Origin of the sequence: Winogradskyella flava (genome assembly GCF_014243395.1) — a bacterium.
GTDB lineage: Bacteria > Bacteroidota > Bacteroidia > Flavobacteriales > Flavobacteriaceae > Winogradskyella > Winogradskyella flava.
The window spans coordinates 1-57671 of sequence record NZ_JACLCP010000005.1 but is presented as its reverse complement, the minus strand read 5'-3'; the positions used below and the strand labels follow the sequence as shown (position 1 = coordinate 57671).

The 57671-nt window shown below is 34.6% G+C and carries 44 protein-coding genes and 2 tRNA genes (1 of these 46 running past the window's edge); 22 read left to right on the top strand and 24 right to left on the bottom strand.

What is annotated here, in order from left to right; translation table 11 throughout:
- From H7F21_RS14510 to mutS, 11 genes are all read right to left on the bottom strand, one after another.
- A protein-coding gene (locus H7F21_RS14510) for a hypothetical protein (protein ID WP_185790030.1) crosses the window boundary here: on the bottom strand, positions 1–1025 show its 5' portion. It extends 2437 nt beyond the left edge of the window; only the first 1025 of its 3462 coding nucleotides appear in the window; the start codon lies at positions 1023–1025; its stop codon lies beyond the left edge, outside the window.
- 93 nt (positions 1026–1118) lie between these two features.
- Entirely contained in the window at positions 1119–1994 is an 876-nt protein-coding gene (locus H7F21_RS14505) for a glycoside hydrolase family 16 protein (protein ID WP_185790029.1), read from the bottom strand.
- Between the two features lie 13 nt (positions 1995–2007).
- A complete protein-coding gene (locus H7F21_RS14500; protein WP_246431497.1) occupies positions 2008–3399 on the bottom strand; it encodes a carbohydrate-binding protein in 1392 nt (463 codons plus the stop codon).
- Between the two features lie 36 nt (positions 3400–3435).
- Positions 3436–6633, bottom strand: a complete 3198-nt coding sequence (locus H7F21_RS14495) for a glycoside hydrolase family 2 TIM barrel-domain containing protein (protein ID WP_185790027.1) — start codon at positions 6631–6633, stop codon at positions 3436–3438.
- 305 nt (positions 6634–6938) lie between these two features.
- Positions 6939–8837, bottom strand: coding sequence for a hypothetical protein (locus H7F21_RS14490; RefSeq protein WP_185790026.1), 1899 nt, complete (start codon positions 8835–8837; stop codon positions 6939–6941).
- Positions 8838–8867: 30 nt separating this feature from the next.
- Positions 8868–10418: a RagB/SusD family nutrient uptake outer membrane protein gene (locus H7F21_RS14485; protein WP_185790025.1), complete on the bottom strand. Its 1551-nt coding sequence runs from the start codon at positions 10416–10418 to the stop codon at positions 8868–8870.
- A 5-nt stretch (positions 10419–10423) separates the two neighbouring features.
- Positions 10424–13582, bottom strand: a complete 3159-nt coding sequence (locus tag H7F21_RS14480; protein WP_185790024.1) for a SusC/RagA family TonB-linked outer membrane protein — start codon at positions 13580–13582, stop codon at positions 10424–10426.
- A 236-nt stretch (positions 13583–13818) separates the two neighbouring features.
- Complete coding sequence (locus H7F21_RS14475; protein WP_185790023.1) at positions 13819–16599, bottom strand: triple tyrosine motif-containing protein; 2781 nt, start codon at positions 16597–16599, stop codon at positions 13819–13821.
- A 208-nt stretch (positions 16600–16807) separates the two neighbouring features.
- Positions 16808–16891 (bottom strand) — tRNA-Leu (locus H7F21_RS14470).
- 43 nt (positions 16892–16934) lie between these two features.
- A tRNA-Gly gene (locus H7F21_RS14465) sits at positions 16935–17006 on the bottom strand.
- 96 nt (positions 17007–17102) lie between these two features.
- A complete protein-coding gene (mutS, locus tag H7F21_RS14460) occupies positions 17103–19715 on the bottom strand; it encodes a DNA mismatch repair protein MutS (protein WP_185790213.1) in 2613 nt (870 codons plus the stop codon).
- A 110-nt stretch (positions 19716–19825) separates the two neighbouring features.
- Between mutS and H7F21_RS14455 the strand changes: the two genes are divergently transcribed.
- The 3 genes from H7F21_RS14455 to H7F21_RS14445 all read left to right on the top strand — a co-directional run bounded on the left by H7F21_RS14455 (position 19826) and on the right by H7F21_RS14445 (position 21985).
- The gene (locus H7F21_RS14455; RefSeq protein WP_185790022.1) at positions 19826–20362 is read left to right on the top strand and encodes an RNA methyltransferase; all 537 of its coding nucleotides are present in this window, start codon (positions 19826–19828) and stop codon (positions 20360–20362) included.
- Between the two features lie 132 nt (positions 20363–20494).
- Positions 20495–21325, top strand: a complete 831-nt coding sequence (locus tag H7F21_RS14450) for a hypothetical protein (RefSeq protein WP_185790021.1) — start codon at positions 20495–20497, stop codon at positions 21323–21325.
- 45 nt (positions 21326–21370) lie between these two features.
- Positions 21371–21985, top strand: a complete 615-nt coding sequence (locus H7F21_RS14445; protein ID WP_185790212.1) for a class I SAM-dependent methyltransferase — start codon at positions 21371–21373, stop codon at positions 21983–21985.
- Between the two features lie 67 nt (positions 21986–22052).
- Here the strand turns inward: H7F21_RS14445 and folK are convergent, their stop codons facing one another.
- Positions 22053–23183: a 2-amino-4-hydroxy-6-hydroxymethyldihydropteridine diphosphokinase gene (gene folK / locus H7F21_RS14440; RefSeq protein WP_185790020.1), complete on the bottom strand. Its 1131-nt coding sequence runs from the start codon at positions 23181–23183 to the stop codon at positions 22053–22055.
- Between the two features lie 255 nt (positions 23184–23438).
- Between folK and H7F21_RS14435 the strand changes: the two genes are divergently transcribed.
- The 4 genes from H7F21_RS14435 (at position 23439) to rpsU (ending at position 28225) form a co-directional block, all read left to right on the top strand.
- Positions 23439–24143 carry a queuosine precursor transporter gene (locus H7F21_RS14435; protein ID WP_185790019.1) on the top strand — a complete coding sequence of 235 codons (705 nt, stop codon included), beginning with the start codon at positions 23439–23441 and terminating at the stop codon, positions 24141–24143.
- Positions 24144–24246: 103 nt separating this feature from the next.
- Positions 24247–26904 (top strand): AsmA-like C-terminal region-containing protein, encoded by a 2658-nt coding sequence (locus H7F21_RS14430; protein WP_185790018.1) that lies wholly within the window; start codon positions 24247–24249, stop codon positions 26902–26904.
- Between the two features lie 112 nt (positions 26905–27016).
- Complete coding sequence (locus tag H7F21_RS14425; RefSeq protein ID WP_185790017.1) at positions 27017–27880, top strand: sigma-70 family RNA polymerase sigma factor; 864 nt, start codon at positions 27017–27019, stop codon at positions 27878–27880.
- Between the two features lie 150 nt (positions 27881–28030).
- Complete coding sequence (rpsU, locus tag H7F21_RS14420; protein ID WP_185790016.1) at positions 28031–28225, top strand: 30S ribosomal protein S21; 195 nt, start codon at positions 28031–28033, stop codon at positions 28223–28225.
- A 70-nt stretch (positions 28226–28295) separates the two neighbouring features.
- Here rpsU and H7F21_RS14415 read toward each other — a convergent pair whose 3' ends face one another.
- Entirely contained in the window at positions 28296–28547 is a 252-nt protein-coding gene (locus H7F21_RS14415) for a hypothetical protein (RefSeq protein ID WP_185790015.1), read from the bottom strand.
- Between the two features lie 109 nt (positions 28548–28656).
- On the opposite strand from H7F21_RS14415, the gene H7F21_RS14410 reads away from it, so the two are divergent.
- Positions 28657–29277 carry a LysE family transporter gene (locus H7F21_RS14410; protein ID WP_185790014.1) on the top strand — a complete coding sequence of 207 codons (621 nt, stop codon included), beginning with the start codon at positions 28657–28659 and terminating at the stop codon, positions 29275–29277.
- Here H7F21_RS14410 and H7F21_RS14405 read toward each other — a convergent pair.
- Entirely contained in the window at positions 29274–30065 is a 792-nt protein-coding gene (locus H7F21_RS14405) for a DUF2797 domain-containing protein (RefSeq protein ID WP_185790013.1), read from the bottom strand. The genes H7F21_RS14410 and H7F21_RS14405 overlap by 4 nt on opposite strands.
- 43 nt (positions 30066–30108) lie before the next feature.
- Between H7F21_RS14405 and H7F21_RS14400 the strand changes: the two genes are divergently transcribed.
- The 3 genes from H7F21_RS14400 (at position 30109) to H7F21_RS14390 (ending at position 36584) form a co-directional block, all read left to right on the top strand.
- Positions 30109–31626 (top strand): GH3 auxin-responsive promoter family protein, encoded by a 1518-nt coding sequence (locus H7F21_RS14400; protein WP_185790012.1) that lies wholly within the window; start codon positions 30109–30111, stop codon positions 31624–31626.
- 133 nt (positions 31627–31759) lie between these two features.
- Positions 31760–32980 carry a carboxypeptidase-like regulatory domain-containing protein gene (locus H7F21_RS14395; protein ID WP_185790011.1) on the top strand — a complete coding sequence of 407 codons (1221 nt, stop codon included), beginning with the start codon at positions 31760–31762 and terminating at the stop codon, positions 32978–32980.
- Between the two features lie 520 nt (positions 32981–33500).
- Entirely contained in the window at positions 33501–36584 is a 3084-nt protein-coding gene (locus H7F21_RS14390) for a T9SS type A sorting domain-containing protein (protein ID WP_185790010.1), read from the top strand.
- A gap of 73 nt (positions 36585–36657) precedes the next feature.
- Here the strand turns inward: H7F21_RS14390 and clpX are convergent, their stop codons facing one another.
- From clpX to H7F21_RS14360, 6 genes are all read right to left on the bottom strand, one after another.
- A complete protein-coding gene (gene clpX, locus H7F21_RS14385; protein WP_185790009.1) occupies positions 36658–37887 on the bottom strand; it encodes an ATP-dependent Clp protease ATP-binding subunit ClpX in 1230 nt (409 codons plus the stop codon).
- A 49-nt stretch (positions 37888–37936) separates the two neighbouring features.
- Positions 37937–38611, bottom strand: coding sequence for an ATP-dependent Clp endopeptidase proteolytic subunit ClpP (gene clpP / locus H7F21_RS14380; protein WP_185790008.1), 675 nt, complete (start codon positions 38609–38611; stop codon positions 37937–37939).
- Positions 38612–38766: 155 nt separating this feature from the next.
- Positions 38767–40089: a trigger factor gene (tig, locus tag H7F21_RS14375; RefSeq protein WP_185790007.1), complete on the bottom strand. Its 1323-nt coding sequence runs from the start codon at positions 40087–40089 to the stop codon at positions 38767–38769.
- Between the two features lie 80 nt (positions 40090–40169).
- Complete coding sequence (locus H7F21_RS14370) at positions 40170–40517, bottom strand: phage holin family protein (RefSeq protein WP_185790006.1); 348 nt, start codon at positions 40515–40517, stop codon at positions 40170–40172.
- 10 nt (positions 40518–40527) lie between these two features.
- Positions 40528–41292 carry an alpha/beta fold hydrolase gene (locus H7F21_RS14365; protein ID WP_185790005.1) on the bottom strand — a complete coding sequence of 255 codons (765 nt, stop codon included), beginning with the start codon at positions 41290–41292 and terminating at the stop codon, positions 40528–40530.
- A complete protein-coding gene (locus H7F21_RS14360) occupies positions 41289–42002 on the bottom strand; it encodes a pyridoxine 5'-phosphate synthase (protein WP_185790004.1) in 714 nt (237 codons plus the stop codon). The genes H7F21_RS14365 and H7F21_RS14360 overlap by 4 nt, the downstream gene beginning before the upstream one ends.
- A gap of 89 nt (positions 42003–42091) precedes the next feature.
- On the opposite strand from H7F21_RS14360, the gene H7F21_RS14355 reads away from it, so the two are divergent.
- The 9 genes from H7F21_RS14355 (at position 42092) to H7F21_RS14315 (ending at position 50698) form a co-directional block, all read left to right on the top strand.
- Entirely contained in the window at positions 42092–42748 is a 657-nt protein-coding gene (locus tag H7F21_RS14355; RefSeq protein ID WP_185790003.1) for a CBS domain-containing protein, read from the top strand.
- Positions 42749–42751: 3 nt separating this feature from the next.
- A complete protein-coding gene (locus tag H7F21_RS14350; RefSeq protein ID WP_185790002.1) occupies positions 42752–43630 on the top strand; it encodes an NAD kinase in 879 nt (292 codons plus the stop codon).
- Positions 43631–43741: 111 nt separating this feature from the next.
- On the top strand, positions 43742–44431 hold the full coding sequence (gene porG / locus H7F21_RS14345) for a type IX secretion system protein PorG (protein ID WP_185790001.1): 690 nt from the start codon (positions 43742–43744) through the stop codon (positions 44429–44431).
- Between the two features lie 2 nt (positions 44432–44433).
- On the top strand, positions 44434–45174 hold the full coding sequence (uppS, locus tag H7F21_RS14340; protein WP_185790000.1) for an undecaprenyl pyrophosphate synthase: 741 nt from the start codon (positions 44434–44436) through the stop codon (positions 45172–45174).
- Positions 45146–47725, top strand: coding sequence for a BamA/OMP85 family outer membrane protein (locus H7F21_RS14335; protein WP_185789999.1), 2580 nt, complete (start codon positions 45146–45148; stop codon positions 47723–47725). Before uppS ends, H7F21_RS14335 begins: the two co-directional genes overlap by 29 nt.
- A 150-nt stretch (positions 47726–47875) precedes the next feature.
- A complete protein-coding gene (locus tag H7F21_RS14330) occupies positions 47876–48970 on the top strand; it encodes an OmpH/Skp family outer membrane protein (protein ID WP_246431496.1) in 1095 nt (364 codons plus the stop codon).
- A gap of 32 nt (positions 48971–49002) precedes the next feature.
- The gene (locus tag H7F21_RS14325; RefSeq protein WP_185789998.1) at positions 49003–49503 is read left to right on the top strand and encodes an OmpH/Skp family outer membrane protein; all 501 of its coding nucleotides are present in this window, start codon (positions 49003–49005) and stop codon (positions 49501–49503) included.
- A 66-nt stretch (positions 49504–49569) separates the two neighbouring features.
- Positions 49570–50349 carry a glutamate racemase gene (murI, locus tag H7F21_RS14320; protein ID WP_185789997.1) on the top strand — a complete coding sequence of 260 codons (780 nt, stop codon included), beginning with the start codon at positions 49570–49572 and terminating at the stop codon, positions 50347–50349.
- A gap of 1 nt (position 50350) precedes the next feature.
- Positions 50351–50698: a GTPase gene (locus tag H7F21_RS14315; protein WP_185789996.1), complete on the top strand. Its 348-nt coding sequence runs from the start codon at positions 50351–50353 to the stop codon at positions 50696–50698.
- Here H7F21_RS14315 and H7F21_RS14310 read toward each other — a convergent pair.
- The 3 genes from H7F21_RS14310 to H7F21_RS14300 all read right to left on the bottom strand — a co-directional run bounded on the left by H7F21_RS14310 (position 50688) and on the right by H7F21_RS14300 (position 54161).
- On the bottom strand, positions 50688–51203 hold the full coding sequence (locus H7F21_RS14310; RefSeq protein WP_185789995.1) for a gamma carbonic anhydrase family protein: 516 nt from the start codon (positions 51201–51203) through the stop codon (positions 50688–50690). The genes H7F21_RS14315 and H7F21_RS14310 overlap by 11 nt on opposite strands.
- Positions 51204–51209: 6 nt before the next feature.
- Positions 51210–51944 (bottom strand): LytR/AlgR family response regulator transcription factor, encoded by a 735-nt coding sequence (locus H7F21_RS14305; RefSeq protein ID WP_185789994.1) that lies wholly within the window; start codon positions 51942–51944, stop codon positions 51210–51212.
- An 87-nt stretch (positions 51945–52031) separates the two neighbouring features.
- The gene (locus H7F21_RS14300) at positions 52032–54161 is read right to left on the bottom strand and encodes a histidine kinase (RefSeq protein ID WP_246431495.1); all 2130 of its coding nucleotides are present in this window, start codon (positions 54159–54161) and stop codon (positions 52032–52034) included.
- Between the two features lie 256 nt (positions 54162–54417).
- On the opposite strand from H7F21_RS14300, the gene H7F21_RS14295 reads away from it, so the two are divergent.
- Both H7F21_RS14295 and H7F21_RS14290 read left to right on the top strand, forming a co-directional pair.
- Positions 54418–55446, top strand: a complete 1029-nt coding sequence (locus tag H7F21_RS14295; protein WP_185789992.1) for an SIMPL domain-containing protein — start codon at positions 54418–54420, stop codon at positions 55444–55446.
- A 5-nt stretch (positions 55447–55451) separates the two neighbouring features.
- Positions 55452–56618, top strand: a complete 1167-nt coding sequence (locus H7F21_RS14290) for a vWA domain-containing protein (RefSeq protein ID WP_185789991.1) — start codon at positions 55452–55454, stop codon at positions 56616–56618.
- A 42-nt stretch (positions 56619–56660) separates the two neighbouring features.
- Here the strand turns inward: H7F21_RS14290 and H7F21_RS14285 are convergent.
- A partial coding sequence (locus H7F21_RS14285; RefSeq protein ID WP_185789990.1) for a PorP/SprF family type IX secretion system membrane protein occupies positions 56661–57671 on the bottom strand: 1011 nt, incomplete at its 5' end.

The window sequence follows — 57671 nt, the reverse complement described above, 5'->3', positions numbered from 1 at the left end:
TGCAACGCATCAGAAGATGCATTTAATTTAATGAGCTTTTTGGTTCCTAAATCAATGTTTTGATTTAAGCTATCTAGCAACCCTGAATCCTCTTTTATCTGAGTAGATATTTGAACAATATCGGAATGATCTTGATTAACATTGGCAACAATAAACCACTCTTTATTTGTATTTGAAGTCAATTGTATATCTGCATTAATAAAATAGGCGCCTTTCTCGGCCTTTATATCCGTTTCTTGGTGGACATCTTCAAAATTTCGAAATGCATCAAGTTGTAAAGAGGATAAAAGATACTTCGGGTTTTCTAGTCCCAAAGACCAAGCAATGTTTGCTTTTAAAGCTTCACTTGGCTCTGCTTTATCAACAATAATGGCACTTAGAGCAAAAACTCCAAGTCCCGAATCTTCAACTAACTCTGTTCTCTTATAAGCATCTACCAAATTACTGCTTGCATTCTGCAGAGCACTACTAACGCCATAAGGTAATACGTTTTGAATACCATCAAGTACCTTTACTTCAATAGGTAATGACGATCTATTAGAAAGTTTTGATTTCTTTACAAAACCAAATTTATTACTAGAACACCATTCGTATCTAAAGGTCAATTCTAAATCGAGATTCTCTTCTTCAAAAATTATAGCATTACCATAAACGCTTTTGTAAAGATTAACTTGGGTATTGTAATTATCTTGAAATCTAATAGAAAATGGTTCCCAAATAAATTTCTTGCCATCTTTAGTGACTTGAAATATAGATTTGGCGCCAGTAATATCTGAAGACTCCGTAATTTTGTCATCCGAATAATAGGGAAATAAAGCATACTCCGCGTTTTTGCGGCCAGCTGTTAAACCTCCATTACTTGATATGAACATCCAGTGATTGGAATCACTCACAATACTCATAAAAAACGGACGCATTTGATCACTATTAGAAATCTTAAAATAAGATTTACCGTCTATGGTTACAGGATCCAATTTTACCTCATTAGAATTTGTATCTTTCAAAGTATCTATTTGGTTAGTCATTAGTATTAATTAAACTGTAATATATTTAAGGCATAGGGTTAAAAAAGGTCAAAAATCTTGTTCTTTTTTGACCTTTTAGACGACTAAAATTATTTAATTAGCAGAATAAACTCTAACGTAATCTACAAGCATCTCCTGCGGAAATACAGTATTTGCATTTGGGTTTCCGTCAAATGCTCCTCCAACAGCTAAGTTTATTATTATAAAAAATGGTCCATTATTAAAAACCCAATCACCGGTAACATCATCAGGTTTGATTTGATTATATAAAACATCATCAACATAATAATTAATATAATTTGGACCCCATTCAATACCATATATATGGAATTCATCTACTCTTGAGTTTTCAAATGCATATTCTTTTGAGATGGCATTTCCACCAGAATATCCAGGTCCATGTACCGCTCCACTTATAATAGTAGGCTTGGAGCCACCATTTTCCATGATATCAATCTCACCACAAAGTGGCCAAACTACAGTTGCTGGATTATCTGGATCCTCAGGACCCTCTTGAATATTGGCACCTAACAACCAAAATGCAGGCCACATGCCTTTTCCAAATGGCAGTTTCATTCTCGCCTCAAAGCGACCATATTGTTGTTCAAACAACCCTTTAGTTAAAATTCTTGCAGACGTATAACCGGAGCCTTCAAAATCTTCTTGTATGGCCGTGATTTTAAGCATTCCATCTTCAACTACTACGTTCTCAGGTCTATCCGTGTAGTATTGAAGCTCACCATTTCCCCAACCATTATCACCTGTGCCGATGTTATAAGTCCACATTGCGTTATTAGGCGCTCCATCCACATTAAACTCATCTTGCATTGTTAAGTTGTTAAAATTGGTAACATCTTGTGTTTCGTCTGGATTACAGCTTAAAGCAATAGCTCCTATTGTAATAACTACCAATAGAGAACATACCAATTGAAAAGATTTTGATTTGATTTTATTTTTAAAATTCATCATGTTTTCTTATTTATTAATTTTCAGCGTAGAAATAGATATTATCCAAAGACAAATTAGAAATTGTCCCATCGGATACAAATAACATCATACCTAAAGCATCTCTCGCGCTTAGACCAGCAAAATCAGATAAAGGAATATCAAATTCGACCCATTCATTGCTTGCTAAATCGGTCCCAGAAATTTGATATGAGCCTAATATTCCATTAGGTAATGTAAAGTTATTATGCAATTCCATATTAATATAATCTGATGCATCAACTGTTTCGTTAACTCTGAATTCTATATGAAGATGAGTCATTTCAGTTGCATCAATTGGCGGAACACCACTTCCCTCTCTACCATAATATTCAATTGCTACAAAATTAAGCATGGTGTAATCAATAATATTATTACCATTCTCGTCAATAGCACCGCCAAGTGTTGTTTGGAATGGTTCATAGAATCCGTTATAATTATCTACTGGCACATTAGCAAACACATCACTAAATATAGATATGACATTTATATTAGTTGCTTGTACAGTTAATGAACCTGAAGCAGAAACACCAGCTACAGAAGCTGTAATTAAAGACGTATTATCACCGTTTTCACCTGGACCGTCTACTGTAACTACACCATTTTCGCTTACAGAAGCTACAAATGGATTGGATGAACTAAAATCAAAGTAGTACGGTGTTGCCGAAACTGTTACATCTTGGCCACTTCCTGTATTAGCCGTATAAGTTAATCCAATTATTGGCAAAGACGTATCTACATTAGCTTGAGCCGTTTGGTCTTGGCCACCTAATATAGCAGGTCTTGGCTGACCTAAAGTACCTAAACTTTCAAAACGTAATTCATCTATCCAAAATGTAAAACCTACCCCATTTGTACTCTGAGTTCCAGCAGAAAATAAAAACATTCCTCTTTCTTGTACTAATTTAGATGGGTCAGGTATTGGAATAATATATTTTCTCCAATCTGTAGAAAGTTCTAAATCATTTATAGAAACAGCATACTTGTCTTCCACAAAATCACTTCCAAATCCTACTGTACCAATAGCTGCCGTTGTTGATCCTTTGGCCCAAAAGGTTAGCGCATCGTAACCAGTTAAATCTCTTCCTGCACCACGATCTCTAAAAATACCTCCAATAAATCCTCCATCTGGATCCGTCGGAGTAGGTACATCTATTCTTATAGAAGTTGTCCCTTCAAAAGCTTCATTATCATCGGTGCCAAAACCATTGGTATTTGCTCCAAAAGCTGGATCAAAAGATTCAAAAAACTCATCTGTTAATCCAACAGGCGCATCTGTAAATATATCGGCTACATTAGGAAATGTGGCTAAGGTGACATCATCTGATGCATCTCTTTCACAGCCTGTAATCAAAACCATCACAAGAACCGATAAAAAAATCAATTTCAATTTAATATTTATTTTATTCTTCATCATTTGCGTTTTTTATTTACCAATATTGATATGTACATATGTTCTTATTTCCCACTCTGAGCCATCAGGAAAACCTATTGGACTAATTGGTGGCGGTGCATTAGGGTTGGTTGCATTAGGATCTGCCGCGAGCGGAGAATACCTTGGAGAATTAACGTCTAAAGAACGCCAGGTACCTCTAATGCCTACTGTAGTACTCGGTAGAATAAACCAATCTGGTTTACCTAGCGTTGTTGATACATCTAACATTAGTTGAAGCGGATAGGTTAAGTTAAAATCTCTATGATAATCAAAAGGTCCCCAATCATTCACCTTAACGTGTCCTTGAAATTTCATATTATTAACTAACGCTCTAATATCTCCTCCAAAACGTTTAATCGTTCTATCTGAATCACCATTAGCCTGACCATTACCATAATAGAAATTTCCTATAATCCCGATATCTGGACCAATTTTAGATACCATTCTCGAATGCACTTCCCAAAGATCTTCTGCTGGTGCGGAGTTTGGGAATGCAAAGAATGTACGATTAGCTAAAAATCCAATATGCGCATCTTGGGTCGTTGGTAAATGACGATAAACAAAGCCTAAATTTGCAGCAAATTTTGCACCCTCTGCTCGATCGTTATTCCACTCATAGAACCAAGTTCCTGGATCAGGGTCAAAAGTAATTAAAATCTCACCTGCGGTAGTTTCCCTATTGCCTCCTCTTACCGCAAAAGGATCATCTATAACGTTTCGTAATCTTCCAGGTGCACCTACATCATTTGGCATAGGATCTACAATTGGTTGTTGCCACATAAAATTCGGTGCTATTTGAAAATTGCCAACGGAATATGTAAAACCTGTAAGGAAATTAGACATGTTACCACTGCCAGTATCCTTGAGTTTCCATCCGGTAAAAGTCAATGTTTGGTCAACTCCACCATTAGCAACCAATCCCATAACGCCTCCTTGAGCATACCAGTTGAACTTTCCTCCTTCATAAACAACCTTAGCCTTTCCTCCCCAGTTATCCTCAGAGCGTACCTCATCTTCTATTACAACACCATTTCTTATATCCTGAAATGAACTACCATTTAATGGACTACCGGCCCATATACCTCCAAGTGTTAAACCAAATTTACCAAATTCACGCTCTACAACGAGGGTTGCTCTTTCTGAGGGCCAAGCAGGAATTACACCACTTCGTACTTGGTTTGCATCTAAAACACGCCTACCCGTATCGTCAAAAGTGATATCAGTATTTAAGTCTCTATGATAAATACCTGTGACATCCCAATGTTTAATGGTTCTATGATATTTTAATAGTGCTGTTGGATTGGCGCCCCACCATAATTGTGGACCAAATGCAGCTTTCAAACCATCTAGATCGCCTTTTCCATCTATTTCCAATCCTAAAATCTCACCATTATATATATCTAGATTAGGACCATAATTAGATTCAGGATACAGACCAAAAAAGTCACCCTCATATCCCCAATGATAATGTCCTGTTCTGTAGAAACCTCTTAAATCAAAATCTTTGGCATTCCATTCAAACTCTGCTTGGTAAACGCGTAACCTGTTAAAATCTGGAATTTCCACGTCAAGGTCATTACCTCCTTCTACGCCAACTACTGTAATTGGTCTACCAACATTTTCGTAAAATATTTCATTGATAGGATTCTCAGCTACATTGCCTAAAATATTGAAATTTACCTCAGCCCTCATATTTGGTGCTGGGTTACCTTCAATTCCAACAAAGTAGGATTGCATGTGGTCAAAGCCTAACTGATTAGGGAATGCATTTGCATTAGGATCTTCATTGTCTGGAGTCGTAATCAACGAGCCTCCAGTATTAAAAGTTGTAAACCTTGCTTGTAAATTGCTTATCCTGATCTTTTGATCGCCTCCACCATCGAGTGCAGCTTTGTCGCCACGAGCTCTCAAAACAGCATCCATTAATTGTATGTTGTTAAAATAATTATCCACAAATTCTAGAGTCATGCCTTCAGAATATGGATTTAGTTGATGTGCGTCCTTTAAAGCGTAATAAGCCGCTCTAGGATATAATTCGTAAAGCCCTCTTGGATCAGTTGCGCCTTTGGCGCAGATACCGAACCATTCTTCATTCATATTATTGACACCCTCTGCCGTCAGATCTCTTGAATAGCCACCATTAGACCAAGATGCATTGTTATCATGGACATCTGCATTCTTTCTATCATCAAATCCAAATTTCCACCAGCCATCACTAAATTGAAACGTGAAGCCTCCAATGGAATTACCTGCCTTTCCTAGTCCAGATGCATTTTCATAAATCTCTTTCCAATTTTCAACCATATAGTAGGCTTGAGAATATTGGTCTTCTTTATTATCTCTAGCATTGAATGCATCTGCTCCAAATTCTGTAAACATTAAAGGTATATTGAGTTTTTCCTTTACTACTTGAAACATATCTCCAAAAGAAGCACCTCTATAGGTATTTGTGCCATAGATATCAATATCGGGGCATTCTTCTGCAACAATATCTATAAATAACACATCTCCGTTACATATAGCAACAGGATGATTTGAGTCTAAAGCCTTCATAGCTTTGGCAGCTTCATTCATTAACCTATACATTGGTCTTCCACGGTTTTCTCCAACAGCTTGTTTCTGCTCCTCACCTTCTGGAAAATCCTCTGTTTCTGCGCCAGCCCAGAACAATCCATAGTTATTCTCATTACCTAACAGATATAATAACAGTCCTGGAGTATCCTTATATTCCTCAACTAAACTTGTCATTTCGCTCATTAAGAACTCCTTAGTTACTTCGTCATCATAAATCGTAACAGGTGTCCAAACACCATTTAACGTTAATCCATAACGTCCAAAAGAATGGTTGAGCATCGTGTAAATACCATAATTTTCGTAGATATATTGAATCCATTTCGCTGGTACCCCTGTATATTGTCGTATTACATTTACACCCATATTTTTTAAGAGTGCCATCTCCCTATCCAGGGCTGATTTGATTATATCATCGGATTTTTTAAATAAACCCGCATCAACAACATCTGTACCAATAGGGATATAATCCCAATTCATACCATTGATCATAAAGTCCTTTCCGTTAACCACTAATTTGGATCCGGAAGCATCATTTACTACTGAAACTTTAGCTGATTGAGCAAATACTGAAGTTGAAAGCAGTAAAAGAAATAGTCTTAAAAAAATATTTTTCATACATCGTTATTTTTAAAGTTGGTAGTTCTGTAGTCTTAATAAAATTGTACCTAAATACTATTATGTAAAGACTGCATAAACAAGCATAATCATAACAGGAACTAAGAATAGGTATATAATATTTGGGGATTATAGTCTTAACCCACAAGTAGATTAAATAATTTTATCCACCTGTACTAGGTAATTGAGACAATAAATCTGTTAAAGAATTAATTTTTAACGTTTATAACAGATTTATTGTCTTTTGATTTAATTATTATTATGAACTTAATTTAGGTGATTAACTCTATAATAAAACTCTCCTCTTACTGTCTTACCAGTTTAAACGACCACCAGCCATCACCTGCGACTGCAATATCGAGCTCCATAGTATTACCTCCATCGGTTAATTCTACTATATAGGTAATTGAATCAGCAGCATCTATTGGAGATGCAATCTCAGCACCGTTTATAACTTTTGCCAAACCTAAGAAGGCACCTTCACCATCAATGGTTAACGTTCCTGCTCCTTCATCATAGGTGTATGTTGCCGAAGCCGTTCCATCATGAGGGAAAACTGGAGTACCACATTGCTCTGGATCAAAGCCTTGCCATGGCTCCAACCATGTCTCAGAGCCCAGTACATTTTGGAAAGATCCATCTGCATTAAACACATACTGATCATCAAACAAACAGTCTCTTGTAGTTACATCAGTATCTGCATTTGACCACCATGATACATCATTTTGTCCCGGACCAACACCTAGAGCTCCTGCTTCTGGCGCTAAGACCCATGTACCTTGTACACCTGTAGGCACAACGTCTTTTACCAATTTAAATGACCACCAGCCATCACCAGCTACTTGAATATCTAATTCTAAAGTATTTCCGTCATCAGCTAGTTCTGCGATATAAGTAATTGAATCTGCAGCATCTGTTGGAGATGCAATCTCGGCACCATTAATAACTTTTGCCAACCCTAAGAAAGCACCTTCACCTTCTATGGTAAGTGTTCCTGCAGTTGCATTGTAATCGTATGTTGCAGAAGCCGTTCCATCATGAGGAAAAATTGGAGCTCCACATGCTTCCGGATCCACACCTTGCCATGGCTCTAACCATGTTTCAGATCCTAATACGTTTTGGAATGATCCATCTGCATTGAACACATACGTGTCATCGAAGAAGCAATCTCTTGTAGTTACATCAGTATCTGCATTTGACCACCAAGACACATCATTTTGTCCTGGTCCAACTCCCAAAGCACCTGCCTCTGGAGCTATTCTCCATACTCCCTCTAGTTGTGATGGTGCAGGTGGAGCATCTTTAACAAAATTAAATTGCCACCAACCATCTCCAGCTACTGGAATATCTAAAGTTAAAGATAAACCATCATCGGATAAGGTCGCTTGATATGTTCTTGAATCAGGTGCAGTTTCACCCGCTGCAAGTTCAGCACCATTAATTACTTTGGCTAAGCCCATAAATGCACCTTGACCATTAACAGTTAATGTACCTGCAGCATCATTATAAGTATAGCTGGCACTGGCGTTGGCAGAACCATCATGAGGAAACACTGGTGTACCACATTGCTCGGGATCGAATCCTTGCCAAGGCTCTAACCAAGTTTCATCTCCCAATATGTTTTGGAATGACCCATCTTCGCCTAAGACGTATTCATCATCAAATAAGCAATCTCTAGTAATAACATCTTCATCTGAATTAGAAAACCAAGATACATTACCTTGACCAGGTCCAACACCTAAGGCACCTGCTTGTGGAGCTAAACGCCAAGTACCTGCTATAGGAGAACCAGGAGTAGGATCTGGCTCTACGACATATATAACAGTATGCTCTTTAGTTATTGAGACATCTTCCTTACCAGATAAAGAAGCTGTAACAGTAATGGTATAAGTTGCAGATTCTAATGGATACTCATAAGAAACCATGGGTCCACTAGTCGTTTGAATAACGTCATCAGTATCGCCATTACCATTTGGTATATCAACTCCATTTGGATCACCAAAATCTACAGTATATACAATACGACCATCTGGTGGAATTGTTGTTGCAATAACACCTGTTTCATTACCTTCTGCATTTAACGTTGCTATATTAAAATCTAATCCAGCAATTATGTTTAAGTCATCTTCTTGTTCACAAGAAAATGGTGCACTTAGCATTAATAATGCTAGAATACAATAAACTCCTTTTTTTAATAATTTCATTTTATTCAATTTTTATTTAATAATTTCTTTTTAGTATCCTGGATTTCCCCAACGTTCTACAGCTTGCGCCAATTCAAGTTCAACTAAAGGAATAGGAAATATTCTGTTCTTTGACTCGTATGTTACGGGATCAAAATCTGTTGGTTTCGTTGCATTGTAATCATCAAAAGCACCTTGAGCTCTGTCTGTTCTCACCAAATCAAAGAAACGATGGCCTTCGCCAGCTAATTCTTTTCGTCTTTCTGCATAAATCGCATCTAGTAGACTTCCTTCAGCAGCAGTATAATCATGGCTATTATTTCCATAGGCTCTAGCTCTAACCTGATTTAAGTAACTCTCTGCATTTGACCCACCACTTTGAGCCTCAGCTTCAGCAGCCATTAACAATACATCCGCAAAACGGATAGCTCTATAGTTCTGAGGGTGTGTCAATTGAGCAACACTTTCTCCCAAATCTGCCTTACGAGGCATATATTTGTGATTATACATCCCTGTATCTTCATTTGGTGGTGTATAAACTGAATTATCCTCTAATGCTGCCAAATCTCTTAGATCGAAAATAGTTAGATCTCTTCTCATATCATCATCATCAAAAGCATCATATAATTGTGGTGTCACTAAATTGAAACCCCAACCAGAGGCATATATTGGATCATTGAATGGCGATCTTGGTCCATTAAATTGGATAAAATAATTACCCTCACTACAAGCTATACATCCCCAGCCTGCACCTTCAACATTTGTGTATTGTACTTCATAAACGGATTCTGGACCATTTTCACCAGCAGTTGTGAAAAGATTCGCGTAATCCTCGCCAGTTACTAAACTATATTGTCCACTATTAACGACTTCATTTAAAACTGTAGCGGCTTGCGTAAACTTATTGTTATACAAATAAACTTTACCTAATAATGCTTGCGCCGCGCCTTTTGTAGCCTTATAAGGTAGATCTTGAGTTATAGGCAAGTCAGGAATTGCCTCTTTTAAATCTTCTTCAATAAGTTCATAGGTTGCTGCAACGCTTTCTGTTCTATCCATACTAAATTGCTCTCCTGGAATTACCGGAATATCAACAATTCTGTTTACACCATTGCGTTCTTCTACTTTCAAAGGAACGTTACCAAAAAACTTAGCTAATTCAAACGTATAATATGCTCTTAAAAAATAAGCTTGAGCTATAATTTCGTCCTTACCGTCAAACTCTATTTTATTTTTGTTCTGAAGCACAAAATTGGTGCGATTCATTCCTGCATTCATTAAAGTCCAAATATCCCTTATCTGATTATTATCAGCAGGTGTGTGATCCATTAAGTTGACATTTTGAAGCGTAGGCTGATCTATCGAAGAAGCATCGCCTCCTGCAATAAAATCATCCGATGCCACAACACTAGTTAACACATTCCAAAAGGTAGCTTGCAATAAATCGTAAGCACCAATCAAAGCATCGTCATATTCCTCTGGTGTATTAAAGAAATTGTCCGAAGTTATCGGTATAGGCTCTACCTCTACAAAATCATCACAAGATGATGTTGCAAAAAGGAATAGCACCCAAACGTATTTTAATTTTAAAATCTTTTTCATAATTTTTAAAAGTTTAAGTTAACACCTACTAAATAAGACTTGGCAACAGGATAGAATCCTTTATCTATCGTTCCTGCAAGAGGACTTCCTGTACTTGCACTTGGATCATAGCCAGAATAATCCGTAATAGTAAATAAATTATTACCTGAAAGGTATATTCTCAGCTTATCAACTCCTAGAGAGGATACTGTTTTTTCTCCAAAAGTTAATCCAATTTGTACATTTTGTAAACGTAGAAAAGAAGCATCTTCTACATAAAAGTCAGAAAACGTATTTGTACTGACAGAACCGTTGGCAAAGCTAGGTGTGGAATTACTTGTCCCTGTTCCCTGCCATCTATCCAATGCAAACGTTCCTATATTTGCTGTTGGAATTTTACGCTCATAATCCCTTACCATATCGTTACCAATTGAAGCAAAGGCATTAGCACTAAAATCTATATTCTTATATCTGAAACCTATATTGAAACCCATTGTAACATCTGGGATAGGTTCTCCAATAACTGTTCTATCGTCTTCATCTATATACCCATTTCCATTGCGATCTACAAATTTTAAATCTCCAACTTCAGCACCCGTATGAAAAACGCCGTCATTATCTGCTGCATTTGCATTTAATGCATCTATCTCTGCTTGCGTCTGATATACACCGTTAGTTTCATACCCAAAATAATGACCCAAAGAAAAACCTGGAACCATACGAGATATATTTATTTGATTTATCCCCACGCCAAACTCACCAGTTGTTGGTGGAATATTTCCGTTAACAGAAGTGACTTCGTTCTCCAAAGTCGTTAAATTAAAACCTATATTAAAGTCAATATCTTCTGAAAAGCTATTGTTATAAGCAATACTAAACTCAATACCCTTGTTCACTACAGTTCCAGCATTGATTGTAGGAAAGACCGTTGGACTCAAACTCGTATTAATTAAACCAGATGCTTGAGGGTCAAACAATAAATCATTGGTCTGCTTTCTAAATGCATCTACTGTAAGACTAACTTTATTGTCGAAAAACCTAGCATCGAAGCCAACATTGAGTGTTTCTTGCTCTTCCCATTTTAAGTTGGGGTTTCCAGGAACTCCAGGTGCGACACCCAAAAGAATGTCCGTCTGTGTAATAGCATTTCCTGGCGCAACTGAACCTTCGTTGTCCAAAAGTGTAATAAACCGGAAATCCGGAATCCTATCATTTCCTATGATACCATAACTTGCTCTAAGTTTCAAAAAGTTAATTGTATTGCTATTACTTAAAAAATCTTCATCTGAAACATTCCACCCTATAGAACCAGAAGGGAAGTATCCAAATTTATTATTAGGCCCAAATCTAGATGATCCATCTCGACGCAACACGGCAGAAAAGAGATATTTCCCTTTATAATTGTATTGTACTCTAGTAAAGAAAGACTGAAGCCTTACATCGAACATATCAGCTCCATTTTCTAATTGATCTTCTCTAAAACGTGGTACAAGTCTTCCAGTGACCGGATCTATTTTATTTGCAACTGACCCATCGGCAAAAGCATCATCAACAGAGTTACTGTCATTCGCCAAAACAAATCCTGTTTGACCATAAAATCGTCCTCTTGTTCTAAATGCAGAACCACCCAGAAGCACTGTTAGGTTATGATCTTCATTGAACGTATCTTCGTAAGTGATATAACCATCAAACGTATAATCCGTAAAAAAGGCACTATTATCTACAATTTCATTACCACCACTAGAACTAACAAATTGACCATTATCGTCCGTCTCTATCGAAACAGGACGAACACTTCCTGATTTGCTAAAATTATTACCAAAATCAATTACTGGTCTAAAAATATCGTCCAAAACATTAGCATAATTAATTTGAAGTTTTGAACTTACGGTAAACTTTTCAAAAAATGTATAATCCAAACCTAAGGTAGCACTATATCTATCTATGGTTGTAATATTATGAGTATTTGCTATTTGAGCCAGTGGATTCACTATCTCTATAGCGTCAACACTAGTTGGTGAAGTAAAATTACCATCTATATCAAATATTGCAAGATTTGGATTTATATTAACGGCATTGTATAAAGGAGCCCCTATACCATTTTCTCCAAGATTGTTCTTCTTAGAATTAGTATAAATCCCTGTAGACGAAAGCTTCAAATTATCCAGAATATCATATTGATAAGAAAATCTTGCGGTTGAACGTCTATAATTGGATTTGCCCGCACCTACAATACCATCTTGGTCTAAATTAGAAACACCAAAACTATATGCCGACTTTTCGCCACCCCCACTGACACTAAAATTAATATCTGAAATCGCTGCGGTTTGGAATACCTCATCTTGCCAGTCCGTTCCAGTTTGAGGGTACTCAAAAAATACAGTTTCACCTAAAGCATCGTTTACATATATAGCATAATCTCTAGGACCTAAGACATCTATTTTTTGCGATGTGGTTTGAAATCCAGAATACACATCAACACTATATTTGAGCTCTGATGCCTTTCTACCGGTTTTTGTTGTAATTAATACCACACCATTTGCCCCCCTTACACCGTAAATACCAGCAGTCGCATCTTTTAAAACATTTATAGATTTTATATCGTTAGGGTTCAATACTGACAAATCCTCGATGACATTACCATCTACCAAAATTAACGGCCTACTATCTCCATTTGTAGACACACCTCTTATCCTTATGTTCGCTCCAGCACCGGGAGAACCAGATGTAGATGTTACATTGACACCCGCTATTTGTCCTTGTAAAGCTTGCTCAACACGCTGAGGATTTAATTTTTCGATGGCTTCTGTATCCAGAACAGATACCGCTCCTGTTGATTCTTTTTTCTTTTGAGTTCCATACCCAATAACCACTATTTCGCTTAATGATTCTGCATCCTCTTGAAGCGATACGTTAATTGGTTCTGAACTCTTAATTGTAATCTCTTGGGTTATAAAACCTATATATGAGATTACGATAACAGAATTGATGGGCACCTCGTTAAGTTTGAAATTCCCGTCAAAATCTGTTGATGTCCCTTTCGCAGTGTTTTTTAATAAAACATTTACGCCAGGAAGTGGTTGACCCGAAGATGCCTCTATAACTGTACCCGTTACATCCACAGTTTGACCAAACACTGCCATGGAAAAAAATACAGCAAAGAGTGTAAAAAAATTGATTTTCATAATTAGCTACGTTAGTTAATGCAACTTAATATAAAAAATTGCGGAATTCGCAAAATTGCACTATACATAAAATATACAATGCAAAAAAAAGATCAATTTATTACCAAAACACCACTTAAAGTCCTTTAAAATGAGCATTTCTTTGATTAACAAAAAATTGATATTAATTTAACAATTAGACAAAAAATTGTTAATGTATAGGTAATGTATAGCCAAAAATAGAAGCTGTATGGGAGTTATAGCTCTAAAATATAATCCGTAAGGCTTTGCTCGTGATCCAATCCCATCTTTTTGCGCAATCGATATCGCTTAACTTCAACGCTTTTGTGGGAAATATTTAATAATGGTGCTATTTCTTTTGAAGATAAATTTAATCGAAGATATGCACACAATCTTAAATCGTTTGGGGTAATCGCAGGGTGTAATGATTTGACACGCCTCATGAAGTCCTTATCTACGTTGTTAAACGCTTCTTCAAATAATTTCCAATCACTTGTATTATTAAGGTTTCTATTTATAAGTCGTATTACATTCTTAGTATCATCAATGGTTTTAGCCTTAGTTAACTCCACTTTAATGTCATTAAGTAATTCATTACGCTTAACCAAATTCATGGTTGCAGTTCCCAACTCCCTATTTTTGTTTTCAATATCCATTTGAAGATTTTCATTCTTGAATTGGATTATTTGCTTTTGACTTTCAAGTTGCTCTAACTCGAGCTCTCGCTCTTTATTTTCAATAAGTTTCTGTTTCTGTCTTTTATAATGTCTTTTATTAAGAACTTGAATTAATGATATAAGCATCAATACTAAAACAATATAAGCCATTATAGCCAGTGGCTTCAAATACCAAGGTTTTTGTATTATAAATGAATATTCAATCCTATTCTTTGTGATGACACCGGAAGTTCTTCCTCGCACCTCAAGCTGATATTCACCATGTGGTAAATTTTCAAAAGCAACTGATGAATTTGTTGACCATTTACTCCAATTATCATATATACCTTTAAGCCTATATTGATATTCTGACAAGGACATTTTATCGAAATCCGTTATGCTATAACTAAACTTTAAACTATTCCTTTTATAGTTGAGCTCAATGCGTTGTGATGATTCAGATAAGCTTAATTGGGAAAAATTGTCATGTCTAGAACTATACTCTATACCATTTAAGACTATCTCTTTAGGCTCCTCTTTTAACTTATCAAGGTTAATTATGACGTAACCTTCTGTCGATCCGATTAAATATTCATCTTTTGTAATATGCAGTATGTTTTCATATCCTGGCTTACTTTTTCGAATTTCGCTAGAAATCGGAATAGAGCTTATATCTGGTAAGCTGGATAACTCTCCTGGTTCTATGAAAATTACTCTATCTTTTGTAAAGCCCCATAACCTATTTTTCTGACTATCGATGACTAGTTTGCCTGACAGATAATCCTGTTTTGGAAAAGCCGCACTTAATAGGCTATCTTTTTGAAAACCCTGAGTACCTATATCGTATTTATAAAATCCATCTTCATAAATATAAAAGACATTCCCATTATATTTTAGTAAACCTGATTTAGCACCTTGACTAACATTTAACTTCTCATAACTACTTACTTCTCTATAATTACTATCTGTAAGTATTCTATATACGCCCTTATACTCATGGCTAACTAAAATATCGTTATTATTTGAAAGCTCAACATATCTCGACGAGATATTAAACCCATCTATTTTATTCCTGTATTTCCAACTGCCATTCTTCTTTTCCAAAATACTTAAACCTTTGTAGGTTCCTTGCAAAAGCATATCGCTGCTTATTGGTTTAATAGTCCAAGTTCCTTTCTCAAAAGACAAAAAATCAGCCGTATTATCATTACCTACGGTAAATGTACCACTGTCATGACCACACAAAAGTATGCCATCAACAACAGTCAGCACCCAAACTTGTCCTTCCGTAGAGGGAATAAACTTAAATTTTGAATCCGCATCAAAACGTTTATAAAAAAGACCTTGATTGGTCCCTAAATATAGATAACCATTATTCTTTGCTGAACAATAAATCGTACCTAAAATACCCTGCTTATCAACATATACTTTGAATGGAGAAGATAGATTTAAAACATTGATTCCATTGTCCAAGCCAAGCCATACATTGCCGTAGTTGTCTTCCTCGATACTAAGCACTGTGTTATTACTTAATCCATAAGACTGATCAATACGTGTTATGACATCCCCAGAACTACTAAGACGAACTATTCCGTTGGATATAGTGCCTAAAATAAAACTACCATCACTTAATTTTTTGGCACTATAGACGCTAACTTCTGATAGTATTTTATTGGCACTTGTGTTCCATTTTTTGACCAATTGCTCATTGTACTTATAAATACCATTCTCTTTAGTCTGTAACAACAAACCATCGTCAACAGCGTATATATTTATTATTTCATTGTCTTTTAACTCTAATACTGAGGAAATGAGCTGCTCTTTACCATTTACTATTTTGAATAGACCAATATTGGCTTTTTGAAAATAAATGGACTCATTGACCTTGAAAATCTTATTGATTCTATCATCGGAATGAATCAGCTTAAAGCTGTCATTAGTTATATCATAGATATATATGGTTTCAAAGGACTGGAAAAGCACAAAACCATCTATGTCAATAATTCCCCAAAACTGCTCGTCTTCTTTAATTTTAAACTCTCGATTTGTAGATAATGATTGATAGATAAGCTTACCATATTGGTCTTTCATCCAATAGCCAAAATCCATATAACCACCCGAATACACTTTATTTCCAGCACTCCGAACCGATCTCAAAATATCATTATTGGGTGATTTATAAAGCTGCCAAGTAGCTCCATTATATTCTAAAAGTCCTAAATTATTAGCTACGTAAATAAAATTATTCTCGGATTGCGTTATAGCCCAATTCTGATCTTCAGCTCCATAATCTTGTGGCGTAAAAATCTCAATAGGAGGTATTTCTTGCGAATAGACAATACTGGCAAACAAAAAAAACATGAAATATAAAGTTCTTTGCACCATACTTGTTTTAAGTAAATACCGAAACAGTGTTTTATAACATAGTATCCCTATGTTAAGTCACTAAGATAGATAAATAAAAGGACTTAAGAAGAATTGTAGTGTTCAATTTAATCTTTGTAGGGGCAATTACACAGAAAAACAAAGAATAAAAAAAACCGAAACTTTCGTTTCGGCTTTTCATCTGTACTGAAGGCGGGACTTGAACCCGCACGACCTAATGGTCATTGGATTTTAAGTCCAACGTGTCTACCAATTCCACCACTTCAGCATCCAAGTTGCAGACTGCAACTTAATTAGTATATATTGTATAGAGCGAAAGACGGGATTTGAACCCGCGACCCTCACCTTGGCAAGGTGATGCTCTACCCCTGAGCTACTTTCGCGTAGTTTTTTAAAGAACTTTTCGCTATAAAAGCGGATGCAAATTTAAACTATTTCTTATAAATGCAAAGACTTTTTTAAAATAAATTAAGTAGTTATCAGGCCTGTTTTTTCTTGACCAACATTCGCTTTATTTCGTTCAATTTCATAAGCGCTTCAACTGGTGTCAAAGTGTCAATATCTGTATGCAGGATCTCATCTTTTATCTCTTCTAGCAAAGGATCATCTAAATTAAAGAAGCTCAATTGCATATCATCTTTTAACGATTTTACTTTATCTGTGAGTTCTTCACTAGAATGAGATTTCTCCAGTTTTGAAAGTATTTTGTTTGCGCGTCTAATAACTTGTTGTGGCATTCCTGCCATCTTTGCAACGTGAATTCCAAAACTGTGCTCACTGCCCCCTTCAACTAGTTTACGAACAAAAAGGACATTGTCTTTTAATTCCTTAACAAATACGTTGAAATTTTTAATTCGTGAAAAAGTTTCAGCCATCTCATTAAGCTCATGATAATGCGTTGCAAAAAGTGTCTTTGGTCTCGCAGGATGCTCATGCAAGTATTCACTGATTGCCCAAGCAATAGAAATACCATCGTAAGTGCTTGTACCTCTTCCAATTTCGTCCAAAAGCACTAAACTACGCTCCGAAATATTATTAAGAATCGATGCAGTTTCATTCATTTCTACCATAAATGTAGATTCGCCCATTGAAATATTATCACTTGCTCCAACACGAGTGAAAATCTTATCGACCAGACCAATTCTAGCTTCTTTTGCAGGGACAAAACTACCAATTTGAGCAAGTAGCACTATTAAAGCGGTTTGCCTTAAAATAGCAGATTTACCAGACATATTAGGACCGGTAATCATAATGATTTGCTGAGATTCCCTATCAAGATATACGTCGTTAGCAATATACGATTCACCTAGCGGCAATTGCTTTTCGATAACAGGATGACGGCCATCTTTAATTTCCAAATCACAGCTACCATCAATTTGTGGATAGTTATACTTATTCGTTTTTGCTAAACTCGCAAAACCACAGAGGCAATCTAATTGCCCAATGAGTTGGGCATTCTGTTGCACTTGGATGATAAACTGATGCATCCAAAGTACTAATTCAGAAAACAATTGTTGCTCAATAGCTAAAATACGTTCTTCAGCTCCAAAGATTTTAGCTTCATATTCTTTTAACTCTTCAGTTATATATCGTTCTGCATTAACCAAAGTTTGCTTTCTGATCCACTCTTCTGGAACTTTATCTTTATGAGAATTACGGACTTCAATGTAATAGCCAAATACATTATTTGAAGCAATTTTAAGCGATGTAATACCTGTGCGCTCACTTTCGCGCTGCAACATTGCATCCAAGTAATCTTTACCAGATTTTGATAATCCTCTAAGTTCGTCCAATTCTTGAGAGAAGCCTGCAGCAATGGCACTTCCTTTAAGGACGTTAACTGGCGCCTCTTCATTCAAGGTCTGCTTTATTTTCTCTCTTAGCAAGTCACAATTATTAAGATGCTCACCTAATACTATTAAAGCCCCATTGTTACAAGCTTCGGCCATGGATTTTATAGGTGCAATGGCCTCTAAAGAGTTTTTAAGCTGAATGACCTCTCTTGGACTTACCTTTGTTGTAGCAATCTTAGAAATTAGACGTTCAATATCACCAATATGCTTTATTTGACCTTGAATCTTTTGAAGAACAGCTTCATTATCTAATAAATACTGAACAACCTCATGACGTTGTTTTATCTTATCTGCTTGTTTTAATGGTAAGGCTAACCAACGCTTTAATGTCCGTCCTCCCATCGCAGAAATTGTCTTGTCAATTACATTTATTAAGGTGACAGCATTAGCGTTGACAGAATGGTATAGTTCCAAATTTCGGATGGTAAATTTATCCATCCACACATAATCATCTGTAGCGATTCTTGAAATTGTGGCTATATGTTCTAGCCTATTATGACGCGTTTCACTCAAATAGTGCAATACTACACCAGACGCAATAATCCCTTCGTATAAATCTTCAATTCCAAAACCTTTCAAGGTTTTAGTATTAAAATGTTTAGTCAGTGTTTCGTTTGCATAGTCTGCTTGAAACACCCAGTCTTCCAAATAAAATGTATGAAAATCATTTCCAAAAGTTTCTGTAAATTCTTTGCGGTATTGTTTAGAAATTAAAACTTCACTTGGATTAAAATTCTGAAGTAATTTATCAATATACTCAGCATTACCTTGAGAGGTTAAAAATTCACCCGTAGAAATATCTAAGAATGAAATACCTATATATCTTTTATCAAAATGCACAGCACACAGAAAGTTGTTGGATTTTGAATGTAGAATATCATCATTTAACGCTACACCAGGTGTGACTAATTCTGTTACACCTCGCTTTACGATGGTCTTAGTCTGTTTTGGATCTTCTAACTGATCACAAATGGCAACGCGCTCACCAGCCCTTACTAACTTAGGCAAATACGTATTTAATGAATGGTGAGGAAAACCAGCAAGCTCAGTTTCACTTTCGCTTCCAGCACCACGTTTGGTCAAAATAATATCCAAAATCTTGGATGCTTTAATCGCATCACTACCAAAGGTCTCATAGAAATCACCTACTCTAAACAACAGCAAAGCATCAGGATACTTTGCCTTTATGGCATTGTATTGCTTCATTAGTGGTGTTTCTTTTTTTGCCTTTTTAGCCAAGGGATTTATGTATTTTTGTTGAAAATGTAAGTGTGCTAATTTAGCCAAATAGCCTTGTTTTATAAAAGGAAAACAGAATAAGTTATCTACAAAAAGATAGAGATTTCAACATGCGAAAACTAAAAAACGAAGAATTAGACCGTCTAAATGTTTCAGAATTTAAACAAGCTGAGAAGTCACCAATCATTATTATTCTAGACAATATTAGAAGTCTAAATAATATTGGCTCGGTTTTTAGAACTAGCGATGCTTTTTTAATTGAAAAGATTTATCTCTGCGGAATAACAGCCCAACCACCACATAATGATATAAGGAAAACAGCATTGGGCAGCACTGAAACAGTGGATTGGGAGTATCATGAAAACACACTAAATGTCATCAACACACTTAAAGCAGAACATGTGCAAATCTGCTCCATCGAACAAGCTACAAATTCTAAGATACTCAATGATTTTAAACCTCAATCCAATACCAAATATGCCTTTGTTTTTGGCAATGAAGTGAAAGGTGTTGCTCAAGATGTTGTTGATGCGAGTAACATGGTTATTGAAATTCCTCAATATGGCACAAAGCATTCCTTAAATATTTCGGTGAGTTGCGGCGTGGTGATTTGGGATGTGTTTTCAAAATTAAAAAAGCCCATCTAAATCAATAAAAATGGAAGCCTATGTTAAATTCTTATACTAGGTTTTGCCGTAATTACCTTTTTGCCCTTTTCTGAAACCGACATAGTCCTATCATTTTTATATCTTAGAGATTCCTTTCTAAATCATAGAATTATGAAATTAAAAATCAGTATTGTATTTTTTTCTTGTTTATTCGTTTTCAACATCGTTGCTAATGCTCAAGACATCCCTATTGAGCACCTTGATATGGAAGCCGAGGGCAATCAATCAAAGTATTCTAAAAACGTCTTAGGAAATGAAATTAAGGGTGTAGAGGTAATACACGAAACCAAAACTGATGGATTAGCAGAAAACGTTAGTATTGACAAGAATTACAAGACAATCTATTTGTTCATAAAAGGAAATGGCATCCTAGAAACAACAAGTAAAACTTACGATATTGTGCCCGAAACCATTTTTTTACCCAATGTGGTTGAAGGGCTTTCTTTTAAGCCTATTAAGAGTGACACTTTACATTACATTAAAATTTCCGTCTTACAAACTGAGCAAGATAAAATTGATTTAAAGGAGTTCCCTAAAGAACATACGGAGGCTATTTATTTTGCAAAGTTTACGGATTGCGAAGCTTATACAGAAGCTATTAAAAGTCCTCAGACAACGAGTAGAACCATTCTTCCTAATAAGTACATACCTAGAGTAGCGATGGGAACTGTAGAAACCATTGGACCTGATAAAGTTGGTGCGCATGAACATCCTATGTTGGAGCAGTTATTTTTAGGATTAGCAACTAACAAAACCATTGTTTATGCAGATGATGCTAAAATTAACTTCCCGGAATATTCAATACTCCATATCCCTCTAGGCTCTAGTCATTCGGTCGAAGTTAAAGAAAGTAGTAAAATGTATTATGTATGGATGGACTTCTTCAGAGATAAAAAGGGTGAGGAATGGCTGAAAACACACAAAAAAAAGGATGACAACTAGAAGTCTGTGAAGCCTAATAAAAAACCTTGGCCAACAAAAGCGGTCATGGAGCAGATTTATGAAAAGCATCTCTGGGGCGGAAAAAATTTTAACTTCTATTCTGGTGAAGGCTCACACAATCCAGAAATAATAACTCCCTACCTGGAAGCTGTTTCAGATTTTTTAAAATCTAAAAATGGCAATTTAACAGTTTGCGACTTAGGCTGTGGCGACTTTAACATAGGGCAACATCTTGTCCAGTATACAAAAAATTATATTGCAGTTGATATCGTTGACTCGCTTATTGAAAGGAATAAAACTCTATTTAAAGCTAATAACCTAGAGTTTTACTGTTTAGATATCTCTAAAGACGAATTGCCAAAAGCTGATTGTGTTATTTTAAGGCAAGTCCTGCAGCATTTATCGAATGAAGAAATTAAAAACATCCTCGCTAAGCTCTATAATTATAAATATGTTATCCTCACGGAACATCTTCCTAATAGACATTTTATTCCAAATAAAGATAAAATAGCCAGTCAAGGCATAAGATTAAAACAGAATAGTGGTGTAAATTTACTGGCTCAGCCTTTTAATCTTAGGGTTAAATCATCTAAAACTATAAATCAGATTTTTTTGGATAATAACAAAGGGAGAATTGCAACATTACTTCACATCTTGTAAATAGTCAGAAAGATAAGATTCTGAAACAACTCTGCGACAGCTCAGTGCAAGAGTTCAGAATACCATATTACTTGGAATTTATCTCATTTAACAACCATAAATAATCTTCACGCCTTTTTACAAAATCACGATTTGATATATCAATAATTTTCACATTCAAATCGGTTTGGTTTCTCAGAAAATTGAGATAGCCCGAATTGATTTTTTCGAGGTATTCATCTTGAATTTCTTTCTCGTACTTCCGACCACGCTTTTTGATATTAGCTTGCAGTCGTTCGGTATTTTGATAGAGGTAGATATACAGGTCTGGTCTTGCAATATCCTTATAGACTTGATAAAACAATTTTCGATAGAGTCTAAACTCATCTTCAGGCAACGTCACTTTAGAGAATATGAGTGATTTATGCACATCATAGTCGCTCACCATAAAATCCTTAAATAAGTCTAATTGCGATAGATCATCACTAATTTGCTGATAGCGATCCGCTAGAAAAGACATTTCCAGAGTAAAAGCATAGCGCTCTGGTTCCTTGTAAAATTTTGGCAGAAATGGGTTATCAGCAAAGCGCTCTAATATTAACTTTGCATTAAAATCATGGGAGATTTTTGTAGCCAAACTTGTTTTTCCAGCACCAATATTACCCTCAATAGCAATAAAATTATAGTCACTGAAGTTGAATTGATTTTTCGGATTCTTTAACCAAATATTTATAGGTTCGATTTCAGAATCATCTTTACATTGCTCTAACAACACTGCAACAGATTTATGAAGTATAGAATGCTCAAAGTCTTTTGCGATATCAGACAACGGCTGTAGCACGAATTTCCGCTTATGCATTTCAGGATGTGGAATAACCAAATTAGCTTCTTCGACATTCTCGTCTCCATAAAACAAAATATCCAGATCAATCTCACGAGACTCATAACCATCACCTGATTGCTTAGAGCGCCCCAATCCTATTTCAATAGCCTGAAGTGTCTTTAGTAATTTCTTTGGTTTCAGGTCAGTTTCAACCTTAATGCAAGTATTAAAAAAATCATCACCATCAAAACCCAAAGCTGGAGTTTTATATACTTTAGAAATCTTTAATACCACACCAACCCTTTCGAAAATAGCATCAACTGCAGATTGCAGATACTGCAATTTGTTGCCTTTGTTGCTACCCAATGCTATATAAACGGTTTTGGTCGGTGTCATGAGTTAAAATATCCCGTCTAAAACGGGATTAGTTGGTCTTGGAAACTTGAACATAATACTTTGAGCTTTTCAAGTCTTTAACTGACTAACAAAATAACTAAAAGAAACCGACATAGTGAAAATAATTATTAACACTCAGCAAAATGATTATTATTCAACATCAAAGGTTCCATCTGACCAGCTTAAAACAATAAACCTTAACAGATGAAATATTAATAGATTATCTTTACCACAACAATTTATTAACCATTTTTAATGCAACTTAAAGACAAACTCTTAGCCCAACGTATATATCTTTTTCTTGGCGCCCTTTTTATAACGTCTTTAGTAGTTTCAAACCTCATCTTTCAGAAGTTCTTTTATTGGTATCCCATAGATGTTGAAATTTTTGGCAGTAAACTCTTTGAAATTTCTGTCGGTATATTGCCTTATCCAATTACATTTCTCATTACGGATTTAATCAGTGAAATTTACGGTAAAAAACGCGCTAATGAGATTGTAGTTGCCGGCATTTTTGCATCGTTCTTCTCAATGCTCATCATCTACACTGCAAATGCTGTTCCTTCAACGTCCTGGTCGCCAGTACAGGACACTATGTTTTCTACTGTTTTTGGAAGTACTGCTATTGCAGTTTTTGCAAGTATGATGGCTTACTTATTGGCACAATTTGTAGATATTCAAATTTACCATTTCTGGAAAAACCTGACCAAAGGAAAACACCTTTGGTTACGTAATAATTTCTCTACATTCCTATCTCAATTTGTTGATACTGCCACAGTACTATTATTGCTTTGTGGTTTTGGAAAAATTGAATGGGATAAGTTTCTTGGTTTACTTGCGGCTGGTTTTATTTTTAAGGTCCTCATTGCACTAATAGATACACCATTTCTTTACTTAGGTGTATATCTCTTTAGGAAACGTTTTAACCTCAAAGTAAATGAGGAAATAAATCTAGCATAAGGACAACGCAAACATTAAAATCTTCTTAAACTTTATGCAAGCAGCAACTATTATCAGGATTTTTGCGTAATTAATAAAGAAGCCCTTAGAAACTACATTCATTATGAAGAAAATTTTCAAGATTATTGGAATCGTCTTACTTATTTTTATTGCGATACTTATTGCTATCCCATTTGTTTTAGAATCTAAGATAGACACCATTGTTCAGAACTATGCAAAAGAAAATCTAGATGCAGATTTAAGTTTTGATGATATTAGTTTAAGCCTCATTACGAGTTTTCCAAAAGCCGAGGTCAGCGTAGACAATCTAAAAATTAACAATAGAGCACCATTTGATGGTGAAACTTTAGCCACGGCGAAATCTCTATCCTTTGAAATGCCAATAGGGCAATTATTCAAAGGAGATGACGAGCCTTTAGCGGTAAATGAAATTATTGCAGACGAGTTGTTATTGACTATTAAAACCAATAAAAATGGTACCACAAACTATGATATTGTTAAAGAAGACCAAGCAACGACTTCTGCTCAAGACTCCACATCAGCAGGTTTTAGTTTCGATATAGAACATTACGAAATCAATAACAGTGCTTTTACTTACATCGACGAAACCTCGAACACACAATTGTACCTTACGGAAATTAACCATGCTGGAAACGGTATTTTTTCAGGAGAAGTCTCAGAGCTAGACACAGAGACCGAAGCCAAGGTGAGCATGGCCATTGACAGCACCAACTATCTTAGTAATAACCTCATAAAATTAGATGCCCTAATCGATCTCAATTTAGAACAAGAAAAATACACGTTCAAGGAAAATAAAGGCTTTATTAATGCGCTGCCTCTAGAATTTCAGGGTTTTATACAGATGGTAGAAAATGGGCAACAAGTTGATATTACTTTTAAAAACCCAGAGTCTTCGTTCAAGGATTTTCTGGCCGTAATTCCTAAAGAATACGCTAAGAATATTGAAGATGTCAATACCAAAGGAAATTTTATTGTTAGTGGTATTATCAAAGGTCTGGTTTCCGAAGAAACCATTCCAACTTTAGATATAAATATGCGATCAGATAATGCCTCATTTAAATATCCTGATTTACCGAAAGGTGTTGAAAATATTGTAATAAACGCTTCCATCAAAAATACAACGGGAAATGCAGATGACACCTATATTGATTTAAATCAGCTCGATTTTAAAATAGATCAAGATGTGTTTAAATCTGAAGCGCACATCAAAAATCTTACTGGTAATATGTTGGTTAATGCCAATTTAGATGGTGTTTTAAACTTAGCCAATATTACTAAAGCCTATCCTGTTGAACTAGAAAATCAATTAAGCGGTATCTTAAAAGGAAAGCTAAATTCAGCTTTTGACATGAATGCCATTGAAACCAATGCCTATCAACGCATAAAAAATAACGGAAGTGTATCAATTTCTGATTTTATATTCTCTTCTCAAGACATTGTGAATCCTATTCAAATCAATAAAGCCGATTTAACCTTTAAACCAGGAACAGTAAGCTTGAATAGTTTTGATGCATTAACAGGGAAAAGTGATTTTTCTGCCAAAGGAACCATAACTAATTTGTTAGGATTTTTATTGAGTGACAAAAAGCTTCAAGGAAACTTCGATGTGAAATCTAATACCTTTGCCATTTCAGATTTTATGGTTGAAGATGAAACTGCTTCTGAAACATCCAACAAAACTACTTCAGATTCAGAATCTCTGAAGATTCCAGATTTTTTAGATTGTACCATTACAGCAAATGCCAAGACTGTTATTTACGATAACCTCAATCTAAAAAACGTGAAAGGGCAATTATTTATTAAAGACCAAAACGCCAATCTAAAAAACATGACCACGGATGTATTCAATGGTCAACTCGGCATCAATGGCAATGTTTCTACCAAAGGGGTTAAGCCAACATTCGATATGCAACTGGCTATGCAACAATTTGATATTTCACAGTCATTCAAGGATTTGGATATGCTCAAAGCCATCGCACCAATTGCAAAAGTCGTGCAAGGAAAATTAAACTCCACTATTGATGTTAGCGGTCTTTTAGATGAAAACTTCTCACCAGATTTAGCAACGATTTCTGGGAAAGCGCTTGCTGAAGTGTTAACTTCTAATATCGACGTCTCAAAAAGCCCTTTACTTTCTGGATTGACCAGTAAGTTAGATTTTATTGATTTCAATCAACTTCAAAAAGATATCAAAACAAATTTAAGTTTTGAAAATGGCCAGGTTTCTTTAAAACCATTTAATCTTAAGTATAAAGATATTCCTATCGAAGTTTCTGGTATGCATACATTCTCGAATAACATGAAATATGATGTCGTCTTTCAAGTCCCAGCAAAATATTTAGGTGGCGAAGTGAATCGTCTTATTGGCCAGATAAATGATAATGACGTTAATAATATAGCCATACCTATTACAGCTAACATTAATGGTAACTTTAGCAGTCCAAATATTTCCACAGATTTGTCAAGTGGTGTTACCAACTTAACAAAACAACTAGTGCAAATTCAGAAACAAAAATTGATTGGAAAAGGAAAAGATAAAATCAATGATTTATTGGGAGGTCTTTTAGGTGGAAATACCAATACTCAAACAACTGATTCTACAATTGTCAAAACAGATAGTATTAAAAAAGATCCAACAGATAAAATTAAGGATGGTGTTAAGGATGTCCTTGGAGGAATTTTGGGCGGAAAGAAAAAGAAAGAAAATAAAAAAGTTCAAGATTCGACCAAAAATAACTAATATTTACGTGAAAACCACACATTTTTGCCAATTCCTGTTAATAATTCCCAATTTTCTTGTTTATGTAAAATAATTAGTTATAATATGGGTTCACTAATTTTAAAATAACTACATGAGGCAATTAAAAATCACCAAGCAGGTTACCAATAGAGAAGATAAATCCCTAGATAAATATTTACAGGATATAAGCAAAATTCCATTGATAACTGCTGATGAAGAAGTTGAGCTAGCTCAGCGTATAAAAAAAGGTGATCAAGAAGCTTTAGATAAATTAACAACGGCTAATCTAAGATTTGTGGTCTCTGTTGCAAAGCAATACCAAAATCAAGGATTAAAACTTCCTGATTTAATAAATGAAGGTAATGCAGGTTTGGTAAAAGCTGCAAAACGTTTTGATGAAACAAGAGGTTTTAAGTTTATTTCTTATGCGGTTTGGTGGATTCGACAAGCCATACTACAGGCTCTGGCTGAGCAATCACGTATTGTTAGATTACCACTTAATAAGATTGGTACTATAAACAAGATCAATAAAACTTTTTCGCATTTAGAGCAAATACACCAAAGACCTCCTAATGCTGAAGAAATAGCAAGAGAGTTGGACATAAGCGTCCGTGAAGTAAAACAATCCATGAAAAATTCTGGTCGCCATTTGTCAATGGACGCACCTTTAAAGGATGGAGAAACTTTTAGTCTTTACGATGTAGTGAGTTCTGGTGAATCACCAAAACCGGACAAGGAATTAATGAAAGATTCTTTGCAAACTGAAATAGAACGTGCACTGGATACATTGACACAAAAAGAAAGTGATGTCATAAAGTTAAATTTTGGAATTGGAAATCAACCTCCTATGACCTTAGAAGAAATAGGCGGTATTTACGATTTGACTAGAGAACGCGTTCGTCAAATACGAGAGAAAGGTATTAGGCGCTTACGTCATGCCAGTAAGAGTAAAATCCTAAAGACCTATTTAGGCTAAACATACATGTGTTTGGCCCTAAAAAATTGTATTGAAATAAATAGAGAATTAAATTATAGATTATCAAGTAATTAATTTTTTATTTTGAAATAGTTGGCATATATTTGCCGACCATTTGCAAGAATTAGTTAATAAAATATATCGATCATAATGATTAAAATCGAAATTAAAGAAGGCGAAAATATAGAAAGAGCTCTTAAGCGTTACAAGCGTAAACACAGAAATGTGCAGATTATGCAAAACTTAAGAGAATCACGTTATTTTACTAAACCGTCTGTAAAGCGTAGAAGAGAAATTCAAAAAGCGCAATACATTCAAGGTTTAAGAGACCAAGAAAATATTTAAGGCGTTTTCTTAAATTATAAAATTAAGAGCAACAATATGTTGCTCTTTTTTTGTTGCTACTAACTCATAATTACCTAAAGTTCTCGTTTTCAAATGTAATATCTGCCGGCTCGAAAGGTCTGTCCTCATAGAAATGCTCAAACGTCTTGTCTGTAGTATAGCTATCGGTTAACACCCTATATACCATTGCAAGCACAAGCACTTGACCAATTACAGTGAGATAAAACACCCAATTGAACGGTAAGTTCATGGAAGACATTATGGCTACGGTTATTAATATTAATGTTGTTATGGCTATGTAAATTAATGGAGAAACTTTCATAATCTATTATTTAAGTTTAAAATTAAATAATAAGCTCTAAACAGTATAGTTTTTAACCAAATCCTAACATCACATGTAAGGACTCTCCTAAAGTAGCAACTAATGCTTCATGATTATCATCTATCTATTCATAGGTCTTATTACTTCAATTATAGGAGCCTTACCCTTGGGAGCAACTAATATTGCTGTTATAAATACAACTTTAAAACACAATACTAGACAGGCATTTAAGATTAGTTTTGCAGCGGGATTTGCAGAAGTTATTTTATCTTATTATGCGTTACACTGCAACATGACAGTTAGAAATTTTTTTGAGTCTAATCAATGGATTCAAATCTTGATAGCGCTTCTATTATTAAGTGCTGGAGGCTTCTTATTCTTTAAATCAACTAAAAAGAAATCGGACAGAAAACAATTAAAGACTTCAAAATATATGACAGGATTTTTACTAGGGTTACTTAATCCGCCTGTTCTATTATTTTGGTTGGTAATTTATGGAGTGATTAATAATTATGCATTCAGCTTATCAATCGAGTCCTCGTTTTTAGTTTTATTTCTATTTTTCTTTGGCGTCTATCTTGGGAAACTAATCACACTCCATCTATACAGCAAATTCAGTTTAATTATAAGACAGAAATTTGAAAATATTAATACGATTATCAATAAAGTGACTGGAAGCCTACTCTTTGTAATAGGCTTGATTAATGTTATAAAGATTTATGTTATCTAAACATTTAGCTCTACGACAATACCTTCATTAGAGCGAATATTAAAAACCGTATCATCTTCAAATATGAGGTATTGCCCTTTGATGCCTTTCAAAATTCCTGCATAATTTGGCATCTTCTCCAAATTTAGACTTTTAGGCTTTATAGGATATTGTTCCACAGGAAATGCCAAATGGGTTTCAGAATTATTTTCGACAAAGTAATCTGTTACTTCTTCAGGAATAAAGACTTTCAGATTACTTCTCCATTCTATTAGATCTACATCCTCAATATCATTTTTCAACATTTTTCGCCAATTGGTCTTATCCGCAACATGATCCTTTAGCGCTACCTCCGTAATTCCAGCTAAATACCGATTGGGGACTTCCACAATCTCAATAGCTTCATGAGCACCTTGGTCTATCCATCGCGTTGGAACTTGAGTTTTTCTGGTAACACCTACTTTGACATTACTTGAGTTTGCCAAATACACAATATGAGGTTGCAGCTGTACCTTTTTTTCATACTCTAAGTCTCGATCTTCTTTACCTAGATGAGCTGTACTTAACTCAGGTCGCATAATCCAATCACCAGCCACAGGTTTATCGAAAAAACAGCTCTTACAGAATCCCTGTCTAAAAATTGGTCTATCAAGTCCACAGCTTAAGCATTGGTAACCAACTCTTTTTATGCCTATAGTCTTATTCAACAATTGATTGACATGTATAAAGTCGTTATCAAACACCAAATAATATTGTATTGGTTCTAAAAATTCGGTCTGCATTTTAGTTAGTACGCCTGTATAAACCATAAAAGAATTTTAGTATTTTTAGCAACGCTAAATTAGCCAAAATATGCCAATCCCTATAGTCAATTCTATTGCTTCATGGTTTTTAAAAAAACGATTCCACCAAATTGAATTGTTTTTAAAATATCCTAATGAGGTGCAAAATGAGTTGCTATTCAGTTTGTTGAAGTTTGCAAAAGACACCGAAATCGGTAAGCAATACGACTTTGCTTCTATTAAAAGTTATAAAGAATTCAATGAGCGCCTTCCTGTTGTAAACTATGAAGCTGTACAGCCTCTTATTGAGCGCTGCAGAAATGGAGAACAAAACATTTTTTGGCCAAGACCAATTAAGTGGTTTGCAAAATCTAGCGGTACAACAAATGCTAAAAGCAAATTTATTCCTGTAAGCACTGACTCTCTGGAAGATTGCCATTATGCTGCAAGCAAGGATCTACTTTGCATGTACCTAAATAACAATGAGGATTCGCAATTATTTACTGGTAAAAGTTTGAGACTTGGCGGCAGTAAAGAATTATATCAAGAAAAAGGTACTGTATTCGGTGATTTGAGTGCTATCCTTATCGACAATATGCCATTCTGGGCAGAATTTAGTAGTACACCTAGCAGTAAGGTATCTCTGATGAGCGAATGGGAAACCAAAATGCAAGCCATTGTAGAGGAAACCATAAATGAAAATGTAACTAGCTTAGCCGGTGTACCTTCATGGATGCTTGTTTTGCTTAATAATGTATTGGACAAAACTGGTAAAGACAATCTATTTGACATATGGCCAAACTTAGAGGTTTACTTCCATGGAGGTGTTAGTTTTAATCCTTATATAGAACAGTATAGAGCTATCCTACCAAAAAAAGAATTTAAATATTACGAGATATACAATGCGTCTGAAGGCTTCTTTGCTATTCAAGATCAAAACTATTCAGGTGACCTATTATTGATGTTGGATTATGGTATTTTCTATGAATTTATTCCCATGGATACTTATGGTACGTCTGATCAGAAAGTAGTTCCACTAGGAGATGTCGAGCTCAATAAAAATTATGCCGTCGTCATCACCACAAACGCAGGACTTTGGCGATATAAAATTGGAGATACCATTCGTTTTGTGAGTTTAAACCCTCATAGAATCAAAGTTTCGGGTAGAACAAAGCACCACATTAATGCCTTTGGAGAAGAACTAATTATTGAGAATGCTGAAGATGCTCTTAAGAAAGTTTGTAAAAGAACTGCCGCAGAAATTGTGGACTATACAGCCGCACCCATTTTTATGAGCGGAAAAGAAAAAGGCGCTCATGAATGGATCATAGAGTTTAAGAAACCACCGGAAAACATGTCTTATTTTGAAGAGCTTTTTGACAATGCTTTAAAATCACTAAACTCTGATTATGAAGCCAAGCGCTATAATAATATGACATTGAATAAACCAAAAATTCATTGCGCAAGAACAAATCTTTTCTATGATTGGCTAAAAGAAAATGATAAACTTGGCGGACAGCATAAAGTACCAAGATTGTCCAATTCTAGAGATTATGTGGAGGAATTACTACGCTTAAATCATACTTGATTTCATCGAATATATAAGTGATAATCAATTTTTAATCGACGAAAAATGATTATTATCTAAAAAACTTTACCAAATTCTCTATCCTAGAACTAAAGTTATAATTTGCATATAGTTAATTCATTAATCCCTCTTTATGAAAACTACAATACATGTACTTTTATCAGTACTTCTACTAGGTTCTTATAACTTAGCATTCAATACAGATCCAAATAAGAATATCGAAGTTGATGAACTTAACAAAAGCGGTTACGTTTTCGATGTTAAAGTTTCTCGAATAAATTCAAAATACTCTGAAATTGCTAGTGCCATATTTAGAGATAAATTAGTAATCGTATCCTCGAAAAAAATTGGAGCTATTGGCGGTCGTGTAGATCCAATTACAAATGAGCCTTATACCGATTTGTTTTGTATGGATGTTAACTCTAATGGTAGTTTTTCTCCACCACTTTTATTTAGTAGAATCCTTAATTCCAAAGCTAGTGAAGGACAGGTCGCATTTTCTTCTGATGAGCATACTATATATTATACGCGTAATAGTAGAAAAAACTCTGCTAACTATAAATTATACAAAGCAACATTAGAAAAGGATTCCTACGGCAATTGGATGGATCATTTAGAGCTCGCTATTAGTAGTGAAAACTATTCCATAGAAAACCCGCATATTTCAGCTGATGGTAATTTTTTATACTTCTCATCTAATATGGATGGTGGTTTTGGTGGTTTTGATTTGTACAAAGCTGAAATTTATAAAGATGGTAGTATAGGTAATCCCATAAATTTAGGTGGCTATGTTAACTCATCGAGTGATGAGAAGTACCCTCACACATCTTCCGATGGTAAAGAACTATATTTTTCATCAAAAGGATTTAACAGTATAGGGGGTTATGATATTTTTATATCTAGCATTATTAGTAAACATGAAGATTATTCGAAACCGAGAAATTTGGGTTATAGCATCAACTCTATAAAAGATGAAGTGGGCTATATGATTATTAATAATAAAACGGGTGTATTCTCGTCTAATAAAAATCACAAAAGTGATGGCTTTAACATATATCACGTTGAGGCAGAAGCTATCTACAGAGAATTGCAGGGTGTTGTGGTAACTGAAGATGATAGAATATTACCAAACTCTACAGTTGTATTATTAAATGAAGATGGAAAGGAAGTACAACGACAGACTACAAGTGTCGATGCCTCTTACCGTTTTAAGGTAAAAGCATTTGGAGACTATAAAATTGTGGCTGTTAAGGAAGGTTTTGAAAATTATTCACTTCAGTTAGAATCTGACGAAAATCTAAAGTCAGTGTTAAGATTATCACCAAACATTACCTACAATAAAAGTAAGCCATAAGCACTTAATCTTTAAAAAAGGTAATAATATTTCGCTCACCGAAGATTAAGCATCTTTTAACTAAAAAACTAATAGAAACGCTATCTGCATTAAAAGTAGCTTCTATATTAGCAGTAAATTAATATGCTATTAATCATCCCTCAATAAAATATTGCAATCAATATTAATTTAATCAATCCCTAACTCAATAATAAAACCACAATTTCAATATTAGAAATTGTGGTTTTCTTTTATAAAAAGTTTTCAAGAAAAATAAGCCTCTTAGTTTTGGACCTAATTATAATCAATCATAACTAAGATCCATACTAAATTATCAAGATTTATAGGTTATAAATACTTCCCTTTTAAATCCTTTCCTATTTATACTTTTAAACATTCTTGATCACATTTATTAGTAACGAGATAGAAATTTTTGGACCAATTGGGTAACAAATAAAGCCTTAACTGAACATAAGGAAAATAAACCGTTGAATAACGGTGAAAGATCCATTACAAAATAATTAATCTAAATCAATTATGTATGAAAAAATTACTCTTTTTTACTGTACTCTCTTGTGCATTGTTTTTGGGCAATGCACAAAACAATGCCTATTACAATCGTATGCAGCATATTTTTGGAAACATTAATAAATCTAAGGTCACAACTGGCTATCTGAAAGAGTTCGGTATACGCTTTAATGAGATTGAGGCTTACAATGGTGTTCTCAATACCAATAATGTAGTAGACAAAACCCAATGGCAATCCCTATACTCCTCATTATATACTATGCGCATAGGTAGTGTGGCAGAATCAATGACGGCGCCTAACATGGTTTTTGACAACCTCGAAACGCAACAGAATAATAGTACTCAAGATGTACTTTTTGCAGCACAATATTACGCATATCAACAGTATAAGGATAAAGCAGTAAGTAATGGTGATGTTAAAGTCATTAAAGACCGTATCTATGATGTTAAAGGTAGAAATCCTTACGATACTAAAACCATTTTTGCCGTAAGCCCTTTAAAAAAACAATTACAAGGCAATACATTTACTTTTAAATTACCGAGCAGTTTAATATACACTAATAGCAGCTCGACTTTGAACCAAGTCCAAATCGATTTTGACGATGGTAATGGTTACCAAACTGTAACTCTAAACTCGGCGCAAAACATTACTTATACTTCTGGTGGTGAAAAAGAACTTAGGGTAAAGTTTAGCTATAGCAATGGCACCAAATTATATAGCCAATCCAAGATTTGGGTGGATTACATCTCTAGTGGGGGTAGTAATCAGGCTAGATTTAACGGTTTTGGTTTATTATTTAATGAAGAACCAATAACAGGTAACCCATATCAAGGGAGTTCTACTACGGGTTTAGTAACTGTGGAGTTGGCACCAGGTCATACGCAACTTACAAAACCACTTATAGTGGTTGAAGGTTTTGATCCAAATAACTCTTTTGATTATGATAGTTTGATAAATTTCAATAATCCAGGTGGTTTATTGGTAGATATAATTGCAGGTGCAGGTTTTAATTCCTTAAATCAAGCTATAGAAGATGAGGATTATGATTTGGTATTTGTAGATTTTGAAAACAGTACAGATTTCATTCAACGTAATGCTTATATGTTAGAAGCAGTTATCGATTGGGTTAATAACCAAAAAGTCGGTAATGAGCAAAACGTAGTTTTAGGCATGAGTATGGGAGGTTTAGTAGCGCGCTATGCTTTACGCGATATGGAAATTAATGGAGAAACCCATGACACTAAGCTATATATTAGTCATGACACACCTCACCAAGGTGCTAATGTACCTCTAGCATTTCAGGCCTTTGTGAGGCATTTGGTTGGAGAAGAAATTGGCATACCAGTATTTTTTAGTTTATTTGATATTAATATTGTTGACCTATCTGATGAAATACCTGGATTAGAAGAAGGCTTAGCATTACTTAGAACACCTGCTGCACAACAAATGCTTACATATCAATTACAAGGTACAGGTGATAATGTATCTGTAGATAATACAACTCTATATAGTTCTTTTCTAACTGAATATAGTACTATGGGGTATCCACAACAAAATGGTATACGTAATATAGCCATTGCAAATGGATCTGAATGTGGGACTCCTCTAGAATTTAATCCTTATGACAAATTAGTAGACATAAACGTCAGGGTAGATTTGCCATTTTTTGTAACCAATATTGCACTAGCAATTTTAAACGGATTATCCGTTAACCCCCTAAAAGCATTAAGTTCATTGTTATCTACAGATACCGACATTAAAGCACAATTTCGTCTAAGAGCGTTACCAAGTCAACAATCAAAGCAAATTTATAAAGGGAAAATTTTTATAGAGAAGACTATATTATTTCTTGTAGATGTAGAGGAACCATTAATTGATGAAGAGAGATTAAATTCGTTATCATCAATGTTACCTTTGGATAATGCTAGCGGAGGTATTTTTGATCTTGAAGGTTTTGCAAACCTTCCACAAGAACTGGATCAATATGTCCTAGAAAGACAATTTAACTTTATCCCAACTTACAGCAGTCTGGATATTGGAAGTGGGACACAAACCATTGGCATAAGGGACTTAAACAAAACCTATTCCCCATTATCGCCTCCTAGAGCACCAAAGGATGTGCCTTTTGACAATTTCTTTACTAATGACTTAAATAGTGAACAGCATATTCAATTTACCTTGAATAATGGCAATTGGCTTATAGAAGAATTAGATGATGATAACGAAGAAGGCTTCTATTCTTGTGCCTCAAACTGTCCCAATGACCTACCATTAGTAATTATTGGTTCCGATCAAATATGTAATTCGAGCTCAGAGACTTATTATGTTAATAACCTAAGGCCTGGTGTTCTCGTAAATTGGAGCGTATCACCAACAGGAGGTTTTACATTAACTCAAAACGGAAATAGTGCCACATTAACACCTACGGGTTATTTTGGTGGCAGAGCAACCTTAACAGCTTTTATTGAAACTGATTGCAACGATGTTGAGATAGCCAAAGAGATACAGACAGGTTCGCAAAGACCTATAATATATGGCAAAGATGGTGAACAAATTGCATCGTTCTCATTCTGCACTTTGCACTATGGATATATAAACTTTACTACACCATCAAGCGCATTTGAATGGGAGTGGAATCAAGTCTCAGGTAATTTTAATATGTTAACAACGTATAATAATGCACAGTTCTTTAGTTATCAACCAACTTCCGGCATTGTTACAGTTAGAACAAGAGATAATTGTGGTTGGAGTGTACCAACATTTTTAGTTATTGAATTTACCAATTGCTCTGATGGAGGTGATTTTGACAATTTTAGATTGGCTCAGAACCCTATAAAAAATGACAATTTAGAAATTGTTGAAACAGCTGTAATAAATTCTAATGTTGATACAGCCTATACAATTGATGATAACACTAAGGTTACAATAAAGTTATTCGACTTTAGTGGTAATTTATTAAAGACAAAAAAGCGGACTAGAAATCTAGTGGATGGAAAGTATCAATTAAATACATCTGAATTCCCAAATGGGAAATATTTTCTAAAGATAATACACAATAACACTGAGCAGGTATTTCAAATAATATTAGATAAGTAAAATAGTATAAAAAATGAACCTCTTGGATAAATCAATCCAAGAGGTTTTAAATTTAGTGAATAGCAAACTTCTTTTAAGAAACAGCCTTAAGCTTCTTTAATGTAGATTTAGATAATCTGTCTTCAGCATAGGATTTTGTAACATTTAATTTTGTTTCCCCTGAACCTGGCAAATCAAACATAGCCTCGGTAAGTATTTCTTCACATAGAGAACGTAATCCTCTTGCACCTAGCCTATACTCTATAGCTTTATCTACAATATAGCCTAATGCACCTTCCGTAATACTAAACTCTACCTCATCCATAGAAAACAACTTCTTGTATTGTTTTATTATGGCATTTTTAGGCTCTGTTAGTATAGCTCTTAATGTATTGGCATCTAAAGGATCCATATGTGTTAAAACAGGTAATCGACCTATAATTTCTGGTATCAATCCAAAATCCTTTAAATCTTTTGGAATGATGTATTGTAGTATATTATCATCATCAACATTATCATCCTTTACAGAACTGTAACCAATAGCTTGCATATTGAGACGCTTCGTAATCACGCGTTCTATACCATCAAAAGCACCACCTGCAATGAATAAGATGTGTTCCGTATTCACTTCTATAAATTTTTGGTCTGGATGCTTACGACCTCCTTTTGGTGGTACATTAACAACAGTACCTTCAAGTAACTTCAATAATGCTTGTTGTACACCTTCACCTGAAACATCTCTCGTTATAGATGGATTATCACTTTTACGTGCAATTTTATCAATCTCATCAATAAAAACGATACCGCGTTGTGCTTTTTCAAGATTATAATCTGCAGCTTGCAACAAACGTGTTAGAATACTTTCTACATCTTCACCAACATAACCTGCTTCCGTTAAAACTGTAGCATCAACAATCGCTAATGGTACATTAAGCATTCTAGCAATGGTTTTTGCCATCAAGGTTTTACCAGTACCTGTTTGCCCAACCATAATGATATTGCTTTTTTGTATTTCAATATCATCATCAGTCGGTGGTTGCAATAAACGCTTATAATGATTATATACCGCAACAGACATAACACGCTTTGTATACTCTTGTCCAATTATATACTCATCTAAAAAGGCCTTAATTTCTTTTGGCTTTCTTAGCATTAGCTCTGCACTTAACTCTGTGTTACCTGTTTGCTTGGATTCTTCAATAACAATTCCATGAGCTTGCTCTATACAACGGTCACAGATATGTGCGTCTAATCCTGCTATTAGTAAATTGGTCTCTGGCTTTTTCCTACCACAAAATGAACATTCTAATTCTTCTTTTGCCATAATCTTAGTTCTTATTTAGGAGATTTTAGTCGCAAGGGTTACTGCTTAATTACTTACGTTCTAAAACTTCATCAATCATTCCATAGGCTAATGCCTCATCTGACTTCATCCAGTAATCTCTATCTGAGTCTTTCTCCACTTGTTCGTAAGGTTTACCCGAATGTGTAGAAATAATATTATAAAGTTCTTCTTTTACTTTAATCGTTTCACGAACCGCAATTTCCATATCAGAAACCTGACCTTGCGTACCACTCATAGGTTGATGAATCATAACACGAGAATGTTTTAGTGCAGAACGCTTTCCTTTCTCACCAGCACATAATAATACTGCTGCCATGGACGCTGCGATACCTGTACATATTGTGGCAACATCTGGTTTTACAAATTGCATCGTGTCATAAATCCCTAAACCGGCATATACACTTCCACCTGGAGAATTGATATAAATCTGGATATCTTTTGAAGCATCTACACTCTGTAAAAATAATAGTTGCGCTTGAATAATATTGGCTACTTGATCATTAACTCCAGTACCTAAAAAGATAATACGATCCATCATTAAACGCGAAAACACATCCATAGCAACCGCATTCATTTGGCGTTCTTCTATTATATTAGGAGTTAAATTGGTAGGATACATACTTGTGATAATTTTATCGTAATGCATACTGCTTATTCCTTGATCTTTAGTAGCGAACTTTTCAAATTCTTTTCCGTAATTCATTTAAACTTTATTCTATTAATTAATGAAATTTGTTTTTTTAAGATCCTGAGACAAGTTCAGGGTTTATATCGATTTTTCTTTATGAGAATACACATAAAAAAAGCGTAAAACTCAACAGTTTTACGCCTTAAAGATACTAATTTATTCCTTATCGATTAACTGTAAAATTCTTTAACAAAATCATCATAAGTGATTTCCTTTGTTTTAAGATTTGCTTCAGCTTTATATAAGTTTAGTAGTTTCTGGCTCATCAATTGCTCAGACAGTCTTTTAACTTCTTCTTGGTTTGATAAGATACGTGCTGCAATGTCCTCTAACTCTTTTTCAGTAGAATTCATTTGTCCAAATTGCGCCATCTGTCCTTTTATCATTTCAATGGCATAAGCTTTCATTTCTTCAAACTGAACTTGTAAGTTATGCTGTTGTATTAGCTTACCTTCTATTAACTGGTAACGCATGCTTTTTTCAGACTTTTCGTATTCTTCTTTTGCTTGGTCTTCTGTCATTGGTTCTTCACCAGCAGTTTGCATCCATTTTTGAAGAAACTCTCCAGGCAAATCAAATTTTGTGCTTTCAACTAGATATTCAGTCACATCATTCAATAACTTCTGATCACCTTGTTGTTTGAATTGCTTTTCTGAATCTTCCTTAATCTTTTGTTTCAATTCAGTTACAGAAGTTACTTCTTTTGGTCCGAAAAGTTTATCAAATAATTCTTGATCCAAATCCGCTAATTCACGCTCATTGATTTCTGAAATTTCAAAATCCACCTCTACATTCAAGTCATGTGCATCATCATGAGACACCTTTAAAAACGTCATTAGATCATGGTCATCATTAAATAGACCTTTAGTCTTTAATGTAATAACATCGCCAACTTTGGCTCCGATTAATTTTTTAGGATTAGTTTTTCCTTTGAATTTATCTAGAGTTATTGTGGCAACATTCTCAATACCTTTTTCCTCATTGGTAAACTTACCTGTGATTTCAGCATCCTTAGTAACTTCAGTTTGGGATATTAATTTACCGTATTGCTTTTGGATATGCTCTATTTGATTGTTAACCATTTTATCATCTGCAACAATGTTGTAATGTGTAATGGCTTTCTTTCCTTTTAGTTTTACATCAAATTCTGGTGCTAAACCTAACTCGAATTCAAAAGAAAAAGCATCAGCATCCCAATCCAAATCATCTTGTGGCTTTGGCAATGGATTACCTAAAACATCTAATTTTTCCTCCACTAAATACTTCCCTAAAGCATCTTGAAGTAATTTGTTTACCTCATCAACCAATACAGCTTTGCCATATTGTTTTTTAACCATTCCCATTGGCACATGGCCTTTTCTAAAACCAGGAATGTTAGCAGACTTGCGGTAATCTGTTAAGATTTTCTCAACTTTATCACTATAGTCTTCCTTAGCGATATCAACTTTTACAACTGCATTTAATGCATCGATGTTTTCTCTTGTAATGTTCATTATTCTTGAAACTAAAATTGGGCTGCAAAAATACAATATTTTTTACAACCCGACAATAGTTTTAAGCCTTTGATTTTTAGCTACTTTTTATCCTTTTTTAGGAACGAATGCAATAATGATTGTAGTATACATAGTAGCACACTAAAAAGGATCGCTGTCCAAATGCCATCGACTCTAAAACCATCTATAAGTCTATCTGCCAACAAAATTATTAAGGCATTAACTACGAACAAAAATAGCCCTAAAGTTAGTATAGTAACTGGCAACGTTAGTATGACTAATATGGGCTTAACCAATACATTCAGTATAGAGAGCACAACTGCCACAATTAATGAGGTGATGTAATTGTCTACTGAAACACCATTTAAGATTTCGGCAAGAACGAAAACAGCAATGGCATTTAGTAATAGTTTGATAATAACATTCATATCTATAAAATTAAGACAAAAAATCAATAACTACATGATAAAAGTCCTTAGGATTCTCTGCATGAAGCCAGTGTCCAGCGTTTGAGATGGTGACTATTTTAGAACTCGGAAAATGACGTTGAATAATTGCCTCATCTGATTCACCAATATATTCTGATTTATCTCCACGTAAAAACAGGGTGTCTTTTTCAAAAGTGGCATGTATTGGCAATGCTTCACCAACCTCAGACACGTTTTCTTTTAAGACCGCTAAATTAATTCGCAATCCAAGTTGACCTTTTTCTACCCAATACAAGTTTTTGAGCAAGAACATTCTTGTGCCAATGTCATGAACGTAACTGCTTAAAGTCTTATCAGCTTGACCCCTACTTTTAATTTCAGAAAAACTCAAACTACTCAAGCCTTCTAAAATGGCATCATGATGCACAGGATAGTATCTTGGCGAAATATCTGCCACTAATAACTTACTCACCAAATGTGGGTACTTTGCAGCAAATAGCATTGCGGTCTTTCCTCCCATGGAATGACCTAATAATACAATATCTATCAGATTATGGGCATCGCAGTAAAGTTTAAGATCTTCCGCCATTACCTCATAATCGAATTCATCAGCATGAAAACTGCGACCATGGTTACGTTGGTCTACTAAGTGCACTTCAAAATGAGATTCGGAAAATTCTTTGGCCAAAGTTTTCCAGTTGTCTCCCATACCTAAGAATCCATGTAGAATCACGAATGGTTTTCCCTCACCAATGATATTTGAGTGTAAAATCATTTCAGCTTGTCTAGGTACATTTTAACAACTTGTTCCACACCTAAATAAAGGCTTTCTGCAATTAAAGCATGTCCTATGGAAACTTCTAAAAGACCGGTAATATTTTCTTTGAAAAATTTAATATTATCCAAGGACAGATCGTGGCCTGCGTTAATCCCTAAACCTATCGCATTTGCCAAACCAGCACAGGCCATATATGGCCTTATAGCCTCTTTGTTACCCAAACCGTATTGATGTGCATAAGCTTCTGTATATAATTCAATACGGTCTGTTCCTGTTTCCTTAGCGCCTTCTATTTGATGTAGGTCAGGATCAACAAAAATAGATGTTCTGATACCGTTATTCTTGAACTCTTTAATGACATCAATTAAAAAATCTTTGTGCTTTAGTGTATCCCAGCCTGCATTAGAAGTAATAGCATCTTCAGCATCTGGTACTAAAGTCACTTGGGTTGGTTTTATTTCCAACACCATATCCATAAACTTCGGGACCGGATTACCTTCAATATTATATTCGGTGTAAACCTCCGATTTTAAATCATATGCATCTTTATAACGAATATGACGCTCATCAGGTCTTGGATGAATAGTTATTCCCTCAGCCCCAAATCCTTGCACATCTTTAGCAAATTGAACGACATTTGGTATGTCTCCACCACGACTATTCCTTAAAGTCGCAATCTTATTTATGTTAACACTCAGCTTTGCCATTTCATTCTATTTTTGAATACAAAAATACAAAGTAGAACACGCTTTTTATGGTAATTTTTGATTAATTTGCAAGACAATAAAATCCAATTATGCAATTACAAGATTTAGTGATAAATGACATAAAACCCCTTAATATTACGGATAAGATTGGTGATTTACAGATGTTGTTTAATCAATTGACCTATTCACACATTCCCGTAAAAAATAATGACATTTATATAGGTTGCATATCTGAAACTGATGCACATTGTTTTGATGGTGCCAAATCAATAAACGATTGTAATTATACCATTGAAGGTTTTTTTGTGAGATCTACAACAAATTGGCTCGATGTGCTAGAGGCCTTTGCTCAAAACGACTCTAACATAATGCCAGTGTTGGACAAGAACAATCAATATCTTGGCTATTACGAGCTTAACGATATTATGCACTTGTTTAATGAGACGCCTTTTTTCGCTGAGCCTGGAGGTATTTTGATTGTTGAAAAAGGACTTCAAGACTACTCTTTTAGTGAAATAAGTCAGATTGTCGAATCTAATAACGCAAAATTGTTAGGTGCTTTCATATCAAAAATGGATAGCGATTTGGTGAGTATTACCATGAAGATAGGTAATGCTAGCCTTAACGAAGTGATTCAGACTTTTAGACGCTATAGCTACAATATTATTTCTGGGCATGAAGAAGATTCCTATATAGAAAGCTTAAAAGACCGCTCACAATATCTTGATAAATATCTGAATATGTAATTTATGAAAGTAGCTGTTTACGGTCAAAATTACCTCAAAGAGTCTACCCAAAAGGCATTCGAAATTCTTTTAAAAATTCTGCTTGAAAATAAGGCCGATATCTTCGTTGAAACTGACTTTTTAAAACAACAGAATGGCACTATTCAAAGCAATTCTGCAATTAGAACTTTTGAGAACCTAGACAAAAGCTATGGCTTATTGATTAGTATTGGAGGTGATGGCACAATATTAAGAGCAATTACCTATGTTAGAGATTTAGATATTCCCATAGTTGGTATAAATACTGGTCGATTGGGATTTTTGGCAACAGTACAAACTGATGCTATAGAAATTGCAATTCCGGAAATACTTAAAGGTGACTACAAAATTTCTGAACGCTCCTTATTAAGTGTCTCCACGTCTCCAATAAATAGTGATATTGAGCATACTAACTTTGCTCTAAACGAGGTTGCTTTAAGCAGAAAAAATACCACATCCATGATAACCGTAGAAACTCATTTAAACGATGAGTATCTGACATCGTATTGGGCAGATGGTCTTATCTTATCAACTCCAACGGGCTCTACTGGATACTCTCTTAGTTGCGGAGGCCCGGTAATTGCTCCAGATGCCAACAATTTTGCATTGACACCTATTGCACCTCATAACCTTAGTGCGAGACCTTTGATTATTCCAGATAGTACTGTTGTTACTCTAAGAGTAGATGGAAGGGAAGATCAGTTTTTAATGTCACTTGATTCTAGAATTGCCACTCTTCCAAACACAACTACAGTTACCATCAAGAAAGCCGACTTTGTAATTAAGATGGTAGAGCGCTTGGACGAAACTTTTTTAGACACACTTAGAAAAAAGTTACTTTGGGGCGAAGACCGTCGTAATTAAACTTAAAAAAACACAATAAATACCTGTGAATACTGTTTATCTGTAAGACAATTTGTGTCAAATTGTTATAGGCTAGTCATAATTGTTATATTTGCAAACTTTGAAAAATTTATGAGGTATTTAATCCCATTTTTAATAATCATTTGTTCCCATCAAAATACTAACGCTCAGATATATGAGATAGGCATATTTGCAGGAGGAAGCAACTTTATAGGTGATGTTGGGGCAACAAATTATATATCTCCAAATCAATTTGCTTTTGGTGCAATTGCAAAATGGAATAGAAGTGCAAGACATTCGTTTAGAGTATCCGCAATATTCTCGGACTTAGAGGGCATTGATGGGAAATCAGATGATCCTAGAAGAAAACAACGAGGTTACGAATTTAATACAAGTGTTTTTGAAGTTTCTGCTGGTATGGAATTTACGTTTTGGGAATTCGATCTACACACAAGTGGCATAAAGGGAACACCCTACCTCTATTCAGGCATTTCAGTTGTAAATCATGACAACTATTTTTTCACTTCCAGCGGCGAATATACTTCAGAAAACAACTCAAGTTGGGCCTTTGGAATACCTATGGTACTAGGCTATAAATCAAATATTTCAAATCATTTAATCTTAGCAGCAGAAATAGGAGCTCGTTATACGTTTTCGGATGAACTGGATGGTAGTGTACCCGATGCCGACTATAGAGAGCAGTTTAGTTTTGGAAATACAAATAGTAATGATTGGTATGTATTTACGGGAATTACATTAACTTACACCTTTGGTAGACGACCTTGCTATTGCAATTTTTAAAAATGAGCCTGAAAGAACAGATAAATAAAACGAAACTTCCAAACCATGTCGCTATTATTATGGACGGTAACGGCCGTTGGGCTAAACAACAAGGCTTTATGCGTGTCATTGGGCATGAAAACGGTACAAAATCCGTAAGACAGGTAGTAGAAGCCAGTGCAGAATTAGGTATAAAAAATCTAACACTTTACGCATTTTCTACGGAGAACTGGAATAGGCCAAAACTAGAAGTTCAGACTTTGATGAAACTCTTAGTTAAGTCATTAAAAAAAGAGATCAAAACATTACAGGATAATAACATAAAGCTATCAGCAATTGGTTGTTTACAAGATTTACCAAAAAAGGCGCACCAGGAACTTTTAGATGTTATAGAAAAGACAAAAAACAATAAGAATATGACATTAACTTTAGCACTTAGCTATGGTTCTCGTGAAGAAATTGTTAATGTTATTAAAGAATTATCACTTAAAGTTAAAAATAATATAATTTCTACTGAAAGTATTGATGAATCAATTATAAATAAGCATCTTTACACGCAAAATTTACCAGATGTAGACCTCTTGATTCGTACAAGTGGTGAACAACGCATCAGTAACTTTTTGCTTTGGCAAATAGCTTACGCAGAATTATATTTTACAGATATTTTATGGCCAGATTTTACCAAGGAAAATCTATACGAGGCGCTAATAAATTATCAAAACAGAGAACGAAGATTTGGAAAGACAAGTGAACAACTCACCTAGCACAAAAGTTTTGAATACCCTTACTAAACTTATTTGCACCATATTGCTTTTTACAATTTCAACGATTGGTAATGCCCAAGTTGAAGATGGAGCAAAATATCTAATAAAAGAAATCACAGTTACTGGTAACACCAATTTTAGTCAACAAACCATAATTGCCTATTCTAAGCTAAGAAAAAATGAAGAAATCCAGGTTGGTGGTGAAAAAATTGCCAATGCCGTAAAAACACTTTGGAAATCTAACCTTTTCAGCAGTATAGATATTTTTATAACAGATATTGATGGAAATACAGCTAATTTAGAAATCCGTCTTATTGACTTACCAGAACTTAAAGACCTTACTATTGAGGGCGTCAAAAAAGGAAAAAAAGATGAAATTATAAGTGAAAATAAGCTACAGTCTGGTGTAAAAGTTACCGAAAATCTTATTGCAACGACTAGAAATTATTTAACCGATAAATACAAAAAGAAAGGTTTTTTAAATACAGATGTACGTATTACCACTTCCGAAGTAATTGATTCTGTTGAGAAAGAACGGGTTAATATGCGCATTGCCATAGATAAAGGTCAAAAAGTAAAAATTAAGAAAATCGTATTCGATGGTAATGAAAAGTTGAGTGGCAAAAAGCTTCGTAAGGCCATGAAAAATACGAAGCAGAAAAGTCTAAGTCCTTTGCGCATTTTTAAGCGTTCAAAATATATAGAAGAGGATTTCAGAGAAGACTTAGTAAGCCTAGTCGATAAATACAAAGAGAATGGTTACAGAGATGCAAGGGTTATTTCAGATTCTATAATATATAATGACGATAAGACTGTAAGCCTAAACATTAAAGTTGAAGAAGGCGAAAAATACACCTTTGGCAAAATTAACTTTGTAGGTAATACTGTGTATTCAGATAGACAATTGGCTTTGGTTCTTGGTATAAAAGAAGGAGACACTTATAATGGTGTAGAGCTTAGGGAGCGCATTGCAAATACTAAAAATCCTGATGCTCAAGATCTAACAAATTTATATCAGAACAACGGTTACATGTTCTCTACAATCAATCCAGTAGAAGTTAGTGCAGATGGTAACGTCATAGATATGGAAATACGTATTTCCGAAGGTAAACCTGCTTATTATAACAATGTAACGGTCATTGGTAATGACGTTACTAATGATCATGTTATTTATAGGGAGATTAGAACACGTCCTGGCCAGCTCTACAGTAAATCGCAAATTATAAGGACTCTACGAGAACTTGGGCAGCTTGGTTTTTTCGACGCACAACAATTAACGCCAAATATTAAGAACCCTAATCCTGTTGATGGCACATTGGATATTGAATATGAAGTCGCAGAGCAAGGTTCTAGTCAAATACAGCTACAAGGTGGTTACGGCGGTGGAGGTTTTATTGGTACTTTAGGATTATCTTTTAATAATTTTGCCATAAAAGACATATTTAAGAAAGAGGCTTACAAACCTGTCCCTAGAGGTGATGGTCAAAGTTTAGCCTTGCGTTTACAGGCAAGTCAGTTTTTTCAAACCTACAGTTTTTCATTCAGTGAGCCATGGTTTGGAGGTAAAAAACCTTTTCAATTGTCGACATCGCTTTCGCATTCTAGACAGTTTTTATTTAATCCTCAGACTCGTAGACCTGATAGAAGCAGACGTTTTAATATTACTGGATTAACTTTTGGTTTGGCAACACGACTTAGAAAACCAGATGATTTTTTCTTATTATCGCAAGCATTAAGCTATCAACATTACGATTTACAGAATTATAATACTGGTCTCTTTACCTTTGGGGATGGCACTTCCAACAACCTATCTTATACTATAGGTTTAAGTAGAAATAACTTAACCATTGACCCTATATTCCCAACTGGTGGTTCTAGCTTTTCAGTTTCTGCTAAATTTTCGTTGCCTTACTCTTTATTCAATGGTGTCGATTATGGAGCATTAAGTGAAGAAAGAGATGCGTTAGATCCTACAGATGCCGATGATTTTGCTAGAATCGGAGAAATTGACCAAGAACGTTTTAAATGGTTAGAGTTCTACAAGATAAAATTTAAAGTAGACTGGTATACCGCACTGACTAGGAAATTAGTTCTTAAACCAAGTGTAGAATTCGGATTACTTGGAGCTTATAATAATGATAGAGGTGTTATTCCTTTTGAACGCTTTTTTGTTGGAGGAAGCGGTTTAGGAAATTTTGCGCTAGATGGTAGAGAGATTGTACAATTACGTGGTTATCCAGATAATTCACTATCTTCTCAAGATGGCGGATCTATCTACAATAAATTTTCTTTAGAATTACGATACCCAATTACATTGGGTGCCCAAGCCAAGATATATGCTCTTACGTTTTTAGAAGGCGGACAGTCTTTAAATGATTTTAAAGATTTCAATCCATTTAATTTAAGACGATCTGCTGGTGTTGGGCTGCGTATCTTTATGCCTGCTTTTGGTTTACTGGGTATTGACTTTGGTCATGCATTTGATGATTTACCAGATGGTTCTTCACCAAGAAAGTGGGAAACACACTTCATAATTGGTCAACAATTCTAAGTTTGGCACGATATTTTCTAATAGCCTAATACAGATTTCATCATGGTGTTAAAATTTTTAAAGATATATTTCGTTAAATTTGAAGATTAGTGACACTAAAAACAAAGAAACATTTGGTTTACTAAAAATGTCTCAAAACAAAAAACAGAAATGATGAAATTTAAAGTTCTTTTTTTATTGGCAATAATAGGTCTAATGAGCTTTAGTGTTAATGCGCAACGTGGTGTAAGAATTGGCTATATAGATACTGAATATATTCTTCAAAATGTTCCCGAATATCAAGAGGCATCAACGCAACTCGATAACAAAGTACAACAATGGAAGACTGAAATAGAAAAGAAACTCAGTGTCATAGAGCAAAAGAAAAAAGAACTTGAAAATGAAAGCGTGCTATTGACCAAGGAGTTATATGAAGAGCGCATGGAAGATATTTCTTTTGAAGAGGCTGAGATTATAGATTATCAACAAAAACGATTTGGTCCAAATGGCGATCTAATAATTCAGAAACGTCAGTTGATAGAACCCATACAGGATCAAATATTTTCAGCGGTTCAGCAAATCGCCGAAACGAAAAAATTTGATTTCGTTTTCGATAAGTCCGCAGACGTCGTTATGCTTTACTCGGCCGAACGCTATGATATAAGTGAGCAGGTATTGCGCACAATTACTAGAACATCGAGACGTAGTCAAGCAAAAAACAAAAAAGAGCGTAAAGAATTAGAAGATGAAGAGGTAGTCCCTGTAGTAAGCGAAGAAAAGGATGAAAGACAAAAAGCTTTAGACGAAAGAAAAGCTACAAGAGAAGCAGAATTAGAAGCTAAACGTACAGAAAGAGAAAAAGCGCTTGCAGCAAGAAGAGCTACTCAAGATTCCATCAGAGCAGCTAAAAAAAGTGAGGCAGAAGCGAGACGTCAAAAAGTATTAGATAATCGCAATAAGGGATCTAAAAACGAAGAAGCAAAAACAAATGCTAAAGACAGTATTGTCACAAAACCAAAGAATGCAATTAAGACAGATAGTACTAAGTTAAAAGAAAGCATAAAGAAAGATTCTACAAGCACTAAAAAGCCATTAACAGCGGCAGAAATAAAAGCAAGGGATCGAGAAGAGAGACGAAAAGCTTTAGAAGCTAGGAAAAAGAAAATTTTAGAACAAAGAGAAAAGGCACGTCAAGAACGCGAAAGACAACTAAAACGAAGAGATTCTATAGCGAAAGCTAAGAAAAACGAAGGAGAAAACAATTAATAATTATAACACACAAATACAATTTAGAAAAAATGAAACATTTAAAAACGTTATTATTTGCAACAGCACTTTTTATAGGAGCTACTAGTTTTACCAATGCTCAAAGTAAAATTGCACATATTAATACACAAGAACTTGTACAGGCTATGCCAGAATATAAGGCAGCACAAGCAGAGATTGAGAAGCTTGGAAAAACCTATCAGGCAGATTATCAAAGTTCTCTAAAAGAGTTAGAAGCAAAATTAAACCAGTATAATGCTGAGGCTGATGCTCAAACAGAAGAAACAAATGTAAAACGTATGCAAGAGGTTGAAGGTATGAAACAAAGTTTAGCTCAATTTCAACAACAAGCACAACAAGATTTACAAAAGAAGGAATTCGATTTGCTAAAACCTATTACTGATAAAGCTAAAACAGCGATAGAAAAAGTAGCAACGGCTCAAGGCTATGATTATGTCTTAGAAGCTGGTGGCTTAATCGTAAAAAGAGGTAAGGACCTTCTGGCTGACGTAAAGGCTGAAATGGGTATTTAAATCAAATCTCAAAAATAATATTTTGAAAGTCGCTTAGTTTATAAGCGACTTTTTACTTTTGTAACAATGAGCAACAAACCTATTGGCATATTTGATTCTGGCGTTGGTGGCACGTCTATATTTAAGGAAATTCATGAGCTTTTACCTTATGAAAACTTTATATATTTAGCAGATAGTAAAAATGCCCCTTATGGTGATAAGCCCAAAGAAGACATCGTTAGGTTCAGCAAAAAAAACACCGAATTATTATTAAATAAAGGCTGTAAACTCATAGTTGTTGCTTGTAATACAGCAACTACTAATGCGATTTCTTTTTTAAGGGAAACATACAACGTTCCCTTCATAGGTATTGAGCCTGCTATCAAACCCGCTGCACTTAAGACAAAATCAAAAGCTGTGGGTATCTTAGCGACCAAAGGCACCCTAAGCAGCCAATTATTTCACAAAACCACAGATTTGTATGCCAGTAATATCAAAGTAGTGGAACAGATTGGTGAGGGTATCGTACCTCTAATAGAAGCTGGAGAATTAGAGTCTGATGAAATGCGTACACTTCTAGAAACTTATTTAAAACCAATGATCGCACAGAATATAGATTATTTGGTATTAGGTTGCACGCATTATCCTTATCTCATTCCAATACTATCTAAAATACTTCCAGAAGGTGTGAAAATTATTGATTCTGGACTGGCGGTTGCCAAACAAACACAAGCCGTACTTTCTAATAACAGTTTATTAAATATGGATAAAAAAGCACCATCAATCAAACTGTACTCAAACGGAAATTCAGAAATTCTTGATGCAATACTAAATGAACGTTTCAACACTTCATATTTAGATTTTTAATATGAAAGTCATACTCGTCTATAACGCCAATTCAGGAAAATTAAATGCTTTGTTTGATGTTGGGCATAAATTACTTCGCCCATCAACTTATCCATGCAGCATATGTGCTTTAACTTATGACACTTTTTCTGAAAAAGCTATCTGGAAAACATTTAGGGAAGAGAGTAAGCTAGATATGGAATTTTACCATAAAGATGAGTTCGAAAACACGTTCCCGAATGTACAAATCGCTTATCCTTCTATTTTAAAATTAGAAAACAATATGCTCACTACGGTTCTAAACAATGAAGTTTTAGATGAGATCATAGACATTGAAGACCTAATCACAAGGTTAAAGTCTAATCTCTAAACCAGCCCGAGTATTTAATATAATTACTGGCAATGCGATTAATCTCTCCAGAGATTAATTCCTCACTAATATCCTTAATTTTCTTTGCTGGCATACCTGCGTAAATACTACCCGATTCTACGATCGTATTTTTAGTAACTACTGCACCTGCTGCAATAATACTGTTGGAATGAATTATGGCATCATCCATAATTATACTTCCCATCCCGATTAAAACATTATCATGAATAGTACAACCATGTACAATGGCATTATGAGCAATGGATACATTATTTCCAATAGTTGTTGGTGACTTTTTATATGTGGCATGAATAACCGCACAATCTTGTACATTAACCTTATTCCCCATTTTTATGAAATGAACATCACCTCTTACAACAGCATTAAACCAAATGCTACATTGGTTCCCCATAGTGACCTCACCTACAACTGTAGCGTTATCAGCTATAAAACAATCTTCTGGTATATGTGGATGAATTCCTCTTACTGGCTTTATTATTGGCATAGTTAATTATTTAAAATAAGATAATAAATCTGCTTTTTTTGAAGCAGATACCATAATCTCTTTACCATTACTTAGAACAACACTTCCACCTTTTCCCTTAACGTATTTCACAACTTCATTTACGTTTACCAAGTAACTTTTATGAACTCTTGCAAAATTAGCATCTTTTAAGCTCTCTTCAATATATTTTAAAGTCTTGCTCACAAGCTTCTTTTTGTTATTATTCAAATGAATTTCCGTATAGTTATCATCGGCTTTACAATACATAATATCATCAGTTTCTATAACTTCAAACCCATCCTGCTGTGGGAGCGTAATCTTACCATTAACAGAATTAGTTTTTGGCACCAAAACTTGATCTTGTAGTGCATCTTCCTTGGTTTTAATCTCAGTGACATAATCTACAGCCTTAATCAATTCATCTATGGAAATTGGTTTCATTAAATAATAAGAGGCATGGGCATTTAAGGCATCAATCGCATAGTGGTTATATGCGGTCACAAAAATGGTTTCAAAATCTACCGTTCCTACTTTTTCCAATAGATCAAACGCATTACCATAAGGCATCTCCACATCTAAGAATACAACATCTAATTCGTTGTTTCTAATTAAAATCAACGCCTCATCTACATTAGCTGCTTCACCAACAATAGAAATATTTGGGCAATATTTAATGAGATAATTCCTGAGAATTTGTCTACTCGTTTCTTCGTCTTCTACTAATATGGCGTTCAATTTCATGTGTTAATAGGTATTAAATAAATATGTTCACATGGAACATCCTTATCTGTTAAACTAAAATTTAAATTCAATATTGGATGTTCCATATCAATCCTTTTTTAATGTTACGACGACCTTGGTACCTACGTCTTCTATATCTTGAAAATCCTCAATAATGACATCTACTTTATCTTTATACATTTCGTTTAAAATAGCAACACGCTTTTTTATATTGTTCATGCCTTTAGAGTTCTGCTTTTTCTGATTATCCGTTTTCAAAGCTTTAGACCTAACTCTGCCAATACCGTCATCAGTGATGGTAATTGTAATTTCATCTTTTGCTTTAGGTCTTATGGCAATATTCAAATGACCTTTTTCGGTTTTATAACGAAGTCCATGCCATACCGCATTCTCTATATATGGCTGTAATAACATTGGTGGAATTTGAAATTCATTAACGTCAACATGTTCATTTACATCAATAGAATAATCAAATTTATCCTGAAATCTAAAATGCTCAAGTTTGGTATACAAATCCAACAGTTCTATTTCTTTCTTTAGCGGAATAAAATCTTCTTCACTATTCTCTAAAACAGACCGCATAAGATGTGAAAAGTCAGATAAATATTTATTAGCCGTGCGCTCATCATTAGTGGCAATGAAGCTATTTACAGAATTAAGTGCATTAAAAATAAAATGTGGATTCATTTGACTTCTTAAGGACTTCAACGCCAATAAATTGTTCGCCAAACGTTGCTGCTTAATATATTTATACATTAAAAAACCTGTAATTAAAAGAAGTACCAATCCACCAATAAGCGAATAAATAATGAGTTGTTGTCGCTTGTTGCGCTCCTGGGTGAGCTCATAAGTGCTTCTGGATAATGCTCTATCACTCTCTAATGCTGTAATTCTATTTTGTTGAATTGCCAAATTCCTGCTAAACCGCGCAGCTTGAGATATTTCCTGCTCCTTTTTAGCATATAGTTCATCAACAATATTTTCATAATTTTCAATCATAGCAAGACCTTCTTCGGTATCACCACTTTTAATAAGTGCTTCAGATAATTTCCGTGTAGCATCTTTCCCTACAACTAAATCTCCTTTTTCGTCAGCTTCTTTTCTACTTTCTTCAAGAAATGGTATGGCATCATCATTTCTATTTTGTAAAATAAGCGCATTTCCTATTTTATAATTTTGCTTTTGAGAAGTCAATGGGCTTTCATTTGGAATAATTGAATCCTTTTCTATATCCTCAATATCCTCCAACGCCTGTTTTCTGAGAACTATCTCACTTTCATAATCCCGATTCTCACTGTTAAATTCAGCTACTTTTATCTTTTCTTCTACGGAGCGTTTCTTGTTTTCTTTAGCAGCCAAGTCTAAGGAGTTATCAAAAAAATCTTTAGCCTTGACTTTATCACCTTTCAAATTATAGGCCTGAGCAATTTTAGAGTTGAGATCAGTGATCTTGGGCGCAATTAAATGCTTATTCGCAATTTTTAGACCTTTTTCATACGCTGATATGGCTTTAGAAGTATTATTAGCTTGCAGATTGGCGTCGCCTATACCTTCATGCAATTCTGTTTTTTGATAGTTGGAAAGCTCCTTCTCGTCAATGTTTTCGTAACTAGAGATACTTGTCTGGTAATCTCCATTATTTAAGTACGCTTTTGACAACTTAAGTTTAGCAGAGGGCGTTTCTACATTTTGGAGACTAATTTTATATTCTGATATTGCTAAGTCGTGCTGTTTCCAATACATATAAATATCGCCTAACAACTCGTGTGCCTCAGCACTTTGATTAATTGAAACATTAACATTAAGAGCATCGCCAACAAACTTTATACTCTTAGCAGCATCTTTTTTCAAATACGTGTCAGCCGAATCTATCATTTGATTGAAACGTTGCGTTGTCGCATTATTTTTAGACCTTCTCGAATATGTTTCATCATCATCTAAAACTTCAATGTCGATTCGCTCATTAGATGATATAGTATGATAAATGGTTTCAAACGTATCATGACTAATAATAAGCTCATCTCCAATCTTTGCTTTTATTGTAAATCTACCGTCAAAGCTAGTAGTTGTATACTTCCCTCCATTGACATATATTTTGACATTACTATACGGATCATGAGAAGATTTATCATAAACCGAACCTCTTATATTAAAATAAACTTCTGCTTTTGATTCTTGCTCTGCCCTGTTTTGACTGGGACTTAAAAATGCAATCAAACAAAAAAACATACTAAGTATATATGTTCTGAATAACTTCACAATACTTTTATTAGTTGGACTAAACTTACATACTTTATTTGGTTTCAAAAAATAGTACATCAAGAAAGGAGTGGTTAGACTTATCTATTTTGCCTTCCTAACTAAAAGACAAATCTACTTTACTCATTTGTAGAACCACTTTACTCATTCTAGATTTTAATTCAAATTCTTTCGACAGAGTTTTACAGCATTAATCAAAAAACAAAAAATCATAATGAAACATTTTAATTTAGTAGTAATAGTAATATTGCTTTGCTCAAACATTATCCTCGCTCAACACAAGGGGAATTACAATCAGATTACACAGGATATCTCTCGTCAAAATATTTTAACTGCCGGAAATGCTGCTATTTACAATCCAACAGTACAACAACAAATTAACAAAATCTTACATCCAAGCAATGTACTGACCGTTGATGTCAAGGCCCTTCAAAATGTAAGTGCAACAACATACACCGCGATATTCAACCTATCTCAAATTGGTCCTACTGCCGAAAAAACAAATAGCTTAATGAAGCAACGCATAGATAGTATTAAAATGAGGTTGAACGCTAACGGTATCTCACAAAAAAATATGGCGATCGATGTCATCTCTTTTGTACCAGTTTATGAAGTAGAAGTCACTAAAAAACTATTCAGCAAAACCTACACTGAAGTCCCTAAGGGATTTAAATTACAGCAGAATATTCATATTCAATTTAAGAAAACTAGTCAATTTGAAACCATTTTAGAAGCTTGTGCCAAAAGCGAGGTCTATAATTTGGTAAAGGTTGATTATTTCATTGAAAATATTCAAGATGTTTACAAAAATCTTCAGGATGAATTATTAAAACTCATTGAAGAAAAAAAGACCTATTACAACATACTTGGCTTTGATCTTTCAGAATACAACATTGCTATAGCAGATGATAAATACTGTTATTTTCCCAAGGATTTTTATCAAAGTTATCAAGCCTATAACAGTGTTTCATTTGAAGCATTGAAAAAAGACAAAGGTATTACATCTGCTCAAAAACAAACCTCATATTATTACCAGCCTTTAACTTACGAAAGTTACGATGTTGTTATTAATCCCTCCATTTTAGAACCTGTAGTTCAAATAGGAATGAACATTAAACTCATCTATACGCCAAAACCAAAAGAGAAAAAAGAAACAATTACAAAGACCGAAATAGATCATAAATACTACGTCATTTCACCCAATGGAACCATAGATGTTAAAGAATTAAACACAAAAAAATAGAAATTATGAAAACAATATTTAAAACCTTTATAGTATTGCTAAGTTTTACAACTACTATCGCTTGCAATGCAAATTCAAAAAAGAAAGAACAAAATTTGGTGTTGACAGAAACTAAAATTGAAACTAAATCAAAATCAAAAAAACCTGAAATTAAAGTTGCCCTCCTATTAGACACCAGTAATAGCATGGATGGATTAATAGATCAAGCTAAAGCACAGCTTTGGGAAATTGTTAATGAGCTATCCTATGCGAAATGCAAAGCACAAAATCCTAATCTTAAAATAGCACTTTACGAATATGGCAACGACAATCTCAATGCGGAGGAAGGCTATCTAAGACAAGTACTAGCGTTTAGCGATGATTTGGATGAAATTTCCAAATCATTATTCTCATTAACTACAAATGGAGGCAATGAATACTGTGGTAAAGTGATTCAGACTGCTCTAAACCAATTAAATTGGGATGACAAAAAAGACGATCTTAAGTTCATTTTTATTGCAGGAAATGAGCCTTATACGCAGGGGAAAGTTAATTATAAAGATGCCTCAAAACTGGCTCATCAAAAAGATGTAACTGTAAATACGATTTACTGCGGAGATTACGATCAAGGGATTTCGAGTTATTGGAAAGATGGCGCAGATTTAACTCACGGAAACTATATGGCTATTAATCATAATAAAGCTACTGTGCATGTAGCTTCTCCATATGACGATAAAATTTTAGAACTAAATGAAAAGCTTAATAATACTTATGTCGCTTACGGCAAAAAGGGTAAAGCTAAAATGGAGCTGCAATCAGAACAAGACTCTAATGCCATGGGTTATAACAAAGCAAATGCAGTCAGTCGAACGGTGAGTAAAAGTACAAGATTATATAAAAATAGTTCTTGGGACTTAGTAGATGCAGAGCAAGAAGAAGATTTCTCTTATGATAATTTAAAAGAAAGTCAACTACCTGAAGAATTAAAGGGTAAGTCAAAAACGGAAATTAGATCTTATGTTGAAAAGAAGAGAAAAGAACGTGAAACACTTCAAAAATCAATTAGTTATTTGAATGAAAAAAGGAAAGGTTATATAGCAAAACAATCTAAAGATTCAGATAACGCATTAGAAAACGCTATGTTAAAGGCTATAAAGTCTCAAGCCAATAAGAAAAACTACAAATGGGAATAAGATGAAAAAGAAAAGGCCCAATTTTAAATTGGGCCTTTTGTATTAGTTTATAGCAGGACAGTTACATTCAAATTTTTCCCTTCTACAATTAAAGTTATAACCCAAGGTTAATTGATGAAAACCACCAGTATTAAAATTAACAGTGTTGGCTTGATAGGAATACGTATAGGCGAATACAAAGTTGTTGTAGTCAACACCAACAAATGGTGTGATATACTGCAGCTTTTGGCTACTTACATCGGAACCATCAAGAAATTCAGCGCCATCTAAACTACGTCTATAGGATAGTCCACCCCATACTTTACCAAAATCCATTTCGCGATATACTTTTGCATTGAAATCAATTGAAGATTCTTCAGTTGCATCTCTATACATATACATGATTGAAGGTTCATAACTCCAATCACTTCCAAACTTCTGAAAAGTATTACCTGCTGAAACTAAATAAGTTCTCAAGTTATCAAATTCAAAACCTTGGTCATTAAAATTTATTCCTTCATTTTTTAAAATATTCTTAGCAGTAAAATGAGCATAGAAATCTACGAAATGATAAGAAAACCCAAAATCAATATTAAAATTCGTAGCACTTTGTTCTATACCAGCAATGAGCTGATCAAATTCACCTGGTGCTAAAAAATCCGTTTCATCTAACTTATATTGTAGAAATCCTGCACTTAATCCAAAAGATAACATATTAAGATCAATCTCATTTCTAGAAAACATCAGGTGATATGCGAAAGTCGCATAACCACCAACAGTAGAGTGATAACCATTGGCATCATTAAACAAAACACCACCAAGCGCCACAGGTGAGTCTCCAACTCTTCCGTTAATGCTTAACGTTTGCAGGCTGGGTGCATCATCCACACCAAACCACTGTTGTCTAGCGGTTAATCTTACTTTCGCACAGTTTGCGACTCCAGCCATTGATGGATGTATTAAATAATAATTATCCGTTAAATAATCCGAATAAATTGGAATGCCTTCTTGTGCAAAACCAAAATTTGTTACTAATACTGTAAATGCTACTAAACAAAATTTTCTTAATCTCAT

Bases quoted from the DNA above. Each gene is read 5' to 3' on its own strand.
- H7F21_RS14355 (WP_185790003.1), top strand. From the start codon at position 42,092: ATGCAATTACAAGATTTAGTGATAAATGACATAAAACCCCTTAATATT.
- tig (WP_185790007.1), bottom strand. From the start codon at position 40,089: ATGAACATTACAAGAGAAAACATCGATGCATTAAATGCAGTTGTAAAA.
- H7F21_RS14360 (WP_185790004.1), bottom strand. From the start codon at position 42,002: ATGGCAAAGCTGAGTGTTAACATAAATAAGATTGCGACTTTAAGGAAT.
- H7F21_RS14490 (WP_185790026.1), bottom strand. From the start codon at position 8,837: ATGAAATTATTAAAAAAAGGAGTTTATTGTATTCTAGCATTATTAATG.
- H7F21_RS14410 (WP_185790014.1), top strand. From the start codon at position 28,657: ATGATTATCATCTATCTATTCATAGGTCTTATTACTTCAATTATAGGA.
- H7F21_RS14325 (WP_185789998.1), top strand. From the start codon at position 49,003: ATGAAACATTTAAAAACGTTATTATTTGCAACAGCACTTTTTATAGGA.
- H7F21_RS14485 (WP_185790025.1), bottom strand. From the start codon at position 10,418: ATGAAAAAGATTTTAAAATTAAAATACGTTTGGGTGCTATTCCTTTTT.
- clpX (WP_185790009.1), bottom strand. From the start codon at position 37,887: ATGGCAAAAGAAGAATTAGAATGTTCATTTTGTGGTAGGAAAAAGCCA.
- H7F21_RS14430 (WP_185790018.1), top strand. From the start codon at position 24,247: ATGAAGAAAATTTTCAAGATTATTGGAATCGTCTTACTTATTTTTATT.
- H7F21_RS14290 (WP_185789991.1), top strand. From the start codon at position 55,452: ATGAAAACAATATTTAAAACCTTTATAGTATTGCTAAGTTTTACAACT.
- H7F21_RS14450 (WP_185790021.1), top strand. From the start codon at position 20,495: ATGAAATTAAAAATCAGTATTGTATTTTTTTCTTGTTTATTCGTTTTC.
- porG (WP_185790001.1), top strand. From the start codon at position 43,742: ATGAGGTATTTAATCCCATTTTTAATAATCATTTGTTCCCATCAAAAT.
- folK (WP_185790020.1), bottom strand. From the start codon at position 23,183: ATGACACCGACCAAAACCGTTTATATAGCATTGGGTAGCAACAAAGGC.
- H7F21_RS14370 (WP_185790006.1), bottom strand. From the start codon at position 40,517: ATGAATGTTATTATCAAACTATTACTAAATGCCATTGCTGTTTTCGTT.
- H7F21_RS14330 (WP_246431496.1), top strand. From the start codon at position 47,876: ATGATGAAATTTAAAGTTCTTTTTTTATTGGCAATAATAGGTCTAATG.
- H7F21_RS14475 (WP_185790023.1), bottom strand. From the start codon at position 16,599: ATGTTTTTTTTGTTTGCCAGTATTGTCTATTCGCAAGAAATACCTCCT.
- H7F21_RS14445 (WP_185790212.1), top strand. From the start codon at position 21,371: ATGGAGCAGATTTATGAAAAGCATCTCTGGGGCGGAAAAAATTTTAAC.
- H7F21_RS14415 (WP_185790015.1), bottom strand. From the start codon at position 28,547: ATGAAAGTTTCTCCATTAATTTACATAGCCATAACAACATTAATATTA.
- rpsU (WP_185790016.1), top strand. From the start codon at position 28,031: ATGATTAAAATCGAAATTAAAGAAGGCGAAAATATAGAAAGAGCTCTT.
- H7F21_RS14295 (WP_185789992.1), top strand. From the start codon at position 54,418: ATGAAACATTTTAATTTAGTAGTAATAGTAATATTGCTTTGCTCAAAC.
- H7F21_RS14455 (WP_185790022.1), top strand. From the start codon at position 19,826: ATGCGAAAACTAAAAAACGAAGAATTAGACCGTCTAAATGTTTCAGAA.
- H7F21_RS14310 (WP_185789995.1), bottom strand. From the start codon at position 51,203: ATGCCAATAATAAAGCCAGTAAGAGGAATTCATCCACATATACCAGAA.
- clpP (WP_185790008.1), bottom strand. From the start codon at position 38,611: ATGAATTACGGAAAAGAATTTGAAAAGTTCGCTACTAAAGATCAAGGA.
- H7F21_RS14315 (WP_185789996.1), top strand. From the start codon at position 50,351: ATGAAAGTCATACTCGTCTATAACGCCAATTCAGGAAAATTAAATGCT.
- H7F21_RS14395 (WP_185790011.1), top strand. From the start codon at position 31,760: ATGAAAACTACAATACATGTACTTTTATCAGTACTTCTACTAGGTTCT.
- H7F21_RS14495 (WP_185790027.1), bottom strand. From the start codon at position 6,633: ATGAAAAATATTTTTTTAAGACTATTTCTTTTACTGCTTTCAACTTCA.
- H7F21_RS14405 (WP_185790013.1), bottom strand. From the start codon at position 30,065: ATGGTTTATACAGGCGTACTAACTAAAATGCAGACCGAATTTTTAGAA.
- uppS (WP_185790000.1), top strand. From the start codon at position 44,434: ATGAGCCTGAAAGAACAGATAAATAAAACGAAACTTCCAAACCATGTC.
- murI (WP_185789997.1), top strand. From the start codon at position 49,570: ATGAGCAACAAACCTATTGGCATATTTGATTCTGGCGTTGGTGGCACG.
- H7F21_RS14425 (WP_185790017.1), top strand. From the start codon at position 27,017: ATGAGGCAATTAAAAATCACCAAGCAGGTTACCAATAGAGAAGATAAA.
- H7F21_RS14390 (WP_185790010.1), top strand. From the start codon at position 33,501: ATGAAAAAATTACTCTTTTTTACTGTACTCTCTTGTGCATTGTTTTTG.
- H7F21_RS14400 (WP_185790012.1), top strand. From the start codon at position 30,109: ATGCCAATCCCTATAGTCAATTCTATTGCTTCATGGTTTTTAAAAAAA.
- H7F21_RS14350 (WP_185790002.1), top strand. From the start codon at position 42,752: ATGAAAGTAGCTGTTTACGGTCAAAATTACCTCAAAGAGTCTACCCAA.
- H7F21_RS14505 (WP_185790029.1), bottom strand. From the start codon at position 1,994: ATGATGAATTTTAAAAATAAAATCAAATCAAAATCTTTTCAATTGGTA.
- H7F21_RS14435 (WP_185790019.1), top strand. From the start codon at position 23,439: ATGCAACTTAAAGACAAACTCTTAGCCCAACGTATATATCTTTTTCTT.
- H7F21_RS14365 (WP_185790005.1), bottom strand. From the start codon at position 41,292: ATGATTTTACACTCAAATATCATTGGTGAGGGAAAACCATTCGTGATT.
- H7F21_RS14305 (WP_185789994.1), bottom strand. From the start codon at position 51,944: ATGAAATTGAACGCCATATTAGTAGAAGACGAAGAAACGAGTAGACAA.
- H7F21_RS14480 (WP_185790024.1), bottom strand. From the start codon at position 13,582: ATGAAAATCAATTTTTTTACACTCTTTGCTGTATTTTTTTCCATGGCA.